This is a genomic window from Cupriavidus pauculus (assembly GCF_008801835.1).
Lineage (GTDB): Bacteria > Pseudomonadota > Gammaproteobacteria > Burkholderiales > Burkholderiaceae > Cupriavidus > Cupriavidus pauculus.
The window spans coordinates 1-56,451 of record NZ_VZOW01000028.1 but is presented as its reverse complement, the minus strand read 5'-3'; the positions used below and the strand labels follow the sequence as shown (position 1 = coordinate 56,451).

General features: G+C 65.1%; 53 protein-coding genes and 1 pseudogene (1 of these 54 only partly in view). 27 read left to right on the top strand and 27 right to left on the bottom strand.

Features of this window, described 5'->3' with window-relative positions; genetic code table 11:
- The 3 genes from F7R19_RS22725 to F7R19_RS22715 form a co-directional block, all read left to right on the top strand.
- On the top strand, positions 1-162 hold the 3' portion of the coding sequence (locus F7R19_RS22725; RefSeq protein WP_061957666.1) for a VOC family protein. Its footprint begins 267 nt before the window's first position; the window shows 162 of its 429 coding nt (coding positions 268-429); its start codon lies off the left edge, out of view; its stop codon occupies positions 160-162.
- Positions 163-253: 91 nt separating this feature from the next.
- Positions 254-466 (top strand): SlyX family protein, encoded by a 213-nt coding sequence (locus F7R19_RS22720; protein WP_061957645.1) that lies wholly within the window; start codon positions 254-256, stop codon positions 464-466.
- A gap of 91 nt (positions 467-557) precedes the next feature.
- Positions 558-1,133 (top strand): DUF1439 domain-containing protein, encoded by a 576-nt coding sequence (locus F7R19_RS22715; RefSeq protein ID WP_061957644.1) that lies wholly within the window; start codon positions 558-560, stop codon positions 1,131-1,133.
- Positions 1,134-1,236: 103 nt separating this feature from the next.
- On the opposite strand, the gene F7R19_RS22710 is transcribed toward F7R19_RS22715, so the two are convergent.
- Both F7R19_RS22710 and F7R19_RS22705 read right to left on the bottom strand, forming a co-directional pair.
- On the bottom strand, positions 1,237-2,091 hold the full coding sequence (locus F7R19_RS22710) for an NAD-dependent protein deacetylase (protein ID WP_150982094.1): 855 nt from the start codon (positions 2,089-2,091) through the stop codon (positions 1,237-1,239).
- A complete protein-coding gene (locus F7R19_RS22705; RefSeq protein WP_223506002.1) occupies positions 2,092-2,295 on the bottom strand; it encodes an oxidoreductase-like domain-containing protein in 204 nt (67 codons plus the stop codon).
- A 231-nt stretch (positions 2,296-2,526) separates the two neighbouring features.
- On the opposite strand from F7R19_RS22705, the gene F7R19_RS22700 reads away from it, so the two are divergent.
- Both F7R19_RS22700 and F7R19_RS22695 read left to right on the top strand, forming a co-directional pair.
- Positions 2,527-4,869 (top strand): patatin-like phospholipase family protein, encoded by a 2,343-nt coding sequence (locus F7R19_RS22700; protein ID WP_409364602.1) that lies wholly within the window; start codon positions 2,527-2,529, stop codon positions 4,867-4,869.
- 240 nt (positions 4,870-5,109) lie between these two features.
- Entirely contained in the window at positions 5,110-5,958 is an 849-nt protein-coding gene (locus tag F7R19_RS22695) for an IclR family transcriptional regulator domain-containing protein (protein WP_061957642.1), read from the top strand.
- 143 nt (positions 5,959-6,101) lie between these two features.
- Here the strand turns inward: F7R19_RS22695 and F7R19_RS22690 are convergent, their stop codons facing one another.
- On the bottom strand, positions 6,102-6,896 hold the full coding sequence (locus tag F7R19_RS22690) for a flagellar brake protein (RefSeq protein WP_061957641.1): 795 nt from the start codon (positions 6,894-6,896) through the stop codon (positions 6,102-6,104).
- Positions 6,897-7,094: 198 nt separating this feature from the next.
- On the bottom strand, positions 7,095-7,979 hold the full coding sequence (locus F7R19_RS22685) for a LysR substrate-binding domain-containing protein (RefSeq protein WP_150982101.1): 885 nt from the start codon (positions 7,977-7,979) through the stop codon (positions 7,095-7,097).
- Between F7R19_RS22685 and F7R19_RS29865 the strand changes: the two genes are divergently transcribed.
- Both F7R19_RS29865 and F7R19_RS22680 read left to right on the top strand, forming a co-directional pair.
- A complete protein-coding gene (locus F7R19_RS29865; RefSeq protein ID WP_170292636.1) occupies positions 7,890-8,114 on the top strand; it encodes a hypothetical protein in 225 nt (74 codons plus the stop codon). The two genes, F7R19_RS22685 and F7R19_RS29865, sit on opposite strands and share 90 nt — an antisense overlap.
- Before the next feature lie 3 nt (positions 8,115-8,117).
- Positions 8,118-8,741, top strand: coding sequence for a LysE family translocator (locus tag F7R19_RS22680; protein ID WP_150982093.1), 624 nt, complete (start codon positions 8,118-8,120; stop codon positions 8,739-8,741).
- Here F7R19_RS22680 and thpR read toward each other — a convergent pair.
- Genes thpR through F7R19_RS22665 form a run of 3 tightly spaced genes read right to left on the bottom strand, consistent with a single transcriptional unit; the run spans position 8,725 to position 11,379 of the window.
- Positions 8,725-9,288, bottom strand: a complete 564-nt coding sequence (gene thpR / locus F7R19_RS22675) for an RNA 2',3'-cyclic phosphodiesterase (RefSeq protein ID WP_150982092.1) — start codon at positions 9,286-9,288, stop codon at positions 8,725-8,727. The two genes, F7R19_RS22680 and thpR, sit on opposite strands and share 17 nt — an antisense overlap.
- Before the next feature lie 16 nt (positions 9,289-9,304).
- A complete protein-coding gene (locus tag F7R19_RS22670; protein ID WP_150982091.1) occupies positions 9,305-9,865 on the bottom strand; it encodes a methylated-DNA--[protein]-cysteine S-methyltransferase in 561 nt (186 codons plus the stop codon).
- Positions 9,862-11,379: an AlkA N-terminal domain-containing protein gene (locus tag F7R19_RS22665; protein ID WP_150982090.1), complete on the bottom strand. Its 1,518-nt coding sequence runs from the start codon at positions 11,377-11,379 to the stop codon at positions 9,862-9,864. Before F7R19_RS22665 ends, F7R19_RS22670 begins: the two co-directional genes overlap by 4 nt.
- A 208-nt stretch (positions 11,380-11,587) precedes the next feature.
- Between F7R19_RS22665 and F7R19_RS22660 the strand changes: the two genes are divergently transcribed.
- From F7R19_RS22660 to F7R19_RS22650, 3 genes are all read left to right on the top strand, one after another.
- A complete protein-coding gene (locus tag F7R19_RS22660; RefSeq protein ID WP_150982089.1) occupies positions 11,588-14,464 on the top strand; it encodes a M16 family metallopeptidase in 2,877 nt (958 codons plus the stop codon).
- Positions 14,465-14,520: 56 nt separating this feature from the next.
- The gene (locus F7R19_RS22655) at positions 14,521-14,892 is read left to right on the top strand and encodes a hypothetical protein (RefSeq protein ID WP_061957636.1); all 372 of its coding nucleotides are present in this window, start codon (positions 14,521-14,523) and stop codon (positions 14,890-14,892) included.
- 351 nt (positions 14,893-15,243) lie between these two features.
- Positions 15,244-15,546 carry a putative quinol monooxygenase gene (locus F7R19_RS22650; RefSeq protein WP_061957635.1) on the top strand — a complete coding sequence of 101 codons (303 nt, stop codon included), beginning with the start codon at positions 15,244-15,246 and terminating at the stop codon, positions 15,544-15,546.
- A gap of 299 nt (positions 15,547-15,845) precedes the next feature.
- Here F7R19_RS22650 and F7R19_RS22645 read toward each other — a convergent pair whose 3' ends face one another.
- The 3 genes from F7R19_RS22645 to F7R19_RS22635 all read right to left on the bottom strand — a co-directional run bounded on the left by F7R19_RS22645 (position 15,846) and on the right by F7R19_RS22635 (position 18,130).
- Entirely contained in the window at positions 15,846-16,394 is a 549-nt protein-coding gene (locus tag F7R19_RS22645) for a hypothetical protein (protein ID WP_150982088.1), read from the bottom strand.
- 140 nt (positions 16,395-16,534) lie between these two features.
- Positions 16,535-17,692 (bottom strand): acyl-CoA dehydrogenase family protein, encoded by a 1,158-nt coding sequence (locus F7R19_RS22640; RefSeq protein ID WP_061957661.1) that lies wholly within the window; start codon positions 17,690-17,692, stop codon positions 16,535-16,537.
- A gap of 123 nt (positions 17,693-17,815) precedes the next feature.
- Positions 17,816-18,130 (bottom strand): hypothetical protein, encoded by a 315-nt coding sequence (locus tag F7R19_RS22635; protein WP_150982087.1) that lies wholly within the window; start codon positions 18,128-18,130, stop codon positions 17,816-17,818.
- A 389-nt stretch (positions 18,131-18,519) separates the two neighbouring features.
- Here F7R19_RS22635 and F7R19_RS22630 point away from each other — a divergent pair, with 389 nt between their 5' ends.
- The 3 genes from F7R19_RS22630 to F7R19_RS22620 all read left to right on the top strand — a co-directional run bounded on the left by F7R19_RS22630 (position 18,520) and on the right by F7R19_RS22620 (position 21,393).
- Positions 18,520-19,833, top strand: a complete 1,314-nt coding sequence (locus F7R19_RS22630; protein ID WP_061957632.1) for an MFS family transporter — start codon at positions 18,520-18,522, stop codon at positions 19,831-19,833.
- Between the two features lie 108 nt (positions 19,834-19,941).
- Positions 19,942-20,886 carry a LysR family transcriptional regulator gene (locus F7R19_RS22625; RefSeq protein ID WP_061957631.1) on the top strand — a complete coding sequence of 315 codons (945 nt, stop codon included), beginning with the start codon at positions 19,942-19,944 and terminating at the stop codon, positions 20,884-20,886.
- A gap of 33 nt (positions 20,887-20,919) precedes the next feature.
- Positions 20,920-21,393 carry an aminoacyl-tRNA deacylase gene (locus F7R19_RS22620; RefSeq protein ID WP_061957630.1) on the top strand — a complete coding sequence of 158 codons (474 nt, stop codon included), beginning with the start codon at positions 20,920-20,922 and terminating at the stop codon, positions 21,391-21,393.
- A 6-nt stretch (positions 21,394-21,399) separates the two neighbouring features.
- Here the strand turns inward: F7R19_RS22620 and eutC are convergent, their stop codons facing one another.
- Positions 21,400-22,194, bottom strand: coding sequence for an ethanolamine ammonia-lyase subunit EutC (gene eutC, locus F7R19_RS22615; RefSeq protein ID WP_150982086.1), 795 nt, complete (start codon positions 22,192-22,194; stop codon positions 21,400-21,402).
- Between the two features lie 16 nt (positions 22,195-22,210).
- Positions 22,211-23,593, bottom strand: coding sequence for an ethanolamine ammonia-lyase subunit EutB (locus F7R19_RS22610; protein ID WP_150982085.1), 1,383 nt, complete (start codon positions 23,591-23,593; stop codon positions 22,211-22,213).
- Between the two features lie 193 nt (positions 23,594-23,786).
- Here F7R19_RS22610 and F7R19_RS22605 point away from each other — a divergent pair, with 193 nt between their 5' ends.
- The gene (locus F7R19_RS22605; RefSeq protein ID WP_061957627.1) at positions 23,787-24,875 is read left to right on the top strand and encodes an AI-2E family transporter; all 1,089 of its coding nucleotides are present in this window, start codon (positions 23,787-23,789) and stop codon (positions 24,873-24,875) included.
- A gap of 112 nt (positions 24,876-24,987) precedes the next feature.
- Here the strand turns inward: F7R19_RS22605 and F7R19_RS22600 are convergent, their stop codons facing one another.
- Positions 24,988-25,695: a FadR/GntR family transcriptional regulator gene (locus F7R19_RS22600; protein ID WP_223506000.1), complete on the bottom strand. Its 708-nt coding sequence runs from the start codon at positions 25,693-25,695 to the stop codon at positions 24,988-24,990.
- A gap of 145 nt (positions 25,696-25,840) precedes the next feature.
- Between F7R19_RS22600 and F7R19_RS22595 the strand changes: the two genes are divergently transcribed.
- The 4 genes from F7R19_RS22595 to F7R19_RS22580 are packed head-to-tail and all read left to right on the top strand — an operon-like array spanning position 25,841 to position 30,515.
- Entirely contained in the window at positions 25,841-26,614 is a 774-nt protein-coding gene (locus tag F7R19_RS22595) for a (Fe-S)-binding protein (protein WP_150982084.1), read from the top strand.
- Complete coding sequence (locus F7R19_RS22590) at positions 26,611-27,327, top strand: LutC/YkgG family protein (protein ID WP_150982083.1); 717 nt, start codon at positions 26,611-26,613, stop codon at positions 27,325-27,327. The genes F7R19_RS22595 and F7R19_RS22590 overlap by 4 nt, the downstream gene beginning before the upstream one ends.
- Positions 27,324-28,769: a LutB/LldF family L-lactate oxidation iron-sulfur protein gene (locus F7R19_RS22585; protein ID WP_150982082.1), complete on the top strand. Its 1,446-nt coding sequence runs from the start codon at positions 27,324-27,326 to the stop codon at positions 28,767-28,769. Before F7R19_RS22590 ends, F7R19_RS22585 begins: the two co-directional genes overlap by 4 nt.
- A gap of 48 nt (positions 28,770-28,817) precedes the next feature.
- A complete protein-coding gene (locus tag F7R19_RS22580; protein WP_150982081.1) occupies positions 28,818-30,515 on the top strand; it encodes a lactate permease LctP family transporter in 1,698 nt (565 codons plus the stop codon).
- Positions 30,516-30,569: 54 nt separating this feature from the next.
- On the opposite strand, the gene F7R19_RS22575 is transcribed toward F7R19_RS22580, so the two are convergent.
- The 3 genes from F7R19_RS22575 to F7R19_RS22565 form a co-directional block, all read right to left on the bottom strand.
- The gene (locus F7R19_RS22575) at positions 30,570-31,709 is read right to left on the bottom strand and encodes a CaiB/BaiF CoA transferase family protein (protein ID WP_150982080.1); all 1,140 of its coding nucleotides are present in this window, start codon (positions 31,707-31,709) and stop codon (positions 30,570-30,572) included.
- Between the two features lie 28 nt (positions 31,710-31,737).
- On the bottom strand, positions 31,738-32,736 hold the full coding sequence (locus F7R19_RS22570) for a Bug family tripartite tricarboxylate transporter substrate binding protein (RefSeq protein ID WP_150982079.1): 999 nt from the start codon (positions 32,734-32,736) through the stop codon (positions 31,738-31,740).
- Between the two features lie 65 nt (positions 32,737-32,801).
- Positions 32,802-34,619, bottom strand: a complete 1,818-nt coding sequence (locus tag F7R19_RS22565) for an acyl-CoA dehydrogenase family protein (RefSeq protein ID WP_150982078.1) — start codon at positions 34,617-34,619, stop codon at positions 32,802-32,804.
- A 126-nt stretch (positions 34,620-34,745) separates the two neighbouring features.
- Here F7R19_RS22565 and F7R19_RS22560 point away from each other — a divergent pair, with 126 nt between their 5' ends.
- From F7R19_RS22560 to F7R19_RS22545, 4 genes are all read left to right on the top strand, one after another.
- Positions 34,746-35,639 (top strand): LysR substrate-binding domain-containing protein, encoded by an 894-nt coding sequence (locus F7R19_RS22560; RefSeq protein WP_061957620.1) that lies wholly within the window; start codon positions 34,746-34,748, stop codon positions 35,637-35,639.
- Between the two features lie 410 nt (positions 35,640-36,049).
- Positions 36,050-36,355, top strand: a complete 306-nt coding sequence (locus tag F7R19_RS22555; protein ID WP_061957658.1) for a FeoA family protein — start codon at positions 36,050-36,052, stop codon at positions 36,353-36,355.
- Between the two features lie 33 nt (positions 36,356-36,388).
- Positions 36,389-38,248, top strand: a complete 1,860-nt coding sequence (gene feoB, locus F7R19_RS22550; RefSeq protein ID WP_061957619.1) for a ferrous iron transport protein B — start codon at positions 36,389-36,391, stop codon at positions 38,246-38,248.
- A gap of 43 nt (positions 38,249-38,291) precedes the next feature.
- Positions 38,292-38,609 carry a DUF6587 family protein gene (locus tag F7R19_RS22545; RefSeq protein ID WP_061957618.1) on the top strand — a complete coding sequence of 106 codons (318 nt, stop codon included), beginning with the start codon at positions 38,292-38,294 and terminating at the stop codon, positions 38,607-38,609.
- A 215-nt stretch (positions 38,610-38,824) separates the two neighbouring features.
- Here the strand turns inward: F7R19_RS22545 and F7R19_RS22540 are convergent, their stop codons facing one another.
- On the bottom strand, positions 38,825-40,204 hold the full coding sequence (locus F7R19_RS22540) for a hypothetical protein (RefSeq protein WP_223505998.1): 1,380 nt from the start codon (positions 40,202-40,204) through the stop codon (positions 38,825-38,827).
- Positions 40,205-40,749: 545 nt separating this feature from the next.
- Between F7R19_RS22540 and leuA the strand changes: the two genes are divergently transcribed.
- Entirely contained in the window at positions 40,750-42,438 is a 1,689-nt protein-coding gene (leuA, locus tag F7R19_RS22535) for a 2-isopropylmalate synthase (RefSeq protein ID WP_211922780.1), read from the top strand.
- A gap of 417 nt (positions 42,439-42,855) precedes the next feature.
- Complete coding sequence (locus F7R19_RS22530; protein ID WP_061957615.1) at positions 42,856-43,458, top strand: OmpW/AlkL family protein; 603 nt, start codon at positions 42,856-42,858, stop codon at positions 43,456-43,458.
- Positions 43,459-43,614: 156 nt separating this feature from the next.
- Here the strand turns inward: F7R19_RS22530 and F7R19_RS22525 are convergent, their stop codons facing one another.
- Positions 43,615-45,102 (bottom strand): AMP nucleosidase, encoded by a 1,488-nt coding sequence (locus tag F7R19_RS22525; protein WP_061957614.1) that lies wholly within the window; start codon positions 45,100-45,102, stop codon positions 43,615-43,617.
- A 239-nt stretch (positions 45,103-45,341) separates the two neighbouring features.
- Between F7R19_RS22525 and F7R19_RS22520 the strand changes: the two genes are divergently transcribed.
- Complete coding sequence (locus F7R19_RS22520) at positions 45,342-45,731, top strand: GNAT family N-acetyltransferase (RefSeq protein WP_061957657.1); 390 nt, start codon at positions 45,342-45,344, stop codon at positions 45,729-45,731.
- Positions 45,732-45,769: 38 nt separating this feature from the next.
- Here F7R19_RS22520 and F7R19_RS22515 read toward each other — a convergent pair whose 3' ends face one another.
- From F7R19_RS22515 to F7R19_RS22500, 4 genes are all read right to left on the bottom strand, one after another.
- On the bottom strand, positions 45,770-46,543 hold the full coding sequence (locus F7R19_RS22515) for an NADPH-dependent F420 reductase (protein WP_150982076.1): 774 nt from the start codon (positions 46,541-46,543) through the stop codon (positions 45,770-45,772).
- A 301-nt stretch (positions 46,544-46,844) separates the two neighbouring features.
- A complete protein-coding gene (locus tag F7R19_RS22510) occupies positions 46,845-47,822 on the bottom strand; it encodes a Bug family tripartite tricarboxylate transporter substrate binding protein (RefSeq protein WP_150982075.1) in 978 nt (325 codons plus the stop codon).
- 44 nt (positions 47,823-47,866) lie between these two features.
- Positions 47,867-48,235: an AtuA-related protein gene (locus F7R19_RS22505; protein ID WP_150982074.1), complete on the bottom strand. Its 369-nt coding sequence runs from the start codon at positions 48,233-48,235 to the stop codon at positions 47,867-47,869.
- 12 nt (positions 48,236-48,247) lie between these two features.
- A complete protein-coding gene (locus tag F7R19_RS22500) occupies positions 48,248-49,609 on the bottom strand; it encodes an acyclic terpene utilization AtuA family protein (RefSeq protein WP_150982073.1) in 1,362 nt (453 codons plus the stop codon).
- A gap of 156 nt (positions 49,610-49,765) precedes the next feature.
- Between F7R19_RS22500 and F7R19_RS22495 the strand changes: the two genes are divergently transcribed.
- Complete coding sequence (locus F7R19_RS22495) at positions 49,766-50,668, top strand: LysR family transcriptional regulator (RefSeq protein WP_150982072.1); 903 nt, start codon at positions 49,766-49,768, stop codon at positions 50,666-50,668.
- Positions 50,669-50,677: 9 nt separating this feature from the next.
- Here F7R19_RS22495 and F7R19_RS22490 read toward each other — a convergent pair whose 3' ends face one another.
- Together F7R19_RS22490 and F7R19_RS30705 are read right to left on the bottom strand one after the other, a co-directional pair.
- Complete coding sequence (locus tag F7R19_RS22490; protein ID WP_061957609.1) at positions 50,678-51,457, bottom strand: SDR family oxidoreductase; 780 nt, start codon at positions 51,455-51,457, stop codon at positions 50,678-50,680.
- 8 nt (positions 51,458-51,465) lie between these two features.
- Positions 51,466-52,821, bottom strand: a complete 1,356-nt coding sequence (locus tag F7R19_RS30705; RefSeq protein WP_425545178.1) for an ABC transporter substrate-binding protein — start codon at positions 52,819-52,821, stop codon at positions 51,466-51,468.
- A 197-nt stretch (positions 52,822-53,018) separates the two neighbouring features.
- Between F7R19_RS30705 and F7R19_RS22480 the strand changes: the two genes are divergently transcribed.
- Positions 53,019-53,750 carry a hypothetical protein gene (locus F7R19_RS22480; protein ID WP_150982071.1) on the top strand — a complete coding sequence of 244 codons (732 nt, stop codon included), beginning with the start codon at positions 53,019-53,021 and terminating at the stop codon, positions 53,748-53,750.
- A gap of 97 nt (positions 53,751-53,847) precedes the next feature.
- Here the strand turns inward: F7R19_RS22480 and F7R19_RS22475 are convergent, their stop codons facing one another.
- From F7R19_RS22475 to F7R19_RS29860, 3 genes and pseudogenes are all read right to left on the bottom strand, one after another.
- The gene (locus tag F7R19_RS22475; RefSeq protein ID WP_061957607.1) at positions 53,848-54,360 is read right to left on the bottom strand and encodes a hypothetical protein; all 513 of its coding nucleotides are present in this window, start codon (positions 54,358-54,360) and stop codon (positions 53,848-53,850) included.
- A gap of 165 nt (positions 54,361-54,525) precedes the next feature.
- The gene (locus F7R19_RS22470) at positions 54,526-55,965 is read right to left on the bottom strand and encodes an acetate kinase (RefSeq protein WP_061957606.1); all 1,440 of its coding nucleotides are present in this window, start codon (positions 55,963-55,965) and stop codon (positions 54,526-54,528) included.
- A gap of 71 nt (positions 55,966-56,036) precedes the next feature.
- A pseudogene (locus F7R19_RS29860) lies at positions 56,037-56,451 on the bottom strand (hypothetical protein); the annotation flags it as partial.

The window sequence follows — 56,451 nt, the reverse complement described above, 5'->3', positions numbered from 1 at the left end:
ACGGTGCCGACCGGCGCGGAAGTCGACAAGACGATCAACGCGCTGGCCCAGGGTGGCCAGGTCGTGATGCCAGCCGCAGCCACTTTCTTCAGCGAGCGATTCGGCATGGTGGCCGACAAGTTCGGCATCACGTGGATGGTGCTCGTGCCGACCAAGGAATAGCCTGCGCCCACGGATCGGGCGGGGCGGGGGCGCAGGTTGGATGGGGCAACCGCGTCCCGCGTACAATGCGCGGCCAACCGGAGAAACGCGCATGGAATCCCGCCTGACCGATCTCGAAATCAAGGTCGCCTTCCAGGAGGACCTGATCGAAACGCTGAACCTCACCGTCGCCCGCCAGCAGCAACAACTGGATCTTCTGCAAGCCCAGTTCCGCGCCCTCTATCAGCAGGTGCGGGCCAGCGCGTCGAACGCATCGACCGCCGCCGAGACCGATCCGCACCACGAGATCCCGCCGCATTATTGAGTCGCCCGCGCCGCCGGCGTCACATTCCGGAACGATGGCCTGCCCTGCCCGGTCACACCGGCTATCGACCACGACCACGCGCTCCGATTTCATGATCCTGACTGCGATTGCGAAGATGTTCCCGCGGCGGCTGGCGGCCCTGGTTTTTGCCGCGTCCGCGCTTGGCACGGCACACGCCGCCTACAACGTCTGGACTGGCGAATACACATTCACCAAGGCAGAACTGCAGAGCGCCGTCGACCAGCGGTTCCCGACCACGCTGCGCTACGGCGAACTGGTCAGCGTCCAGCTGTCCCATCCGCGCCTGGTGCTGGACGAGGCCACCAATCGCGTTGCGACCAAGGTGGACGCCGCCATGACCAATACAGTGATTCCCTCGCCGCCGATCAACGGCACCATGACGCTCAACAGCGGACTACGCTACGACGCCACGCGGCGCGCGGTGTTGCTGGACAATCCGACGGTGCAGGACGTACAGGTGCAGGGCATGGCCCAGTATTCCCAGCAGCTCAATGCGATCGGCGCGGTGGTGGCCGAGCAGTTGCTCAAGGACTACCCGGTGCACACCTTCAAACCCGAGGAATTGCGCTTCAACGGCAAGGACGTCGAACCGGGCGCCATCACTGTCGCGCCAGACGGCATTCGCGTGCAGGTCAACCTGCGCTAGCGCTGCGGCGGCCGGCAACCGCCGCGCAACGCCGCCGCAAGTCCTGCGCCCTTGTGACGGCAATCGCCAGCGCCGCAGGCCTTGCCATCGCCCGATCCCATCGTCACTGCGCAGCGAGGCCCAGCGCCGCAGCCAGCCCGGCCAGCGCCGGGCCGATCGGCGCGGCCACCTTCAGCGTCAGCAATGGATCGGCGCGGGTGGTTCCCAGATTGAGCGCGGCAATGGGAATGCCGCGCTCGCGAGCCCAGAGACAGAACCGATAACCCGAAAACACCGTCAGCGACGAGCCAATGACCAGCATGGCGTCGGAAGCATCGAGCGCGGCGCGGCCGGCTTGCACCCTGTCGCGCGGGACCGATTCGCCAAAGAACACCACATCGGGCTTGAGCACGCCTTCGCAGACATTGCAGATCGGCACCGCGAAGTTATCGAACAGCGGCGACTCCAGATGCGCATCGCCATCGGCGGCCGGCAGCGCGTCGATATCGCGGAAATCGGGATTGTGCTGCCACAGCCAGCGCTGGATATCGGCGCGCTCGTATCGGGTGGCGCAGGACAGACAGATCACCTTGCCGATACTGCCGTGCAACTCGATCACGTCCCGGCTGCCCGCGCGCTGATGCAGGCCGTCCACGTTCTGCGTGACCAGCGCTGACACACGTCCGGCATCGCCAAGACGCGCCACCACGCGGTGGCTCACGTTCGGCTGCGCGCTCGCCGCCACGGGCCAGCCCACCATGCTGCGCGCCCAATAGCGCTGGCGTGCGGCATGGCCGCTCATGAACGCGCTGATGGTCATCGGTGCCGACCGTTGCCAGCGGCCCTGTTCGTCGCGATAGCCGGGAATGCCGGAATCGGTGCTGATGCCCGCGCCGGTCAGCACGAACAGGCGCGGATGGCGTTGCACGAAGTCGGCAAGCGCGCCAGAAAGATCGACGGCGATATGCTGGTCCACGATTCAGGAGGCCGTGTCGATGCGCACGCGCCCGGCCTGGCGGGCCTCCCAGGCCTTCAGTTCCTGCCGATAGCGTTCCATTTCATCGTTGTAGAAATCGAACACACAGGGGTCGCACCCGCTCTGGCAGCACTCGTTGTCGCCGGGACGCTCTGGCGGCAAGGGTTTGGGGTCGGCGGGAGCAGGAAACGTCTCGTGGCTGGACACGGCAAATGCAAGGAAAAGCGGGGACCGCGCCAGTATATGCCGCTTGCGCAAAGTGGATGGGGCCGGGCAACGGTGCGCAAGGGCACACGTCTGAATTTGATCTTCACGATTCAGCGCGCATGATGAATTGTTTCGCGCAAGCAGTGCGCGCGCGCCACGACTGCTAGTGTTGCGGCACATCGGTATCGCCAATCTCTTGCCATGGTCCTTGCCTCGCGGGTCCCGTCTCTGTTGCGTCAGGCCACCCACTGGTCGGCAAGGGTGCGCGCGACGCTTGCGACGCTGTGCGTCGCGGCGGCGTGGTCCGCGACGCCAACCGCCAACGCGGCCGAGGCGGGCCGCCAGTTGCTGCCGCCCCCCAATCCGGCGCCCACTGCCCCGGCGCCGTTGGCGCCAGCCGATCCCAATACCGCCATCGTCAAGCCGGTTGGTCCGCCGCATCCGGTCGGACGGCCAAAGATCTGCGTGGTGCTGTCCGGCGGCGGCGCGCGCGGCGCTGCCCATATCGGCGTGCTGAAGGTGCTCGAAGCGCTGCGCGTGCCGATCGACTGCATTGCGGGCACCAGCATGGGATCGCTGGTCGGCGGCGCCTATGCCACCGGCATGAGCATCGAGGACATGGAAAAGCTGGTTGGCACCCTGTCGACCGATGCGATCTTCAAGGAACGCCCGCCGCGTCAGGATCTGGCGATTCGCCGCAAGATCGACGACCACACCAATCTGGTGACGCCGGAGATCGGTGTGCGCGGCGACGGGCTGCTGCTGCCCAAGGGGGTGGTTTCGGGCGTGCAACTGGAAACCGTGCTGCGCCAGTTGGCCAACGCGCCGGGCTATCGCGATTTCGACGCGCTGCCGATTCCCTACCGGGCCGTCGCCACCGATCTGGTCACCGGCACGCCCGTGGTGTTCAGCGAGGGCGAACTGGCCAACGTGATGCGCGCCAGCATGTCGGTGCCCGGCGCCGTGGCGCCGATGGAATATCAGGGCAAGCTGCTGGTCGATGGCGGCCTGACCGACAACCTGCCCGTGGACGTCGCGCGTGCAATGGGCGCCGACATCATCATCGCGGTAAACCTCGGCACGCCGCTGATGAAGCGCGACGAACTGACCTCGCTGATCGGCGTGACGGGACAGATGCTCAATATCCTGACCGAGCAGAACGTCCGTACATCGCTGGCGTCCCTGAAGCCGGACGATATCCTGATCCTGCCCGAGCTCGGCGATTTCTCTGCAAGCGATTTCAATCACCTGCCCAAGACCATCCCGATCGGCGAAGATGCGGCGCGTCGCCAGTCCGATCGCCTGGCCGCACTGTCACTGCCACCGGACCAGTACGCGCAGCTGCGCACCGTCCAGCGCGCGCTGCCCCCGCCAGATCCGCGCCCGGCCGACGAGATCCGCTTCGCCCCGATGGAACGCGTGAATCCAAAGTTCGCGGCCGCCACGATGGAAACCCGCCCCGGGGAGCCGATCACGCAGGAAACCCTCGATCGCGACATGCGGCGGCTGTTTGGCACCGGCGATTTCGAGCATGTGAACTATCGCTTCCTGGAAGAGCCCGGCAAGCACGTGATGGCCGTCGATGCCGTGGAAAAAACGTACGGCCCCAACTACCTGCGCTTCGGGCTCGGCTTGAGTTCCGATTTCCGCGGCAACGCCTATTTCAATCTGCTGGCCAGCTACCGCCGCACGTGGCTCAACTCGCTGGGCGCGGAATGGCGCAACGATGTGCAGGTGGGCCAGACATCGAGCCTGATCAGCGAGTTCTACCAGCCGCTCGACACGCGCCAGCTGTTCTTTGTGGCGCCACGCATCGAACTGGAGAGACGACCAGTCAATGTCTACAACGGCAACAACAAGATTGCCGAGTATGACTTGCGCCGGACCGACTTCGCGTTCGATGTCGGCAGCCAGTTCACCAAGTACGGCGAGGCCCGCGTCGGCGTGGTGATCGGCCACCAGAACGTGTCGTTGTCCACCGGGCCTGTCTCGCTGGCGCCTGCCACCACGAACAGCATCGATCGCCGCGCCATCACCGGCCGATTGTTATTCGACCAGCTCGACAGCATCAACTTCCCGCGCTTCGGCTATGGCGGCACGCTGAACATTTATTCGTCGCAGGGCTCGATGGGGGCGACCAATACCTATACCAAAGGCGAAATCACGGCCACCGGCGCGTATTCGTCCGGCAATCACACCGTGAATATCGGCGTGCGCGCCGGCAGCAATATCGGCGGCCCCGGGCTGCCGCGCTACGACCTGTTCCAGTGGGGTGGATTCCTGCAGCAGTCGGGCTATAGCACCGGCCAACTGATCGGCGGCAATCTCCAGTTTGCGCGGCTGGTGTATTACAACAGGCTCGCCAATCAGCCCCTGCTCGATGGCGTCTACGCCGGCGCGTCGCTGGAAGCCGGTCGCGTCGGCGCGCCGCTGGCGCCCGCGAATCCCACCGGCCTGCTGAAGTCCGCATCGGTCTTTCTGGGAGTGGACAGCCTGATCGGGCCGCTCTACCTGGCATACGGCCGCGCCGCGGGCGGGCAGTACGCGTTCTACCTTTTCCTCGGAAAACCCTGACCGCCGGTCGGTCGTCCGCAGAGCACAAAGCGCCTAACGCCGGACCCCCTCCGAAGTTGTATGTAATGTCTTTGTGCAGTTGTCTATACTCATTTTTGTCGCCAAGACCCCCGTCTTGACAGACACCCCCTTCCCCCGTCGCCGTCGCATCGGCGACATTTTTTTGCCCAAAATTCGGCAATCGTCCTGCCGCGGCGGTAAGATGCGCGATTATCGAACGCCGCATGGTTCCCCGGTTTCATGGACGCCCCCAGCCCCCTCAATATCAAGCCCGCGCAGGCCGACACGGTGCGCGCCGCGCATCCCCCGGCAGATATCCTCAACAGCTTTGCCGGCGATCCGAACTTCATGCTGTCGCTTGCGCGCGGTCTGACCGTGCTCGAAGCCTTTTCCGAGCGCAAGCGGCCGCTCACGATTTCGCAGGTGGCGCAGCGCACGCAACTGTCGCGCGCCTCGGTCCGCCGATGCCTGTACACGTTGGAGCAACTGGGCTATGTGAGCCAGCAGGATGGCCACTTCGCGCTGCGTCCGCGCGTGCTGCATCTGGGCCACGCCTATTTCTCGTCGACCTCGCTGGTATCGCTGGCGCAGCCGATCCTGGACAGCCTCAGCGCGCGCGTGCATGAAACGTCGGCGTTGGCGATCCTGGATGGCATCGACATTCTGTATCTGGTGCGCTCGGAAGTGCAGCGCGTGTTGACGCACGCACTTGGCATGGGCAGCCGCCTGCCAGCCTATTGCACGTCGACGGGCCGCCTGTTGTTGGCGCACCAGCCCGACGCCGTGCTCGAAGCATTCTTCGAACATGCCGAGCTGCGGCCGCGTACGCTGCTGACCAAGGTCTCGCGCCCGGAACTCGAGGCCGCCTTCGAACGCGCGCGCGAACTGGATTACGTACTGATCGACGAGGAACTGGAGCCGGGCCTGCGGGCGATTGCCGTGCCGGTGCGCTCGCAGACGGGCGCGGTAGTGGCAGCCATCAGCGTCAGCGTCAAGGCCAACAAGGTGGGCGAATCCGAAATGGTGGCGCGGCTGCTCGGCCCGATGCGGGAAGCCGCCGCCGCCATCGGCAAGCTGGTCGGGACCTGACGGCACGCCGCGCGCGCCAGCGCGCCATCAGCAGCACGCGGCCTTGGGGCGGGGCCGTTTCCAGCCCGCCAGGCACCTTGGCGCTTCAATGATCGGGCGCCGATCCGCCCGCATCAGTCCCGAACGGTCCCGATCGGTCCCAATCAGCCGCGATGTGCCAGTTCGAGCTGGAACACCAGCCGCTGCAGAAAGTTCTCCATGCGGCCGTCCGGGTTCAGGAAGGCGCAGCCGTAGTGGTGCACGGTATTGTCGTCAAAGCCGACCAGCCAGTGCCCCACCACCTGCATGTCCAGTTCCAGGCGGCCGAGGTCGCCAAAGTCAAGCCGGCATTTCTTGATCACCGTGCCCACCGGCAGCAGGTCCGAGCCGACCGCGCGCGAGCGCAGTCCCACGCCGGAAAGCGAAAGATCGGCAATGTCGAGCGACAGCGTCTTCTTGTCCGCGCTTTCGGGCAACTGGATTTCGCACCGGTAGCCCTTGGTCAGCAAAGTGCGCGCGCGGAAGTGGCGGCGGCGCTGGAAGTGATAGAGCTTTTCCGGAAAGTCCGCGATAAAGGCCGGACCGCCCTCGAAACGCGTGGCGCCCGGCGCGCCGACCACGAAGTTGACGGGGACACCGCGCAGCAACCCCGAAAAAGCGTTCTGTTCCGACGACATCAGCGCCTGACGCTCGCCATCGGCGCGGCACCAGTCGAAAACAAAGGTCTTGTTGGCGGGGTCGACGTGGAGAATCGACGTCACGATTTCGGAACCGCCCTTCGAGCGCACGTTCAGCAGGCACTTCTGCCAGGCCATGTCGCGCAGCACGGTGCCGATTTGCGAACTGTGTGTCAGCCGGTAGCGTTCATCCAACTGTGCCGCGTCCTGCTCGATCGGCTCGTCCTCGAAGTCGGACGTGGATTGGGCTGCCTGAGGCCCGCGGGGATCTTGAAGACTCATGGGATACGCTACGTCGAAAGGTGGTTGCGCCGCGGGCCGCCTTTGACGGACAAAGCACTAAACATCGCATTTGTCTGAATTCTGGCGGCGGCCAGCGCCGCATGGTAAGCGCGGCACCTTAGCCGCGCAAGCATATGCCATGGCCTTCGGCAAAATACGACGCAACTTTAGCGACCGACTTCCGGGGGGTAGCGTCCGCTACGCTTTCTGCCCAGATATCCGCGCCGCGTGCGACTCCTCCGCTTCGGCGCGCAACCAGTCGAGCAATGCGAGCCGACGCGGGTCATCGGCGAATGGGACCGGCGAGATCAGGTGGTATGCCGAGCCGTCGGCCACAAACCCGAGCGGTGCGGCGAGGCGGCCTTCGGCAAGCTCGTCGGCGGCCATCAATTCGGAAGCCATCGCCCAACCCAGACCGGCCGCGGCAGCCTGCAGACTCAGATAGAAGTGTTCGTACCACGCGTCTTGCCGCCCAGCGATCGCGCCGGCACCGGCACAGCGCGCCCAACGCTGCCAGGCGTCCGGGCGCGTGCGGGTATGTAGGAGAGGGACGTCCCGCAGGTCCGTGCGGGCCTGATCCGGCCGACAAACCGGCCCGACCCGTTCCGGCGCGAGTTCCCGCGTGTGCCAGCGCGGATCGAACGGAAAATCGTTCCGTCGCAGCGCCACATCGACGCCGCTGGCCGCGAAATCGATCGCCCCGCCTGCGGCCATCAGATGCAAGGGAATGTCCGGGTAGGCTGTAGAAAAACGGCTCAGTCGCGGAATCAGCCAACGCATCGCAATCGTCGGCTCGCACGACAAGACCAGCGCGGCATTCGGGGCCGCGATGCGAATTTTCTCAGCCGTGGCCGCCAGCAGTTCCATCGATTGCGTGGCGGCGGCATGCAGCGTCCGGCCCGCCTCGGTCAGGAACACTGCCCGGTTGCGTCGCTCGAACAGCGCCACGCCCAGTGCGTCTTCCAGTTGGCGGATCTGCCGACTGATGGCGCCATGCGTCAGATGCAGCTCTTCGGCTGCGCGCGCGAAATTTTGATGGCGGGCAGCCGCTTCGAAGAAGCGGATCCAGCCCAGCCAATGCATCGATGGCATGCCGATCAGTCAGTTTTTCTCACGGAATTGGCGCAGTATACATCGCTTTCCGTACCCATTTCTGCGGGCCACAATGACGTTGATTCCTTGCCGTGCGCAAAACCGTCATCCACAAAAACTGACTGAAAAATGAGTTCATTCGCGGAAATCCTGGCAGTTGCGACGATTACCATCCTTGCCGTCATCAGTCCGGGGCCGGACTTCGCCATGGTCACGCGCAACAGCTACCTGTACGGGCGGCGCACCGGGCTGTTGTGCGCGCTGGGGATAGGGCTCGGCGTGCAGGTGCACGTGGCCTACACCGTGTTCGGGGTATCGCTCTTGATCGCTCACGCCCATCAACTGCTCACCGTCATCAAACTGCTGGGCGCGGCGTACCTGATCTGGATCGGTCTTCAGACATTGCGCAACCGCACTGCGCTGAGTGTCGACACTTCGGCGGCGCCTGCCATGTCCGGCGCGGCGTCGCTGCGCATGGGGTTCCTGACCAATGCGCTGAATCCGAAGACCACGCTGTTCGTGGTCAGCACGTATACGCAGGTGGTGAACGTCCATACGCCGCTGCCCATGCAGTTTGGCTATGGATTGTTCATGTCCATCACCCACTGGGTATGGTTCAGCATCGTCGCATGGTGCTTCGGCTCGGCCACGCTGCGCGCCGCGATGCTGCGCCGCCAGCGTCTGCTCGACAAGCTGATCGGCTCCACACTGTGCGGACTGGGCCTGGCGCTCGGCGTCAGCAATCTGGGCTGACCAGGGGGTGCGTCGCGAGGGGATACGTTTCGCGCTCGGCATGCCGGGCGCCGTCCGGTTTGAGAAAACTCTCAACGAGTGCAAACCGGTCGACGCGCCATGGCGGCATTGTCAACGCGCCATGCCGTGACAGCCAATCGCGCAGGACCGTGTCAGGCACGCCCGGACGGCAACGTGCCAGTGTCAGATGCGGCCAGAACCGGCGCGCCTCTGCGCCGATTCCTTCGTTTTCCAGCACGCGATCGATGGCGTCGACCAACTGCGCAAGCGGCGCGGATGCCGACAGCCCCGCCCACAACACCGCGCCGCGCCCGCTGCGAAAGCGGCCGACGCCGTCGACCTGCAACGTCATCGCGCTTGCGCGCACCCTGCGCAACCCCAGCGCCACGCGCGCCGCCAACGCTTCATCGCGTTGGCCAAGAAAACGAACCGTGAGGTGCAGTTGCCCCGGCAGCGTGGGCCGGATACCGTCGTGAACCGGCAAGGTGCGCAACAGATCGACCGCAAGCTCGTGCGGCAAATCGATAGCGACAAAGAGCCTGGGCACGGCTACCGTGCCACTATCACGCGGGCAAAGTCGCGGGTTCGAACGCCAGCGCCGCCTGCGCGCCCAGAGCGCGATGGGCCACCGCGGCATCGAGCACGCCTTCCAGCGCGAGCAGCGCGCGCTTGCGATCGATGCCACCGGCATAGCCCGTCAGCGCCCCGGACGCACCCACCACGCGGTGGCAAGGCACGATGATCGATAACGGGTTGCGTCCCACGGCGCCGCCCACCGCACGTGAATGGCTTGGCGGTAACCCCAGCTCCGCCGCAAGTTGCCCGTATGTCGACGTCTCACCGAAATCAATGTCCCAGAGCGCTTGCCAGATGCGCTGCTGGAAACTGCTGCCGACAAAGCGGAAAGGCACCGTGAACGCGTGCAGCGCCCCGTCGAAATAGGCCGCCAGTTCGTCGGCGGCCTGCGCCATCACGCGCGCGTCTGCCGAAGGAATCGGCTCGACAGGTCTAGCGTGGGCCGGATAGTACTTCTGTCCCGAAAAGAACACGCCCGTGAGCACGCCGTCCTCTGCGCGCAGCAGGATGTCGCCCAGTGGGCTGTTCGTCAGTCGATAGCTGTTCATGCTGCCTGCTCCTCAATGTCGCTGTCCTGCCGGGCGTTGCCGCCGTCCTTGCAAAGTTCGTAGCGATGCCAGAGATGAATCGCCGCGTAGGCGCGCCAGGGCGCCCACTGCGCGGTCTTGGCCTGCATCGCACGCGCGGTCGATACGCCGAGCACCTTGCGCAGCGCGTAATCGGTGGCGGGAAACGCGTCCGGCCAACCAAGCGCGCGCATCGCCACGTACTGCGCCGTCCAGTCGCCAATCCCGTCAATCTCCAGCAATTGCGCGACGGTTTGCTCGGGTGTGGCATGCGCATCGAGGGCAATGTCGCCCGACGCCACGCGATGCGCCAGCGCACGAATGGCGCGGATTTTTGGAATCGACACACCGACGGCCTGATAGTCGGCATCTGCTAACGCCGCCAGCGATTGCGCAGTCGGAAACAGGTGCGTCAGCGCTGGCTGCCCGATCGGAGACGCCTCTCCGCCCATGACGTCTTCCGGCAGCGCTTGTCCGGCCATGCGCACCAGCCGGGCCAGAATCCGTCTGGCGTGCACGACCGAAATCACCTGGCCGACGATCGCCCGCACCGCAATTTCAAATCCGTCGAATGTTCCCGGCAGGCGCATGCCCGGCGTTGCCGCGGCAAGATCTCCTAAATGCGCATCGACGATATCTGGCCGGCAACCCAGATCGCAAAGCCGGCGCACCCGGCCCAGAACCTGCGGGATGACGTGCGCGAGCGAAGCGGAAAGTGTCACGCGCACCACGGTGCGTTTGGGTACGTGCTCCAGACATACCCAGCCAGCGTGCCGGACGCCTCCCGATTCGATCGCGATCGTGCGCGAATAAACACCACCGTGACAGTGATCGATACCGTCGATGGCCCGCACAGCGAGGAATTCCAGCAGCTCCGCCCACGCCAACGGCGGTCGGTAACCCAGTTCGAAAACCAGTCGGTCCGCCATGCCGTCCGCCGCACGTCGACGCATTGCCAGAGGCGTCAGCCCGTAGCGATCCTTCAACACGTCATTGAAGCGCCGCACGCTGCCAAACCCGGCCGCCAACGCCACTTCGGTCACCGTCAACGTGGTGTCGGTCAGCAGGCGCTTGGCCAACAACAGCTTCTGGGTCTGTGCATATTCGTGCACGGACACGCCAAACTCGGTGTCGAACAAGCGGCGCAAATGCCGTTCCGTCACGCCGATCCGCGCGGCAAGTTGCGCCACGCCCGCTCCGGTCATGAACCCTTCGTCGATCAGCGTGGCAGCGGCTTGCGCCAGACGTCCCGAAATATCGGCCAGTCCATGGCCTGGCGCCAGTTCCGGACGGCATCGCAGGCACGGCCGGAAACCGTGCTTTTCCGCTGCCGCGGCAGATTCGTAGAACGTGCAGTTCTCGCGCTTGGGCGTGCGCACGGCACAGACCGGCCGGCAGTACACGCCCGTCGACGATACGCCCACGAAAAAGCGGCCGTCGAAACGTCGGTCGTGTGAGGCAATGGCCTTGTAGCAGGTGTCGGGATCGAGTTCCATGGCGTGCATCGTACTGCTTTGCAGCCTCTCAAATGCGCTGGAATCGGACATTCTCCTCGCGCTGCCGCAAAGAGGAAATGTCCCCGATTCTGAAAGTGCGCTCGCACGCGTTGGTTTGCGCATTGCAGCAGCTAGAATCTGTTCACCGCGGGCGTACCACGCCGCCCGGCGCCGATCGGCGCCCTATGTGGAGCATTCTGGAGCCTGCATGAAACGTCGTTCCGTCGTCGGTGTCGTCCGTACTGCCAGGCTGGCGGGCTTCGCTTGCGCCGCCCTGCTGGGCCTGCTGTCCGCGCCCGCCCTGGCGGCGCGAGCCGACACCGCGCCCTCGCCACATGCCGCGCCACCGGTGCAGGCCGTCCGCGTGGCCAGCGTGGAAGGCATCACGGAATACCGGCTGCCCAATGGCTTGCGCGTGCTGTTGGCACCCGACGACGCACAACCTACCACCACCGTGAATGTCACGTACCTGGTGGGCAGCCGTCATGAGAACTATGGCGAAACCGGCATGGCGCATCTGCTGGAACACCTTCTGTTCAAGGGCACGCCATCGCTGCCGGGCAAGACCATTCCCACGGAATTTGCGCGGCGAGGCATGCAGTACAACGGCACGACGACGCAGGACCGGACCAATTTCTTCGAGACCTTCGCCGCCAGCGACGACAACCTCGACTGGGCCCTGCGCATGGAAGCGGACCGCATGGTCAACAGCTTCGTCGCGCGCAAGGACCTCGATAGCGAGATGACCGTGGTGCGCAACGAAATGGAGATTGGCGAGAACAATCCCATGCGGATGCTGCAGCAGCAGATGTATGCCGCGGCGTATCGCTGGCACAACTACGGCAAGGCCGTGATCGGCGCGCGCAGCGACGTCGAGCGCGTCGGCATCGAGAACCTGCAGGCTTTCTATCGCCGCTACTACCAGCCCGACAACGCGGTGCTGGTGGTGACGGGCCAGTTCGATCCCGCGCGCGCACTGGCCGGCATCGAGCGCTCGTTCGGGCCGATTCCGCGCCCAAGCCGCGTATTGCCCGTCGAGTACACCATCGAGCCCGCACAGGAAGGCGCGCGCGAGGTGCTGCTGACGCGCCCGGGCGACAGCAGCATCGTTGCGGCGATGTATCACGTCGCACCCGGCGCGCATCCCGATCTCACGGCCCTCGACATGCTGTCCGTCATCCTGGCCGATTCGCCGGGCGGCCGGCTCGAGCGCGCGCTGGTCGACAGCCGCAAGGCCGCCTGGCAGGGATCGTTCTTCACGTCGATGAAGGACCCTGGCGTGATCCTGTTTGCAGCGGGCACGGCACGCGACCGGCCCATCGAGCCGGTACGCGATGCGCTGGTGGCGGCCATCGAAAGCTTCGGCACGCAACCGGTCACCGAAGAAGAAGTCGAGCGCGCCCGCGTGCGCCTGCGCAATGCGTACGAAAAAACCCTCAACGATCCCGCCGCCTACGGCGTGGCGCTGTCGGGCGCCATCGCGAAGGGCGACTGGAGGCTATTCTTCATCAACCGCGATCGCGTCGAAACCACCACGCTGGCCGATGTGCAGCGTGTGGCCGAAAATTACTTCCGGCCGACCAACCGCACCGTTGGGGAGTTCCTGCCGGGCGACAAACCGCAACTCGCCAGCATTCCCGCCGCGCCCGATTTGGCCGCGATCGCGCAGCAATACGTCGGCAAGCCGGCGGCGCAGGCCGTAGCGGCGTTCGATCCCAGTCCCGCCAATATCGACGCCCACACCGTGCGCGAGACGTTGCCCAACGGCATGCGGCTGGCGCTGCTGCCCAAACCGTCGCGCGGCGAGTCCGTCCATGGCACGTTGATCCTGCGGCTCGGCAACGCCGATGCGCTGCAGGGAAAGACCTCGATCGGCGCGCTGACGGCGGCCATGCTCGATCGCGGCGCAGGCGCGTTTGATCGTCAGAAAATTGCCGACCGGTTCGAAGCCCTGAAAGCCAACGTGGCGATTTCCGGCAGCGCCGAGCGGCTTACGGTCCGGTTCGAGACACGCCGCCAATACCTTCCGGATGTGCTGGCGCTGCTGCGCACGGTGCTGCGGATGCCGACGTTCCCGGCCAACGAGCTGGAGACCCTGCGCGCCAGCAGCATCGCCGGCGTGGAAAGCCAGCGCAACCAGCCCGGCGCGATGGCACCGAATGCGCTGGGTCGGTATGGCAATCCCTATCCGGCGGGCGACCCCCGCTACACGCCGACATTCGACGAAAGTGTGACGCGGCTGAAAGCCGTTTCGCTGACTGATCTGCGCGATTTCCACGCGCGCTTCTACGGCGCCGAACACGCGCAGCTTGCCCTCGTCGGCGATTTCGACGCCGATGACGCCATCCGGCAGGCAGCATTCCTGTTTGGCGACTGGCGCGCACAGGTGCAGTTCGAAAGGGTCGATCGGCCTTTCGTCGACATCCCGGCCACGCAATTCAAGCTGGACGCTCCCGGCAAGGCCAATGCGGTGTTCCAGGCGTCGCAACCCATCGACCTCATCGACGATTCGCCCGACTACCCGCTGTTGCTGATTGCCAGCCGCGTACTGGGCGGCACCGGCATGCGCAGCCGGCTGGCGGACCGTCTGCGCCAGCACGAAGGCATCAGCTATGGGGTCTCGAGCTCGGTCTCTGTCGGCGCACTCGATCGCGCGGGCCGCTTGGGCCTCTGGGCCGTGTACGCGCCGCAGAACCTGCCGCGCTTACGCAACGCGGTGGAAGAAGAGATGTCGCGTTTCGTGCGTGACGGCGTGACGGCCGCGGAGGTCTCCGAAGCTGCCAGCGGGTTGTTGCAGCAAGGAATCATCAGTCGTACGCGCGACGCCGCGCTGGCCGGCGCGCTGGCCGATCAGGCATATCTCGGCAGAACCATGGCCCATACCGCCGCAATCGAGGACAGCATCCGTCACGCAACGCCGCAGGCCGTGAATGCGGCAATCCGGCGCTATCTCGGTCCGGCAACACTGACGCAAGCGTTTGCCGGAGACTTCGGCGGGACCCCTGCCGCCGCGCCGGCCGCCACATCCCCGGCGGAATCGGCACCGGCTGCGGCCGCAGCCGCGCACGAAGTCACGAAGCCTTGAGACAAGCGGTCGATCACTGTATATTCATACAGTCTTATTGAGATGTTGAGGTGTGGATGTCAATCGTGCGAGCTGGCAGCAAGACCGAAGCGCTCAGGCTTCTGGACTCGAATCAAATGCTGGCGCTTGAGCTGGACTACGAGACAGGCTGGCAAGACGCCGTGGAACTTGGCCGTCTGGGAGAAAAACGCGGTATCAAAGTGCAATATCGCGGACAGGAAAGCATCGCTGTCCGCACGCGGGATGCCTTGATCGAAGGGCTTGGCAAACCCAAGACAACGTTCCGGCAACGAAATCTGTATTGCCAGTTCGACCTCGGCTCGATGGCCGACCATGAACTGCTGGAGCTGGAAGCCAAAGCGGCCCGGCTGGGCGACTACATCCTGGCAGGCCACCTGTTGCGCGACATCGACCTGGTCTGGTCGTAGCACCCCGTCCGCCTGACGCCCTGACGCTCTGACGCCCTGACTGTGGGCGGCGGACGTAAATGCAACATGCGGGTGTATCCCGCTTCCGTGCGCGCACCGGTGGCTAGAAGAGCAGTTTCAGCGCGCAGAATGAATGCGTCGGTCCACGGCAAGCGAGGTACTCGCTGCTTGACCGTGCATCGGCTCGCCAAGGTTCGCGCTGGGCGCCGGTATCGGTCCTTCGCTGGTAGACTGATTTCGACTACGTGGAGCAGGCCGCTTCGTCGCTCGTGGTGGCGATCCGGTCATCATTACGTTGGACCCGCTGGAAGGTGGGCTAAGTGATGTCTGTTTAGCAACCGGAGACATGTCATGGTCAAACTCGCGTTGTTCGTTCGCCTGGAAGCCAAGCCCGGAAAGGAGAAAGAGGTAGAGAACTTTCTTCTAAGTGGTCTCGCCCTCGTTCAGGCGGAGCCAGCTACAACGGCCTGGTTCGGCCTCCGCTTGGGGCCGTCCACCTTTGGCATCTTTGACGCGTTTCCAGATGAGGCTGGGCGGCAAGCCCATCTTTCCGGCAAAGTCGCAGCCGCGCTTATGGAAAAAGCAGGTGAGCTATTCGCCGAGCCGCCGTCAATAGAAAAGATTGATGTTCTTGCTGCAAAGCTGCCCGGCTGAGCAAGCTCAGCAAGTCGCTCGAGCTGACAGCTTACTGGCGCCGTTAGTGCGCATTGGCGCGCCCTTTGATGTCTGCGTTTGGATAGCCACCAGTTGTCCCGTTCGTTTGAAGAACGCCATGGGCGCACTCGATCCACTCTGGGAATAGGGCGGCATCCATAGGAACGCCTTCACCATTCGGCTCATTCCACAACGCAAGACTACTGAGGAGCGCGCCAAGCTCGACTGGACGCTTGGCTCTTTGCTAAGCCCGGCCGCCAACCGTGCAAATTTCGATTGGCGCTGGCACCTGACGCCAATTATTGCCAGACGCGCGTAGCGCCGGCCCACCGGGCGGCGGCAGATGCGTGCATCATCGCGCAGTCGGCTTCGGAAGCCGTCGTGGACGGTTGTTCGGTCCCGTCGAAAGCCGTGCAGCACAACACGGCCGTCACCAGTGTCTTGATATGTCCTCGCCCGGACTCGACAAGTGCGGCGACGCGCTCATATCCGTCGAGCACGATCAGGCTGTCGCCCGCGTTTGGGCGCAGTTCCAGTTCGTACAGGTGATCGCATTCGCAGCGCATCCGGCCGCCCGATACGGCCAGGACGATCGCGCTGGGCAGCGCCAGGCCGCAGTCGCGCACGGTATCGCGCAATCGATCGAGGTGCGCCTGCGCGCGGTAGTCGCGCGCCGAATGGGTCGGCTCAGGGCCCGCGGTCAGCGCCATCAACTCATTGGCCGACACCGCCAGCGTATAGGCTTGCACCATGGTTCGGTACGTTGCCACCACGGCGCGCAAGCGATGCACGCCGTCTTCGTTGGCAGCGCGCTGAACTTGCGCACCCGTTGTCTGGATTTTGTTCATCCTGTCTCCTGTCCCGTGCTTGGCCGGTGTCATGCGCAGCGTGTCAACAAAACGAAGCAGAGCGATTCCGGCTGCGCGGCGACATAAAACGGGGCGCCGCGCAGCGCCGCGTCAACGCGCCAGAAGCGCTGGCGCGCCGCTTAGTCGCGCAGCAACTGCTTGGCGATGATGATCTGCTGGATTTGCGTCGTGCCTTCGTACAGGCGCAGCAGGCGCACGTCCCGGTAGAAACGCTCGGCCTTATATTCGGCGATATAGCCGGCGCCACCGTGGATCTGCACGGCGCGGTCGGCTACGCGGCCGACCATCTCGGTACAGAACATCTTTGTGCACGAGGCCAGCATGCTGACTTCTGGATCGCTCTTGCCAGCGGGCTTTGCATCGTAGCGCTGCGCGCAGTCGCGCACCATCGACAGGCCTGCATATAGTTCGGCCTGGCTGTCGGCCAGCATGCCCTGGATCAGTTGGAAGTCGCCGATCGGCTTGCCAAATTGCTTGCGCTCCTTGGCATACGCCACCGCGTCCGTGATCAGTCGATGCGCCATGCCGCAAGCCAGTGCGGAGATATGCAGACGGCCGCGATCCAGCACCTTCATGGCGGTCTTGAAACCGACGCCCGGAACGCCACCGATGATGTTTGCGGCCGGCACGCGCACGTTCTCAAGCACCACGTCGCACGTCTTGGTGCCACGCTGTCCCATCTTCTTGTCCGGCTTGCCGAGCGAGATTCCCGGCGTGTCGGCGGGCACGATGAACGAAGAGATACCCGAGGCGCCCGGGCCGCCGGTGCGCGCCATCAGCGTGAAGGCGCCGGCGCGCGGCGCATTGGTGATGAAGCGCTTGGTGCCGTTGATGACATAGTGGTCGCCGTCGAGCTCGGCGCGCGTCTGCAACGACGCCGCGTCGGAACCGGCGTTCGGCTCTGTCAGCGCGAAGGAGATCACCAGTTCGCCGCTGGCGATCCGCGGCAGGTAATTCTGCTTCTGCTCCTCGGTGCCATCCATCAGGATGCCCTGCGAGCCAATGCCCACATTGGTGCCGAACACCGAGCGGAACGCGAAGGCGGTGTGGCCGAGGTCATAGACCACATCGCATTCCTGCGACATCGACAGGCCGATGCCGCCGTAGTTTTCCGGGATCGAGATGCCGAACAGGCCCATCTCCTTCATGTCGGCCACGATATCGGCCGGCACGTCGTCGATTTCTTCCAGCGTGTCTTCCGCCGGCTTCAGGCGCTCATCGATAAAACGCTGCACCGAAGCGCGCAGCAGGGAAAAGGATTCGGCGTCGAGGGCCATGGCAGTCTCCATCAAGTCGACACAACAACAATGGGCGCCAATGGTACGCCGACCATCGAATTTGACAATCCACGCGGAGTTGTACAGAACCGATAATTATTTTTGACAATAACGCGCCGGGCGTTATTCGGCGCATTTCGCGCGGGCCAGCTTTTCACGCGAGTAGCCATATGCCACGCGCAATTGGTGTTCGATGGCGTCGGCCTGATCCAGACAGGCAAACACGAGGTCGTCCTTGAATTTCTGGGTCACGCCCTTGAGGCGTGGCGCCTCGTAGGAAATCTGCCGCGCGCGACAGCGCATTTCCAGCAGCGCGGGTTCGGACGCGGTCCGCAACTGGCCCTGATCGATACGCTGGCACTGGACGAGATCGGGCTCGGCCCAGACCACGGCGGGCACCATCAGCAGCGCAATCCAAAGGTTTCGCAGCACGGACATTGACAAGAGGATCGAAGAATGCGGCGCTGAAAATTGAATCGGCCTGCATGATTGCGCAGCCCCGCGGACCATGAAAGGTATCCGCATGACGAAGCTCAGGCCAGTGAAAATTTTCAATGGCCTCGCTTCGCATTTGGCGGCGCCTATAAAAACTCTATCCAATGATCGGAACAATGCCGTGCAAATCCTATAGGCGATAAGGATCACGCAATGATTCGCCCGCATCATGCGGCAGGCTGCCGCTGGGCAGCCCGGAAAATCCGGGGTACGCTTGCCATGCACACGGGTTCTGCCCTGCGGCCCGCCACTCAGGTATCGCGCTGGCCCGCCGCCCCGCATCCCGTTCCGATTCAGCGGCGCCACCGCCGTCAAGTACACAAGAAGGTCCTATGACAGACATCGCCTCCCCCAGCCTCTCCGGCACCGCACCATCTCCCGAGGAAACCAGAAAACGCGTCTTTGCCATCGTTGCCGCTTCGTCGGGCAATCTGGTGGAGTGGTTCGATTTCTATATCTACGCGTTCAGCGCGATCTACTTCGCGCCATCGTTCTTCCCGAAGGCGGACCCTACTGCGCAGCTCCTGAACACCGCCGGCGTGTTTGCGGCCGGCTTCCTGATGCGCCCGATCGGCGGATGGCTGTTCGGCCGGATCGCCGACCGCAACGGCCGCAAGAACTCGATGCTGATCTCGGTGGTCATGATGTGCTTCGGTTCGCTGCTGATTGCGTGCCTGCCCACGTATGCCGCCATCGGCAACCTGGCGCCCGCGCTGCTGCTGCTGGCGCGCCTGCTGCAAGGCCTGTCGGTCGGCGGCGAATACGGCACCACCGCCACCTACATGAGCGAAGTGGCGCTCAAGGGCCGGCGGGGCTTCTTCTCGTCGTTCCAGTATGTGACGCTGATCGGCGGCCAGTTGCTGGCCGTGCTGGTGGTGGTTGTGCTGGAGCAGCTGCTGACCGAGGCCGAACTGAAGGCCTACGGCTGGCGCATCCCGTTCGTGGTGGGCGCGATCACGGCCGTGGTGGCATTGCTGCTGCGCCGCACGCTGCATGAGACGACCACCGCGCAGCAACGCAACAGCAAGGAAGCGGGCAGCGTGGCGGAGCTTTTCCGTCATCACAAGGCCGCGTTCTTCACCGTGCTGGGCTACACGGCGGGCGGGTCGCTGATTTTCTACACGTTCACTACGTACATGCAGAAATTTCTGGTCAACACCGCTGGTCTGCCGATCAAGACGACCAGCTACGTGATGACCGGCTGCCTGTTCCTCTACATGTGCATGCAGCCGTTCTTCGGCGCGCTGTCCGACCGCATCGGCCGTCGCAACAACATGCTGTTGTTCGGCGCGCTCGGCGCCATCGCCACGGTGCCGATCCTGACCGCGCTGAAGACTGTGTCGAGCCCCGAGCTGGCTGGCCTGCTGATCTGCATCGCGCTGGCCATCGTCAGCTTCTACACGTCGATCAGCGGCATCGTTAAGGCCGAAATGTTCCCGCCCGAAGTGCGCGCGCTCGGCGTGGGCCTGGCCTATGCCGTCGCCAACGCGCTGTTCGGCGGCACTGCGGAATACGTGGCGCTTGGGCTGAAATCGATCGGCCACGAGAACGCGTTCTACTGGTATGTCACGGCCATGATGGTGCTGGCGTTCCTGGTCAGCCTGCGCCTGCCGCGCCAGGCCAAATACCTGCATCACGAACACTAGGGCGAGCGCCGCGCGCAGCGGCGTCGGTGCGCACCGACGCCACGGCGAACGGCCATGGCACACTGAGGGGCCTTCGGGCCCCTTTTTCGTTTCCACGCCAGCCTCGTCATGGATCTCAACGCCCTGCGCCTGTTCGTCGACATCGTCGACGCCGGCAACCTCAGCGCCGCCGCCCGCAAGCTCAAGATGACGCGCGCCAATGTCAGCTATCACCTCAAGGCGCTCGAAGAAGAACTTGGCGTGCAACTGCTGCGGCGGACCACGCGTCACGTGGAACCGACGCCAGTGGGCGCCGGCTTGTACGAGCACGGCCGCAACATCCTCGGCGAGGTGGCCGCCGCAAACGCGCTGATCAGCAGCATGGGCAAGAGCCTGCAGGGCCATGTGCGGCTGTCGGTGCCGACCGGGCTGGGCCACGCGCTGCTGTCGCCGCTGCTGGTGCAGTTCAAGCGCCGCTATCCCGATATCACGCTCGATGTGGTGTTCGATAACCGCATCCACAATCTCGTCTCGGAGGATGTGGAGGTGGCGCTGCGCATCATTTCCACGCCGCCCGATTCGGTCGTCGCTACGGAGATCGGCACGGTCGACTGGGTGGTGTGCGCCGCGCCGTCATATCTGCAGGGCCGCGCGATGCCGACAGTGCTGGCAGATCTCTCCGCGCATGACATCGTCTGCGCGTCGCCGATCGGGCAGAAGCTCAAGGCGGCAGGCACGCGGCACGACACCGGCGAGCGCGAGCAGGTTGTACTGGAGCCGACACTCAGCTCCGAGAATTTTGCCTTTCTCAAGGACGCCGTCGTCAGCGGCCTCGGTATCGGCATCTTTCCGCTTTACGCGGTCGGCGCCGACCTCCGAGACGGCACGCTGGCGCCTTTGCTGCCGGCATACCGGATCAGCGTGTTCGGCAGCAAGCTCTACATGCTGACGATGCCCAATCGCTACCAGACCATGGCCACGCGCTACCTGCTGACGTTTCTGAAGACCGAATTGCAGGCGGTCTGGCCCCGCGTGGGCGCCGGCAGTGCCTATAGTGAGAGCACCCAGGACTGAACCGCGCGCTGGCGCGGAAGGAAGGTAGTCATCATGGCAATGGCAGGCACCCTGGCTGGCAGGCTCAGCCGCATGAACAGCCAGTTCGACATCATCCGCCACCCGTACAGCCTCAGCAGCATGGCCACTGCACAGGCCGCACATGTTCCCGGAAACCGACTGGCCAAAACCGTATTGCTTGAAGACGAAGCCGGCTACGTGGCGGCAGTGATCCCTTCGTCGCATCACCTGCAGATGGCGGCGATCTGCGCGCAGACGGGCCGCCAGCTGGTATTGGCCCACGAGGACGAGATCCGCGAGGTGTTCAAGGATTGCGACCTCGGCGCGATCCCGCCGTGCGCGACGTCGTACGGCATGCGGACCTACGTGGACGAAAGCCTGCTGGAAGAGCCGGAAATCTGGTTCGAAGCCGGCGACCACATGGAACTCGTGCATATGGATCGCGAGCAGTTCATGAACCTGATGAGTGACGCCGAACGCGGCCGCTTTTCGCACCGCATGATGTAGGCGGGCTCAAGTGCGCGACAGCGTGGCGGATGCCGCGACGCTGTCGTCCTTCAGATCCACGCCGGACTTGCCCAGCGCCACAGCGCCACGCAGCAGGAAGACCAGCCGGTCCGCCGCCTGCGCATATGGCAGTCCTTCGGGCCGCACATTCGAGATGCAGTTGCGCTGCGCATCGGTACGGCCCACGCGCGGGTCGTAGGTCAGGTAGATGCCGAGGCTGTCCGGCGAACTGAGTCCCGGCCGCTCGCCGATCAGCATCACTACCTGTCGTGCGCCCAGTTGCTCGCCGATATCGTCGCCCAGCGCGACGCGAGATTGCCGCGCAATCACCACCGGGCCGATATGCCATTGCCGCAATCGCGCCAGCACCGCCTGCAGCAGCGGCACCGCGTGGCGCTGCGCGGCCAGCGCGGACAAGCCGTCCGCCACGACAAACACCACGTCATAGGGCCGACCGGGACGCGCCTGCGCACGCAGTCGCGCGCGACTGTCATCGTCCAGACGCCGCCCCAGGTCGGGCCGGCGCAGATATTGGTCGCGATCGGCGGCGGCGCTGTGCACCGGCAATCCTGTCAGGCCGATTTCGCGCAGGGCGGCTTCCACCCCCGTCACATCGAGCGGCAGATGTACGGCGTCGCGCGCCTGCGCATGGGCCAGTCCGAACGACAGGATCGTCTGGGTAGTCTGCGCGTGCCCGGTGCGGCCGATGCCAACGCGCGCGCGCGTGAACTGCCGCAGCCGGCGCCACGGATCGTCGGGCCCTGTGTCTTCCGGGGGCGGATTGATTGGCGTCGATTCCATGCGCGGCTCCGGTGCGTCAAAGCGTCTGCGCCATCGTCAGCAGCGGCTGGCGCGCGGGCGGATCGAGCAGTCGTCCGGCCTCGTCGAAGATTCCCATGCGCTGCAGCCATGCTTCGAATTCCGGCGCGGGCCGCAAGCCCATCACCTCGCGCAGGTAAAGCGCGTCGTGAAACGAGGTGCTCTGGTAGTTGAGCATGATGTCGTCCGCGCCGGGCACGCCCATGATGAAGTTGATGCCAGCCGCGCCGAACAGCGTCAGCAGCGTGTCCATGTCGTCCTGGTCCGCTTGCGCGTGGTTGGTGTAGCAGATATCGCAACCCATCGGCACACCCAGCAACTTGCCGCAGAAATGGTCTTCCAGGCCCGCGCGGATGATCTGCTTGCCATCGTAGAGATACTCGGGGCCGATAAAGCCCACCACGGTATTGACCAGCAGCGGCTGGTAGCGGCGCGCCACGGCATAGGCGCGCGCCTCCATGGTCTGCTGGTCGACGCCATGATGCGCATTGGCCGACAGCGCGCTGCCTTGTCCGGTTTCGAAATACATCAGATCGCTGCCGACGGTGCCGCGCCGCAGCGACAGCGCAGCCTGGTGCGCTTCGTCCAGTAGCGCCAGCGAAATACCGAACGCCTCGTTGGCCGCCTGGCTGCCGGCCACCGACTGGAACACCAGATCGACTGGCGCGCCCTGGTCGATGGCGCGCAGCGTGTTGGTAACGTGGGTGAGCACGCACGATTGCGTGGGCACATCGTAGCGGGACCGGATATCGTCGACCAGCTTCAGCAGCGAGACAATCGCGCCAAGGTTGTCGCTGGCCGGATTGATGCCGATGGTGGCATCGCCGCAGCCATAGAGCAGCCCGTCGACGATCGATGCGGCAATGCCGCGCGGATCGTCGGTGGGATGGTTTGGCTGCAGCCGCACGGACAGCCGCCCCGGTAGCCCGATCGTGCTGCGGAACGCCGTGACCACGCGGCACTTGCGCGCCACCGCGATGAGGTCCTGGTTGCGCATCAGCTTGCTGACCGCCGCCGCCATCTCCGGCGTGATGCCGGGCGCCACGCGCGCCAACGCGGCCGTATCGGTGTCATCCCGCAGCAGCCAGTTGCGGAAATCGCCCACGGTCAGGCTGGCAATCTCCCCGAAAGCGTTGGCGTCATGGCTATCGACAATCAGGCGCGTGACGTCGTCGTCCTCGTAGGGCACCAGCGCCTCGGTCAGGCAATGCGACAACGGCATGTCCGCCAGCGCCATGCGCGCCGCCATCCGCTCTTCCTCGCTGACGGCAGCCACGCCGGCCAGCGCATCGCCCGAGCGCGCGGGGCTGGCGCGCGCCAGCAGCGTGCGCAAATCGGCGAACACATGCCGGCGCGTGCCGACGGTATGGGTAAAGGCCATGCGGTCTCCGGAGAAATCGTTGCGCCGTCCTTTTGCTCCTCACTATAGGCGAGCCAGTCGAGCGGGGACGCAAGATCCGCGCCCGGCCCTGCATCGCGGTCCATGTATGCTCATGCTGACTTGCCATTGTGATGCGCCACATCGACAATCCGCCTCAGCCATTTCCTCCTTCACATCGCGTCCCCGCCGAAACATGCCGCAGCAGTTGGAAACCGAACACACCCAAGACCGCGCCGACGTGGCCGGCGCAGCCCCCACGACTTCCTCGACCACCCGGCCCTGGCTGGCGCCGGGCAGGTGGTCGCCCGTCACGGCGGTGTCATATGTGATTGCCGGCGGCGCGCTGCTGCTGGTCATGCACGCCAATCTGGTTGCCGCGCTGCTGGCCGGGCTGCTGCTCTATTCGCTGGTCGATGTGCTGGCGCCACGCCTGACCCATTCACGACGCGACGCGCTCGCCGTGTTCATCCTGTCGGCGGTCATCCTGCTGGGGCTGACCGGCGGTATCTGGGCGCTGGTGCATTTCCTGAGCGTCGACAGTTCCACCATAGACCGGCTGCTTGACCACGCCGCCAGCATCATCGACCAGTCCCGCGCCCAGTTGCCGGCCTGGCTGAGCGAGTATCTGCCGAATGGCGTCGAGGAATTGGCGACCACGCTGATTGCCGCGCTGCGCGAACACGCTCAGATGGCGCAACGGCTGGGCACCGACATCCTGCGCACGCTGTTGCATATCCTGGTGGGCCTGATCATCGGCGCAATGGTCGCGCTGTACCGTGCCATCGCGCGACCCAACCGCCGGCCGCTGGCCGGTGCGCTGATCGATCGCGCCCGCACGCTGCAGCAGTCGTTCGCGCAGTTCATCTTCGCGCAGATCCAGATTTCGCTGATCAACACGGTACTGACGGCAACCTACCTTCTGGTGGTGCTGCCGATGTTCCACCAGCACTTGCCATTGTCGAAGACGCTGGTGGCCGTTACCTTCCTGGCGGGGCTGCTGCCGGTGATCGGCAACCTGATCTCGAATACCGCGATCGTCGTGGCCTCGCTCTCGGTGTCGCTGCCGATCGCCATCGTGTCGCTGCTGTATCTGGTGGTGATCCACAAGCTCGAGTACTTCCTGAACGCGCGTATCATCGGCGCCCGCATCCAGGCCGCGGCCTGGGAATTGCTGACCGTGATGCTGCTGATGGAAACCCTCTACGGCATTTCCGGCGTGATTGCCGGGCCCATCTTCTATGCGTATCTCAAGCGCGAGCTGACCACCGCGGAACTCGTGTAATGGCCGACAGGCGGCCGCTCCTGCGCTGCAACGGGCGCCGCCAAGTGCTTGATTCGATTGGGTTGTGATACGCAGCAATTGGTACGACCAATTGCCCGGCCCAGCGTTGTCTTTAGCCGCCGCTGCCTTCCACCTTGCTGCGCACGAAATCGATATGCGTCTGCATGGCCGTGCGCGCTTCTTCGGGACGCCGCGCCAGAATGGCCTCGCACAGCGTGCGGTGCTGAAGCAGCAGCAGGTCCGACGAGGCCGCGTCGGCCTCGCGCAGTCCCGTGCCGTTGATCGTAATGTGCTCGCGCAGCATCCCCAACACACTGGTATGCAGATGCAGGAACATCGTGTTGTGTGACGCCTGCGCGATGGCGTCGTGCAGTCTGGCATCGGCGCTGGCTTCGCCCGCCTTGTCGTCGACCTTGCGCGAACGCTCCAGCTCCTTCATCAGCGCGCGTATACGTTTCAGGTCTGCGGCGTCAGCGCGTAACGCCGCGAAATATGCGGTGGCCCCTTCGAGCACGCGGCGAAACTCCAGAATGTCGTCGCGCAGTGCAGGATGGTCGGCTACCAGTTGCCCCCAGGGCGACGCAATACCGGTGCGCAGCTGGTCGGTCACGTATACACCCGCGCCGCGCCGGCTCTGTAGCAGGCCGCGCGCCGCCAGGCGCTGAATCGCTTCACGGATCGTGTTGCGCGCCACGTCATAGCGCTCGGCCAGCACGCGCTCGGCCGGCAGGCGCGCGCCAACAGGCCAAGTGCCGTCCAGCAACGCCGTTTCCAGCTTGCGCATGATGTCTTCCACGCGATTGCGCGCGCTGCCTGCCATCGATCGATCCCTTGCCTGCCGTATTGTTGCCGTGGCGCCCGAAAATTGGTCCAACCAATTTGCGCCCCGGCGCAAGACCGGGAATTATGCGCCGAAAAATGCCGCAGCGCGTATCACGGGCGGTGCCCCATCCCGGAGACAGACAATGCAAGCCAGGCAATATCCCCCCAACGTGCCGCAGCAGGTGTACCTGTTTGGCACGTGTCTCGTCGACCTGTTCGTTCCGCAAGCCGGTCTCGATGCCGTACGACTGCTGGAACGCGAAGGCCTGACCGTTCACTTTCCGCGTGCGCAAAGCTGCTGCGGCCAACCGGCCTACAGCAGCGGCAATCCCGAGCAGGCGCGCAAGGTGGCGCGCGCCCAGCTGGATCTGTTTCGCGAGCCCTGGCCGATCATCGTGCCGTCCGGTTCGTGCGCGGGCATGATGCGGCACCACTGGCCCACGCTGTTCGCCGACGATCCCGAAGCCGCCGAGCTGGCCGCCGACATCGCCGAACGGGTCTTCGAGCTGGCCGAGTTCCTGCTGAACGTACTGCATGTGCGCTTCGACACGGCGCCCAACGCGGGCGCGGAGCGCGTGGTCCTGCATACGTCGTGCGCTGCGCGCCGTGAAATGGGCACACGCGCGCACGGTGTGGCGCTGGTCGATGCGCTGCCGGGCGTGACGCGCGTCGAGCACGAACGCGAATCGGAATGCTGCGGCTTTGGCGGCACGTTCTCGCTCAAGCACGCCGATATCTCTGGCGCGATGGTGCGCGACAAGGTCGCATCCGCCTGCGCCACCGGCTGTGACCGGCTGGTTTCTGCCGATTGCGGATGCCTGCTCAACATTGGCCATGCCGCCGCCCACGCGGGGGCGTCGCTACCGGTCGAACATCTGGCGTCGTTCCTGTGGCGTCGGACCGGAGGTGCGGCATGACCACGATGAGCGCGCGCGAGCGCATGCTGGGCCGTTTGCGCGCGGCTACGCCAACCTCCGGCGCAACGCTGGCCGCCGACACCGCGTCGCTGGATCGACGCATCGACACGCACTTCGACCTGCGCCGCGGGCAACGGCCAACAGTGGCCGCGACGGTGGCGTCGATGCAAGCGGCGCTGACGGCATCGCACGCGGAAGTCGTTTGCGCCGATGCCGCCGATTGGCCGATGTGGGTAGCCGAGCGGCTCGCGCAGGACGGCGTGCGGCGGTTACTGATCGATACCTCCGCGCCCGAAGGCGCCGCGCTGGCCCGAGCACTGCCCGCCGGCGTCGCAACGGTGACCTTCGATCGACCGCTCGAGGACTGGAAGTCCGAGTTGTTCGACACCGTCGACGCCGGTTTCACGGTGGCGCGTTCCGGGCTGGCCGCCACGGGCACGCTGGTGCTGGCGCCCGATGCCGGATCGCCGCGCACGGTGTCGCTGGTGCCGCCAACGCATATCGCGCTGGTCTACGCCTCGACGCTGCACCCCGATCTGCACGCGGCGGTGCGCGCCGAAAACTGGGCCGATGGCATGCCCACCAATCTGGTCATGATCTCGGGGCCGTCCAAGACATCCGACATTCAGCAGACGCTGGCCTACGGCGCGCACGGTCCGCGCCGGCTCTGGGTCGTCATCGTGAACGATCACGCAGGAGACCCCGGACAATGAGCCAGCAAACACTGCATTTCGTACCGAGCGAGGACTTCCGCGTCCGCGCGCGCGCCGCGCTCGACGATCCCAAGCTGCGCCGCAGTTTTCGCGGTGCGATGGACTTTCTGCAGCAAAAGCGCGCCGTGCAGTTTCCCGACGGCGACGAGCTGGAACAACTGCGCGATCTCGGCGAGGCCGTGCGCCAGCACGCGCTGGCCAATCTGCCGGACCTGCTGACGCAGCTCGAAGCAAAGCTCACGCAGGCCGGCGTGCAGGTGCACTGGGCCGAAACCGCTGACGAGGCAAACGCGATCATCCACCGCATTGCCCAAGCGCACGCGGCGACGCGCGTCATCAAGGGCAAATCGATGGCCAGCGAGGAAATGGAGCTGAACCATTACCTTGCCGAACGCGGCGTGGATTGCATCGAATCGGACATGGGCGAGTACATCGTCCAGTTGGCCGGGGAAAAGCCGTCGCATATCGTGATGCCGGCAATCCACAAGACCAAGGCCGACATTGCCACGCTGTTCGAACAGCACATCGCCGATACACGCTATACGGAAGACGTCGACGAACTGATCCAGACCGGCCGACGCGCGCTGCGTCAGGCGTTCGTGCAGGCCGATATCGGGCTGTCCGGCGTGAATTTCGCGGCGGCCGATACCGGCACGCTGTGGCTGGTGGAAAACGAGGGCAACGGCAGGCTTTCCACCACGGTGCCCGATGTGCACATCGCCGTGATGGGGATGGAAAAAGTGGTGGCCAGGCTGTCGCACATCGTGCCGTTGTCCAGCTTGCTCACGCGCTCGGCCACGGGCCAGCCGATCACCACCTATTTCAACCTGATCTCGGGACCGCGCAAAAACCACGAACGCGACGGCCCGCGCGAAGTGCATCTGGTGCTGCTGGATAACGGCCGCAGCCAGGCCTACGCCGACGAGCAGCTGCGCGCCACGCTGCAGTGCATCCGCTGCGGCGCATGCATGAATCACTGTCCGGTCTACACGCGCATCGGCGGCCACGCCTACGGCACCACCTATCCGGGACCGATCGGCAAGATCATCTCGCCGCATCTGCTTGGGCTCGAAGCCACGGCGGATCTGGCCACCGCGTCCAGCTTGTGCGGCGCTTGCGGCGAAGTATGCCCCGTGCGCATTCCGATCCCACAGCTTCTGGTGCGCCTGCGCACCGAAGCGAATCGCGATCCGGACGAGGCGGTGCCGCATCCGCTGAAGGGCCAGGGCGCGAAATACAGCCGCCGCGAGCATCTGGTCTGGCGCTTCTGGAGCGGCGCCTTCGCGCATCCGGCCGTGTATCGCGTATTCCGGTGGGCCGCCACGCGTCTGCGCGCGTTCACGCCCGCCGCGCAGATGGGCTGGACGCAGCATCGCAAGCCACTGACACCCGCGCCAAAAAGCCTTTCCGATCTGCTTGCCGAGCGCAATCAGCCCGAGTAGCGGCGCGCGGCACACACAAGAATTCAAACACCATCAAGGAGACTTCCAGTGCAACCCTGGACCCAGATCTATACGCCGCTGGGCAGCCTCTGGCTGTCCGCGCTTGCGGCGGCCGTGCCCATCCTGTTCTTCTTCGTCGCGCTGGCGCTGTTGCGCATGAAAGGCCATGTGGCGGCGGCCATCACGCTCGCGCTGGCCGTGGCCGTGGCGATCGGCGCTTACGGCATGCCTGCGCCGCAGGCGTTTGCGGCAGCCGGCTTCGGCTTTGCCTACGGCTTGTGGCCGATCGCGTGGATCATCGTCACAGCGGTGTTTCTCTACAAGATCGTGGTGAAGACGGGCCAGTTCGACATCATCCGCGCTTCGGTGTTGTCGATCACCGACGACCAGCGTCTGCAGATGCTGCTGATCGGCTTTGCGTTCGGCGCGTTTCTGGAAGGCGCGGCGGGCTTTGGCGCGCCGGTGGCCATTACCGCGGCGCTGCTGGTAGGCCTTGGCTTCAATCCGCTCTACGCGGCCGGACTTTGCCTGATCGCCAACACCGCGCCGGTGGCATTCGGCGCGATGGGCATTCCGATCATCGTGGCCGGCCAGGTCACCGGCATCGACCCGATGCACATCGGCGCGATGGCGGGCCGCCAGTTACCGCTGCTGTCGCTGGCGGTACCGTTCTGGCTCGTTTTCATGATGGATGGCCGGCGCGGCATCCGGGAAACGTGGCCCGCGGCGCTGGTGGTGGGCGCAAGCTTCGCGGTCACCCAGTACTTCACGTCGAACCACATCGGCCCTGAACTGCCCGACATCACGTCCGCGCTGGTGAGCCTGGTTGCGCTGGCGGCGTTCCTGCGCTTGTGGCAACCGCGCTCGGCGTCGCAGCCGGCGCGTGGCGCGGTCTCCGGCGGCACCGTGGCGCTGGCCCGATTTGGCGGCGGCCTCGGTGCGCCGTCGAACCGCCAGGCCTCGCCCTACAGCTTCGGCCAGACGGTGCGCGCATGGGCGCCGTTCGGCATCCTCACGGCGATCGTGACGATCTGGAGCCTGCCGTCGTTCAAGGCCTTGTTCGCCGCAAACGGCGCACTGGCCGGCAGCGTGCTGAAGTTCAAGGTGCCGATGCTCGACCAACTGGTCATCAAGACCGCGCCGATCGTGGCGTCGCCCAAACCCTACGAGGCCGTGCTGAAGCTGGACCTGCTATCCGCCGTGGGCACCGCGATCCTGCTGACGGCGATCATCTCGGTAATCTTGCTGCGCATGAAGCCCCGGGACGCGCTGGTCACGTTCGGCGAAACGCTGATGGAGCTGCGCCGCCCGATCCTGTCGATCGGCCTGGTGCTGGCTTTTGCATTCGTGGCCAACTACTCGGGCATGTCGTCGACGCTGGCGCTGCTGCTGGCCGGCACGGGCGCGGCGTTTCCGTTCTTCTCGCCGCTGCTGGGCTGGCTGGGCGTCTTCCTGACCGGATCCGACACGTCATCGAACGCGCTGTTCTGCTCGCTGCAACACGCCACGGCCCATCAGATCGGCGTGTCGGACACCCTGTTGGTGGCCGCCAACACCACTGGCGGTGTGACCGGCAAGATGATCTCGCCGCAATCGATCGCGGTGGCGTGCGCCGCGACGGGCCTGGTCGGCAAGGAATCCGAACTCTTCCGCTTCACCGTCAAGCACAGCCTGCTGTTCGCGTTTATCGTCGGCGTGATCACGATGCTGCAAGCCTATGTGTTCACGGGGATGATCCCGGGCTGACGATGCCTCGCCACTTCACGCCCCGCGCGCCCAGCGCGGCGGCGTGGAGCGGACTCAGTCGTTTGCCGCTTCCCTTGGCAGGAACGCGTTGCCTTCAGTCAGCGGCGCGTGGCGGTAGGTGGCCGGCGTGCGGCTCAGCTTGATCGGCGCGCCCAGCCCCTTGTAGCCGCCCGGCATCTCCACCACCATTTCGCGATGCACGGTGTGCGGATGCGTCAGCGCATCGGGCACCGACAGCACCGGCGCGCACGGTACGCCCGCATCGGACAGTTGCGCGGCCAGCGCCTTGCCGTCCCACACCGCCATCTTCGCTTCCAGCGTGCCCTTGAGCATGGCGCGATTGACCGAGCGCGCGCCGGCGGTGGCAAAGCGCTCGTCGTCGGCCAGTTCCGGCACGCCGAGGTGGTCGCACAGGATGCGGAACTGCCGGTCGTTGCCCACCGCCAGGAAGATCGGATCGGTTGCCGTGGCCACGGTGTCGTACGGATAGATGTTGGGATGCGCGTTGCCGGTGCGGCCCGGCGTCTTGCCGCTCATGAACCAGTTGGCGGCGTGCGGATGCAGCAGCGACAGGCCCGAGTCATAAAGCGCCGCTTCCACGAACTGGCCGCGCCCGCTGCGTGCGCGTTCCTGCAGCGCCAGCAGCACGCCCAAGGCGGCGTTGAGTCCCGTCACCATGTCGACCACCGGCAAACTCACCCGCAGCGGATCGCGATCGGCTTCGCCGTTGATGCTCATGATGCCGGCCATGGCCTGGATCGCCGCGTCGTAGCCGGGCAGGCCGCCGAGCGGGCCGTCGGCGCCGAATCCCGATACACGGCAATGCACCAGCCGCGGAAAACGCTGCGACAGCACGTCGTAACCGAGTCCCCATTTTTCCAGCGTGCCGGTCTTGAAGTTTTCGACCAGCACATCGGCGTCGGCCAGCAGGGCCAGCAGCACCTCGCGATCGGCCTCCGCGGCGAGGTCGAGCGTCATCACGCGCTTGTTGCGGTTCAGGCCGAAGTAGTACGACGCCACGCCATCGCGAAACGGCGGGCCCCAGGTGCGGGTGTCGTCGCCTTGCGGCGGTTCGATCTTCAGCACGTCGGCGCCGTGATCGCCCAGGATCTGCCCGCAAAACGGGCCGCCCAGGATGCGCGACAGATCCACTACGCGAATGCCGGCCAGCGCGCCGGGTTGAAATGGCGTCATGTCTCTTCCTTGTTGTTATGTGTGGCGATCAGTCCAGCTGAGCGCCCGATTTCTGCACCACGGTACGCCATTTGGCCACCTCGGATTTCACGAAGCTGCCAAGCTGGTCCGGCGATGTGGACGGCGCCAGTTCCAGCCCTTGCGCCAGCAGCGTCTTGCGTACGTCGGGCTGCTGCAGCGCATCGGCAAACGCGCGGTTGAGCTTGCCGATCACGGCGGGCGGCGTACCGGCCGGCGCCACCACGCCGAAGAATACCGAAACATCGAAACCGGCGACACCCTGCTCGGCCACGGTGGGCACCTCGGGCAGCGCCTGCGAGCGGCCCTTGGTGGTCACGCCCAGCGCGCGCACCTTACCGCTCTTGATGAACGGCAGCGCCGTCAGCACATCGGTGAAGGTCATGCTGACCTGACCGCCCAGCAGGTCGTTCAGCGCGGGGCCGGTGCCCTTGTAAGGCACGTGCTGGAAATCAGTGCCGGCCAGGTTGTTGAACAGCACGCCGGCCAGATGCGACGATGCGCCGTTGCCGGACGATGCATAGGTGAGCTTGCCCGGATGCGCCTTGCCGTAGGCGATCAGTTCCTGCACGTTGCGGGCGGGCACGCCGGAATTGACCACCAGCACGTTGGGCAGATGGCCGATCTGGATCACGGGCGCAAAGCTCTTGATCGGGTCGTAGTTGATCTTGCGATAGAGGCTGACATTGATCGCCAGCGGCGCCGACGTCCCGAACATCAGCGTGTAGCCATCGGGCTCCGCGCGGGCCACGACTTCCGCGCCGATGTTGCCGCCGGCGCCGGCGCGGTTTTCCACCACCACCGGCTGGCCGAGGCTGTTCTTCAGCGCGGCGGCCAGCGTGCGGGCCATCGCGTCGGTGGGACCGCCCGGCGGATAGGTCACCACCATCATGATGGGCTTGCTTGGAAAATCCTTCTGTGCAAAGGCGGGCGTGGCTGCGGCAAGCAGCGTGCACGCGGTCATGGAAGCGAATGCGGCCAGGGCCGCGCGGCGGTGCCATTGGGGCATGATGCGTTGTCTCCGGTAAAGCTGTTTTTATGTGCGGGGGCGCAGTGGCGCGCCTGTGACGCCGTTCAGAACACGTTGACCTGATCGACCTGCCCGGCCGCGTGCGCAACGCCATCGGCCGGGGCAGCCACCGTTTCGGCCAGCCATTCGGGTTCGGCGCCGCCCGCCAGCGGATCTTGCGGCAGCACGCGATGCACGAGCACCAGTTGCGCCAGACGCATACGGCGCACCGATCCGATGCGGCCCGCTTCCCACGCCATGGCGACGGCGCTGGTCACGTGATAAAGCGCGGAGGCAGCCTGGCGCGCCATGACATCGCCGTCCGCGCCGGCATCGGCCGCGCGCGTCGCCAGCGCGGCGGCGCTGTCAATGGCGGTCTCGAAGGTGGCGCGGGCTGTGGCATGGAGCGGCGTATCGCGCAGCAGGCCCTGCAAATGCGCCTGCAGCACCGGCAGCGACCCTTCGCGGCGGATCGCGCGCAGCACATCGAGCGCGACGATATTGCTGGTGCCTTCCCAGATCGATCCGAGATGGGCGTCGCGCACCAGCCGCGGATCGCTCCATTCCTCGATATACCCGCAGCCGCCACGGATCTCCATCGCGTCGCCGGTCACCTTGCGCGCATCGCGGCACGCGCGGAACTTGATCAGCGGCGTCAAGATGCGCATCAGCGGATAAGCGTCGGATTCGCCAGCATCGGCGCGGCGCAGCGCTTCGGCGGTCTGGAACACCATCGTGCGCGCCTGTTCGGTCGGCAGCGTGAGCTTGAGCAACTGGCGACGCATCAGCGGCATGTCCGTCAGGCGCTTGCCGAAGGCGCGACGTTCACGCGCGATGAATTGTCCTTCCGTAAGGGCGCGGCGCATCAGGCCGGCGGCACGCACGCCGTTGGACAGGCGCGAGTTGTTGATCATGTCGGCCATCTGCACGAAACCGCGGCCGGGCTCGCCGACGAGGTAGGCATGCGCGCCTTCGAGGCGGATCTCGCCGCTGGCCATCGAGCGCGTGCCGAGCTTGTCCTTGAGCCGGATGATGCGGTAGTGATTGGCGCTGCCGTCGGCCAGCGTGCGCGGCAGCAGGAACAGCGACACGCCCTTGATGCCGTCCACGGCGGTGCCGTCGGCGTCTTCCACGCGCGCCAGCACCATCGCCAGCGCCGCGTCCGGATTCGAGCAGAACCACTTGTCGCCCACCAGACGCCAGCCGCCTTCGGCGCTGTCGTCGCGCACCGCGCGCGTGGCCGTGGCCGCGACGTCGGAGCCCGCGCCCTGCTCGGTCATGAACATCGCGCCCTGGTAGAGATCGTCGAAAACCTGCGTGGTCAGGTTGGGCAAAAAGCGCTCGACCAGTGCCGGATCGCCGAACTTGCGCAGCGTGCGCGTCAGGGAATCGGTCATCGACAACGGGCAGCACAAGCCGAACTCGGCCTGAACGAACAGATAGGTCAGCGCGTACTTGGCAGCGGGCGGCATCGGCTTGTCCCAGCCGAGCACGCCGCCGCGATGCGATGCCGCGGCGAGGCCGAATTCCGCAAACGCCACGCGTTCCAGTTCGACATAGGCGGGATGCTTGTGGATACGCTGCGCATCGAAGCCGCTGCGCGTGCGATGCGACAGCGTGGGCGGCGCGTGGTCGGCCACATTGGCCAGTTCGTCCAGCACGCCACCGGCCAGGGCGCCCATGCGCTCCAGGTGCGGCAGCAGGTGATTGAAGAGGTCGGCCGGCAGATAGAGCGGCAACAGCGCGCGCAGGTCCGGATCCGCCGTGAAAAGGCTCGCGCCGTGACGGTCGGGGACCGGATGAGCGTCGGGCGGGGCGGCGTGCGAAGCATGGGCGGCGGAGGTCGCCTGAAGGGCAGCGGGGCGGACGGCGCTGGTCGGCATCGAATGTGTCTCCGGAAGCTCCCGCCCTGCGAATTGGGGCGGGATGGTTTGGGACGCATTATTTGATGCGCAACGATTCGTGTCTAATTCTAAAATTGACTCGATCCATATAATTTTTATATCGCCATGGAATTTCGCCATCTGCGCTATTTCCTCGTGCTGGCCGAGGAACTGCATTTCGGGCGCGCCGCGAAACGGCTGTCGATTTCGCAGCCGCCGTTGTCGCTCAACATCCAGCAGCTCGAAGCATCCGTCGGGGCGCGCCTGTTCGAGCGCGATAGCCGTGGCGTGCGACTGACCGCCGCCGGGCGAGCGTTTCGGGAATCGGCCACGGCATTGCTGGCGCAGGCGGAATCGGCGCGGCTGCTGGCGCGCGAGATCGAGGCCGGCGCGGTGGGCCGGTTGCGCGTCGGCTTTGTCGGCTCGATGCTGTACCGCGGCCTGCCGCAACGGCTGCAGGAATTCCAGGCGCGCTATCCGGGCATCCATGTGGCACTGACCGAACTCAATTCGCAGGAACAGATCGACGCGCTGCTGCACGGCGAACTGGACGCTGGCTTCGTCCACACCAGCCGCGTACCCGACGAACTGGCCGCCACGCTCGCGCATACCGAGCCTTTTGTCTGCTGCATGCCCGCCGATCACCCGCTGACGGCGCGTGCCGAACTGGCGCTGGCGGACCTGCGCGGCGAGCCATTTGTGCTGTTCTCGCGCAAGGCGTCGCCGGACTACTACAGCCGTATCTTCGATATGTGCGCGGCGCAGGGCTTTTATCCGCGTATTCAGCATGAAGTGCGGCACTGGCTGTCGGTGGTTTCGCTGGTCTCCCAGGGCATGGGCGTGGCGGTGGTGCCGGCCGCGATGGCACGCTCCGGCATGGCCGGCGCCGCATTCCGGCCGCTGGCCGATTCCACAGTGCCGTCGGAGGTCTATTGCGTCTGGAAAACGATGCCCGACCATCCCGCGCGCGACCACTTTGTCGAAACGGTCAAGGCTGCGATGGCTGCGGAGGCGGGCTGATCGCCGCGCCGATTTGCACGCCATCGGCGCCGATCGGCGCCGGAGAGAAAAAAGCCACTGGCAAGAAGACCAGTGGCTTTTGAAAGTACGCGTGGAACGGGGTGTTCAGCGTGCCCGCAGCTTATGCTGCCGACTGCGTTCGGCCAATACCGCAAATGCGTTATTCGCAAGAACACGCCGGAATTTCCCGCTCATTGCTGCGAGGAACGAGGGGAATCTCACTGCACCTGATGCCGGCCAGCGCCCCTCATTGCATCGATCTTTTCGCCCGCCAGGTTGCGGCCTCGCTTGCCATAAAGGCACGAAAACGGCGTGAATGCTATACAATCGAGAACGATTTCTATTTACGTACCCGACAGGCGTTTTTGGCCTGTTGCGCGGCGGTGATCCCGCCCTTGGACTGGAAGCATATGCGGTTGTCTGAACTGTCCCGGCGCACGGTCGCCATCGTGAAATCGGTGGACGATGCCACCCCGAACGATCCCGTCGCGCGCCGCCTGCGCGATCTCGGCTTTGTGCCGGGAGAAACCGTGCAGATCATCACCTTCGGCCCGTTTGGCAAGGACCCGCTGGTCGCGCAGGTGGGCTTCACGCGATTTGCGCTGCGCCGCTCGGAAGCGGACCGCATTGCCGTGGAGATTGCCTCCGCGACGATTTCCAGCATTGTCCCCGCCAGCCAGGCCGATACGCCTGACGCCGCCAAGCGCATTGCGTGAAGGCCGCCCGACGCCGCCAGGATCCCGCTCATCATGTCAGTTGCACAGCATCCCTCCGCCCTGCGCATTGCGCTGGTAGGTAATCCCAACTGCGGCAAGACCGCGTTGTTCAACCGCCTGACCGGCAGCCGCCAAAAGGTGGCCAACTATGCCGGCGTGACCGTCGAGCGCAAGGAAGGCGTATTTACGTCGCCCGCCGGCCGCACGGTCCGCATCCTCGATCTGCCGGGCGCCTACAGCCTGCACTCGGCCAGCCTTGACGAGGCGATCACGCGGGAAGTCTGCATGGGGCAGCGCCCCGGCGAGGCACGCCCGGACCTACTGGTGTCGGTGGTCGACGCCACCAACCTGCGCCTGCACCTGCGCTTCGTGCTGGAATTGCGCCGCCTCGGCCTGCCGATGGTGGTGGTGCTCAATATGAGCGATGCGGCTGCGCGCCGCGGCATCCTGATCGACCGCGAGGCGCTTTCGCAGGCGCTGGGCGTGCCCGTCGTGCAAACCGTCGCGGTCAAGCGCGACGGCGCGGCCGGGCTGGTCCGCCTGTTCGACGAATCACTGCCGCCGGCGCCGCCCGCGCAGCCGCTCGACAGCGTGTCGGAACTCGACACGCACGCCGAAGTGAAGCGCCTGCTCGATATCGCCGTCACCATGCCGACGCGCACCGCGCGCTTCGACGATGCGATGGATCGCGTCGTGCTGCATCCGGTATTCGGTCTGGTCATTCTTGCGGTACTGCTGTTCTTTATGTTCCAGGCTGTGTTCTCGTGGGCCGCGCCGATGATGGACGGCATCGAGGCCGGCGTGCACTGGTTCGGCGAATGGCTGGGCGCGATGCTGCCCGACGGCATGCTCAAGAGCCTGCTGGTCGATGGCCTGATCGCAGGCCTTGGCAGCGTGGTGGTCTTTTTGCCGCAGATCCTGATCCTGTTTCTGTTCATCCTGACGCTCGAGGAATCGGGCTACCTGCCGCGCGCCGCGTTCCTGCTCGATCGGCTAATGATGGGCGCGGGCTTGTCGGGACGATCGTTCATTCCGCTGCTGTCGAGCTTTGCGTGCGCGATCCCCGGCATCATGGCCACCCGCACGATTCAGGACCCGCGCGACCGCCTGACCACGATCCTCGTGGCGCCGCTGATGACGTGTTCGGCGCGGCTGCCCGTGTATGCGCTGCTGATCGGCGCGTTCATTCCCGAGCGGACCGTCGGCGGCATGTTCAACCTGCAGGGCCTGGTGCTGTTCGCGCTGTATGTGGCCGGCATCGTCAGCGCGCTGGTGGTGGCATACGTGCTCAAGTGGTTCCGCCGCGACCGCACCGATCATCCGCTGCTGATGGAGCTGCCGTCGTACCGCGTGCCCAATCCGCGCGATATCGCCATCGGCCTGTGGGAACGCGCGCGGATTTTTCTGTCGCGCGTGGGCAAGGTGATCCTGACGCTGACCGTGCTGTTGTGGTTTCTGGCCAGCTTCCCGTCGCCGCCGGCCGGCGCCACCCTGCCGCCGATCGACTACAGTTTTGCAGGCATGATCGGCCAGGCGCTGGAACATGTGTTTGCGCCAATCGGCTTCAACTGGCAGATCTGCGTGGCGCTGGTGCCTGGTCTGGCCGCGCGCGAAGTGGCCGTGGGCGCGCTGGCGACGGTGTACGCGCTATCCGGCAGCGATGACACGGTGGCCGTGCAGCTGGCGCCGATGATCGCCGCGCAATGGTCGCTGGCCACGGCGCTGTCGCTGCTGGCCTGGTACGTGTTTGCCCCGCAGTGCATTTCCACGCTGGCGGTGATCCGCCGCGAGACCAATTCCTGGAAGGTGATGGCCGCCTCGGCCGCCTACCTGACGGGCCTGGCCTACCTCGCGTCGTTCATCACCTATCGCGTGGCGTTGATGTTCAGCTGATCGCACGGAAACGGCAGCGCAGTTATCCAATCCAACAGCCATCATGACGCTCTACCACGCCTTTGAAACCCTGCTGGTCCCGCTGATCGTGCTGGGCTGTGCCGTGCACGTCGTGGCTCGCTACATGCCGCGCACGCGCGAGCGCGTGAAAGCGAACCTGGCCGCCGCGCTGGGCGGCGTCTCGGCCAAAGGCTGGCGTGCATGGCTGGTGCAGCGTCTGGCGCCGACGCAGGCGGCGGGCTGCGCCAGCGGCTGCGATACAAACAGCGGCTGCGGCTCGTGCGGATCGAATACATCCGGGGCGACCGGGGCTACGGCGGCAAGCCACGAGCAGATCATCCGCTTCTCACGCAAGCCGTGATCCGGACCACCACGACATGCAAACGGCGACCCTCGGGTCGCCGTTTTTTCTGGGTGATCGAGGTGACTTGCCGACGCGGCGACAGCGCATGAACGCCACGCAGAAACGGGTACGCATCCCGCGCTTTGCGTGCGCTGCCGCTGCAACGAAAAGCGCCTGCCGCAGCCGCGGCCGCAGCAGGCGTTTGCTGGTTCACGGGCGCCGGCCCGTTGCCGTTATTGCACGGTGCCCGGGATGATCAGCGTCACCGGCATCGCCTCCGGTCCGGCGGTGCAAGACACGGTGACCGTGAACGGACCCGAGCCGGTGGGCACGATCGTCGCCAGATTGGGCGGGAATGTCTGGTTGATCGACACCGGTCCGCTTCTGACCGCCCAGGCCCAGGTGCCGTTGCAGCCCATGATGCCCTCGTCGATACCGCGATGCATGATGTGCGCGGCGATCGGTATGCCGCCGCCCGGCACCACCAGCGGATTCGGACCGTCATAGACCAGCGCCCACGTCGGCTGCTCGGTCACTAGCAGCGTGGCACGCGGCTCGGCACTCAACGTGAGGCTGCCGGCCATCTCCGACAGCACGCTTTGCAGCGGCGACGCGCCGTTTGCGCGGCTGGTGCTGACCGTAGTCACGCGCGTGGCCGAATTGGGCAGCACGGCCAGCGACGGCGAAGTGGTCATATACGTCCACAGGCCGCTGAAATCCGCCGTGGCATCGCTTTCATCGTGACGCACCACGCGCGAATCGTAGGTTTGCGGATAGCCGTTGAGCACGTTCAGCGCGTTGATCTGCGTGCCGAACTGCGACAGCACCAGTCGATACGTCGATACGCTGCTCTTGAACACCGAGACGAAGAACGATGCGGTCAGCGTGTTGCCGTCCGGGGCCGTCACCTGGACGCTCACGGTCGATTGCGCCGGCGTGTCGCTGGCATTTACGCCGCGCAAGGTGCCGACATTGGCCGCGCCCGTGACCTGCACCGCCGCCGCGCTGCTGCGCCAGGTCCAACCGGTGGCCGTCGCGGAGCGATCGGCGCCATCGCTGTCGATCAGCGACGCCGTGACCGGCAATACCTGTCCGTCCGTCATCGACAACACCGGATAGGGCAGCGCCAGGCTGTACGTCTTCACGCCCGGCGCCACCACGGTGATGGTGGCCGCGGACTGCGGCAGCACGGTAGTGGCGCCGCTGGCACCGGTCACGGTCGCCACCACGCTGATCGTGGCCGTGCCCGTGCCGATGCCGCCAACCAGCGCGCTACCCGGAACAGTGCTGCTGGATACCGCTGCCACAGCGTTGTTCGAAGTCGACCAGACAAAGGCTGTGGAGCCCGTCACGTCGTTGCCAAGATCGTCGACGACGGACGCCACCAGCGTGATCGAATTGCCGATGCTGACCTGGCCCGAGGTCTGGTTCATCACCAGCGTGTAAGACTTGGCCACGGCCGCCGTGCCGCCTGGGCTGCCGCCGGCTCCGCCGTTGCTGCCCGCAGGCGCCGCGCCGCTTGTCCCCGATCCACCCCCGCCACCGCCGCATGCCGCCATCAACATTGCCGTTGCCATGCAGGCAAGCCAGCTTATCCACGTGCGCGTAAGCATGTTTCGCTCCCCCGTTCGTTGTTTTTGGGCCCGTTCCCTGTATCAACCAGCCTAGGCGCGATGTGCCCCGCGATGTACCGGCCAGACGATTGAGCGGCATCCCACATATCGGTTGGATGCCATCCGTTGGGGGGAAAGCGTGCGCAGCGGCACGCGGCCAGTGAGGCGCGCGCGGCGCGCCAAGATGCGGGCAGCGAGTTGACGCCTGCGCGCGTTTTGCACTACGCTGCGGTCTGTCGCTCGCATCCGTCGGGCGATTTACACCTCCGCACGATGAACGCCTGCACCCTCAACCTCCGCCACGCCGCCGATGCCTCGCGCATCGATGCAGCCGTGCGCGCGTGCGTTGCGGGCCTGCTGTCGTGCCGCGCCCTGCGCGCTTCCTCGCTACTGCTAAGCCTACCGATCGGTTGCCGGGCCTAGGGCCTCGTGGCAGTTCGGCAGCCTTCTGGCCACCTTTATTTCGTTTTCCGACTGAACCGGAACGCTCGCACGACGAGACGTTTTCCATTGCTTCCTTAGCGAGGAAGGAGAAACCCATGCCCATGTTGCGCAACCCCGCCGCCAAATACCGCCCCGCCACCGTCGTCGATCTGCCTGATCGGACCTGGCCATCGCAGACCATCACGCGTGCGCCGCGCTGGATGAGCACCGATCTGCGCGACGGCAACCAGGCGCTGATCGAGCCGATGAACAGCGCGCGCAAGCTGCGCTTTTTCGAACAGCTGGTGAAGATCGGCGTGAAGGAGATCGAGGTCGCATTCCCGTCCGCATCGCAAACCGATTTCGATTTCGTGCGTATGCTGATCGAAGAAGACCGCATCCCCGAGGACGTCACGATTGTTGTCCTGACCCAGGCGCGCGACGACCTGATCCGCCGCACGGTCGAATCGGTGCGCGGCGCCAGGCGCGCGACCGTGCATCTTTACAACCCGATCGCACCGGCGTGGCGTCGCATCGTGTTCAATGCATCGCGCGAGGAAATCAAGGAAGTGGCCGTGTCGGGCACTCGTCTGATCCGCGCGCTGACCGATGCGATGCCGGAAACCGCCTGGTCCTACCAATATTCGCCCGAAACCTTCAGCCTGGCGGAACTCGATTTTTCGCTGGAAGTATCGGACGCGGTCTCGGCCGTGTGGCAGCCCGACGCCTCGCGCCCGATGATCCTGAATCTGCCCACCACGGTGGAATGCAGCACGCCCAACATCTTTGCCGACCAGATCGAATGGATGCATCGACGGCTGGCGCGCCGCGAGCACATCGTGCTGTCCGTGCATCCGCATAACGATCGCGGCACGGCGGTGGCCGCGGCCGAACTCGCCGTGATGGCCGGCGCCGACCGCGTGGAAGGCTGCCTGTTCGGCAACGGCGAGCGCACCGGCAATGTGGATCTGGTCACGCTGGCGCTGAACCTCTACACGCAGGGCGTCGATCCGGAGCTTGATTTTTCAGATATCGACGAAGTCCGCCAGTGCGTCGAGCACTGCAATCAGTTGCCGGTGCATCCGCGTCATCCGTACGTTGGCGACCTGGTGTTCACTGCATTTTCGGGCTCGCATCAGGACGCCATCCGCAAGGGCTTTGCGCAGCAGAAGCCGGACGCGATCTGGGAAGTGCCGTACCTGCCGATCGATCCGGCCGATCTCGGCCGCAGCTACGACGCGGTGATCCGCGTCAACAGCCAGTCCGGCAAGGGCGGCATGGCGTATCTGCTGGAGCAGATGCATGGCATCTACATGCCGCGCCGCCTGCAGATCGAATTCAGCCGTGCGGTGCAGGTCATGACCGATGAAACCGGACTCGAGGCCAGCGCCGAGGACCTTTATGCGCTGTTCCGCCGCGAGTACCTCGATGTGCAGGCGCCGCTGCGCTATGTATCGCACCGGATGGTATCGACCGACAGCCACGCGGCGGAAATCGACATGGAAATGCTGCGCGACGGCCGCACGGTACAGGTGCGCGGTACGGGCAACGGCCCGATCGACGCCGCGGTCGATGCATTTTCGCGCGGGCTGGGCATTGCGGTGCGCGTCATGGACTATCACGAACATGCGATGGCCAGCGGCGCGGATGCCAGGGCGGCGTGCTATGTCGAGGTACGGGTGGGCGATTCGCCGACCGGCTTCGGCGCCGGCATGGACGCAAATATCGTCACGGCATCGCTCAAGGCCATGGTGTCGGGCGTGAATCGCCATCTTGCGACAAACGCCGTCGAGCAGCCGCAGGCGGCCTGACCGGCTGGCGCCGCTGCCAAGAAAAACGGTGTGCCCTGCCCCCACAGGGCACACCTGGAAAGACGTCCGGCAGGACGTCCACGACATGCGTGGTGCACAACCACGAGCCCACAGCGTACGGGCCGCGAGGCCCGGACGCCACGAATAAATCCGCATGTAAATAGAAACATCGGCACGCTTGCGCAGGCATTGCGCCAGCCATGTTTCAATCTGTCGCGCATTGACGACGATTCTTCGTTGAATGTGTGTCGGCTGCCATTCACTTGTCCTGCATCAAGGTCCAGCGCATTCGCGAACGACAAACTGGTCGCACTTTTTGCTCATTAGTGCCTGACCACCATGACCACTGCACCCACTTCAACCACTGTAACCACCGTAACTACTGCCCGCCGCAAGCCCCTCGCCTCCTCCATCTGCATGGCGCTCGCCGCCGCAACCATCGGCACCCTTTCTGCCCCGGCCTTTGCCGCCGAAGAGGCTGAAGGCAACTGGATGGTCCGCCTGCGCGGCACATTCCTGGATATGGGTCCCACCACCGCGGCGCCGATCGGCGGCGTAGGCCCTTCGGACCGCATCAGCGTCAACAACAAGTGGATTCCGGAAGTTGACGTCACGTACTTCATCGTGCCGCACATCGCCGCCGAGCTGGTACTGACCATTCCGCAAAAGCAGGACGTCAGCCTGGACGGCACGCAGATCGGTACGTTCAAGCACCTGCCGCCAAGCCTGCTGCTGCAATACCACTTCTTGCCCAACGGCACGTTCCGTCCGTATATCGGCGCCGGCGTCAACGCCACGCGCGTCTACGGCGCCAACCTGGGCGGTCTCACGCTGGACAACTGGAGCGTCGGTCCCGCGCTGCAGATCGGCATGGACTACAAGCTCAACAAGAACTGGTTCCTGAACGTCGATGCCAAGAAGGTGTGGATCTCCACCAACGTCTACGCTGGCAACGTCAAGGTATCGTCGTTGAACCTGGACCCGTGGCTGTTCAGCGCCGGTATCGGCTACCGCTTCTAAGAAATTACGATTCTCCGAACGACACTTTCCATTGTCGTCTTTTGGCCAGGGCGTCTATCGACGCCCGTCCCGGCTCACAGCGCGCGGCGATCCCGCGCGTTTTTTTATTTTGATCGTTATATTTCTGCGCGCGGGAAAACAGGTTCGTCGATCGACCTACCGGAACGCCGGCTCGTCGAAGCTGCGCAGCTTGCGCGAGTGAAGTTGTTCGACACCGCTTTCGCGCAGGATGCGAATCGCCTCGAGGCCAATCGTCATATGCTGACTGACTCGCTGGCGATAGAACGCGTTGGCCATGCCGCGCAGCTTCAGTTCGCCATGCAGCGGCTTGTCCGAAACGCATAGCAACGTGCCGTACGGCACGCGCAGGCGGAAGCCGTTGGCGGCTACGGCGGCGCTCTCCATGTCGATGGCAATGGCGCGCGACTGGTTGAAACGCGCATACAGCGCCTTCGATTTCAGTTCCCAGTTGCGGTCATCGGTCGATACCACGGTGCCGGTGCGCATGCGCGTCTTCATTTCCGTGCCCGAGAGACCTGTCACACGCGCCACGGCTTCCTGCAGTGCCACCTGGATTTCCGCAATTGGCGGCACGGGCACCCAGGGCGGCAGATCGTGATCGAGTACGTGGTCGTCGCGGACATACGCGTGGGCCAACACATAGTCGCCAAGTTGCTGCGAGCGGCGCAGGCCGCCGCAGTGCCCCACCATCAACCAGCAATGCGGGCGCAACACAGCGAGGTGATCGGTCATGGTCTTGGCGTTTGACGGCCCCACGCCGATATTCACCAGCGTGACACCAAGCCCGTCATCGCGCACGAGGTGATAGGCCGGCATCTGCGGCAGCGCGCGCGGACGCGCCGCGTCGTCGGGCTCCGCCTGTCCAAGCTGCTGCACGATATCGCCGGGCTCGACAAAGCGCACGTAGCCGTCGCCGCCGTCTCCGGACATGAGATCGCGGCCCAGCGCGACGAACTCGTCGACATAGCGTTGATAGTTCGTGAACAAAACAAACCGCTGGAAGTGTTGCGGCGCCGTGCCGGTGTAGTGATAGAGGCGTTGCAGCGCAAGGTCCACACGTTCCGCGGGAAACAGCGCCAGCGGCCACGCCTCGCCCGGCGTCGGCTCATACGTGCCGTTGGCGATGGAATCGTCGATGCGGCTCAGTTCCGGCAATACGAACGAGGCCTCCAGCTCGCGCGCCTGCGTGAAGCTGATGTCGGTGGTGGACGCCTCGATGACAAACGGCAGCGGAATTGGGCGGCGCGACAAACCCACCACCACGGGAACACGGTGATAGCGCAGCAGTCGCTCGATCTGGTCGCGATAGTAATCGCACAGCAAATCCGGCCGTGTCACAGTGGTGCCGTACACGCCAGGGTAGGCCACGGTGCCCCATGATGGCCGACTGTCGGTCACCATCGTTTCCAGGTTCACCGAGATGCCCAGGTACGGATAGCACGCATGCGCGGCCGATGGCAGCGGTTTTCCCTGCGCAAACGCATCGAAGCGCGCGCGCACGGCTGCAACCGAGCTGTCGTAAATCTCGCGAATGCGCGCCAGCGCGCTATCGGCATCGTTGAACTCGGCCAGTTGGTCGGCGGGATGAGCGGAGGAGAAGATCGGGGCGTTCATGGCAGCCATGATACCGCCAGCTTTCGAAGCACGACAGACCGGCACGCGCGCACCGTGCGCGGGCGAACGCTGGCATTTCCAGACAAAGTTGTTTGACTCGCTGGCATTCGCTTCGCTACACTCTGTCGCCGAAACGCGCTCCAAAACGCGCAACCGCAAGGTGTGACGCGTGGCGCAAGCGCCCTGCGCCCCCCACTTCTGGAGGGACTGCACACATGCGCGCCGGAATCAGGCTGGAGGAATCGTCGATGGAAATCCGTAACCCGTTGCCCGCAGAAATCGAAGCGGCCAGACAACTGCTGGCTGCGAACGGGTGGGAACAACGGGTCGGCAATCCCGAGCGGTTTGCGCAGCTGATCGCCAACTCGCAGCGCGTGGCCGTCGCGGTTGAAAAAGGCGAAGTCATCGGCTTTGCCCGCGCGCTTTGCGACGATATCTCCAACGGCTACATCTCGATGGTTGCGGTGGCGCCCCAACATCGCCGGCGCGGCATTGGGCGCGCGCTGCTGCGCCACGTGATGGGCAACGATCCCGATATCACTTGGGTACTGCGCGCGGCGCGCTCGTCAGAAGCGGCATTCTTCGGCCAGCTCGGCTTCACCCCGTCGATGGTGGCCATGGAGTGGCGGCGCCGCTAACAGCCCGCGCGCGCCGCTAGCGCACCATTGCTGCACCATTACTGCGCCATCGCACGCCTGAATTCCTCGGCGCTGCCGACCTGATGGAATAGTTCGCCGCCAGGCGCAAAGCGATCGGCGCTGGAAAGCCCGCCCACTACGACCGGTTCGAATCCCGCATCGCGCACCAGATCCGCAGCCACCGCCAGCGCTGCGGCGTCGTCGCCGGCCAGCGGCACCGCCATCAGCGGCGGCTGACGATGGCTTTCACGCGCGAAGTCGCCGGCACTCGTGAAGTTGAAAACGCGCACCACGCGCGCGCCGCGCAGGTATTTTGCCGTGGTCGTCCCGATGCCATTGGCTTTGACCTCGTCGACGATGGCGCCGTCGCGCGGCGACACCGCGTTGGTGGCGTCCAGCACGATCTTGCCCGCCCAGCTATTCTGTTGCGCCACGTCCGGCACGGCGCCATAAGGCACCGCCAACAGCAACACATCGGCAAACGCCACGGCCTGGGCCACGGTGCCCGCATGCGCCAGCGGCCCGAGCGATTCGGTCAGGGTCTTCAACGATTCCGGGTGGCGCGACGAGAACATCACGGGATGGCCGGCCTTGACCCACAGGCCGCCCACCGTTCCGCCGATGCGGCCGGAACCAATCACGCCGATCCTCAAGGGTTCCCGCGGCCGCGATGACGGGGACGCACCGGGCATCGCCGCGGGTTGCCCCGATTGCGCCGAAGCATGCCCAAGGGTCCCTGCCAGCAGCACCGACCAGCCACCCGCGATCAGTATCCGACGCCGTGCGTGCGATGCCTTGTACGTCGTCCTCATGGCGCGTCTCCGATGATTCCGATGGAGTCACTTTAGGCGAAATCGAGTCGCCGTGACGCCGCGAGGCTCTCTCGCAAGTCTCGCCCCATATCTCGACGGACGCCCGACAAGTGTCGTGGCATCGACATGCGTGCACGAGGAAGCGCCACGTATGCATGACATGCAACGCAACCTCGCAGCCATGTCATCCGGGCTTGCGGACATCCGCCGCCATTTGGCATCGCTTTGGCATTCCGCGTCGATCGCCCCCGATGATCAGGCTGTTCGATAGGCGACCGTACCCGTTTCTGCGTACCGCAAATTACTCAGGCTGGATCCCTGCGGCCTTGATGATGCGGCCCCATTTTTCCGATTCCTGTCCCTGGAACTTGGCCAGCTCGGCTGGCGAGCTCGTGAACACATCGGTGCCGGTCGACTTGTAGAACGTCGCAGCCGTGTCGCTCTTGGCGGCTTTCACCAGCAACTGGTTGAGTTTGGTCACCACGGCCGGCGGCGTGCCGGTCGGCGCGTACGCGGCGAACCAATAGCTCATTTCATAGCCCTTGACGCCCGCTTCGTCGATGGTCGGCACGTCCGGCGCCAGCGGCGAGCGCGATTTGCCCGACACGCCCAGCGCGCGCAGCTTGCCGGTTTTCACCTGCGGCAGCCCCGTCGCGGTATCGGTGATCATCATCTGGATCTGGTTGCCCAGCAGGTCCGTGATGGCCAGCGGATTGCTCTTGTAAGGCACGTGCAGCAATTGCACATGCGCCATCTGCTGGAACAGTTCACCCGCAATACGCGACGATGAACTGCCGCTGCCGAAGCTGATCTTGCCGGGCTCTTTGCGGGCCAGCGCGATGAATTCGCCTACCGTCTTTGCCGGCAGTTGCGGATTGACCACCATGATCTGCCCGCCGCGGCCCAGCGCCGTCAGCGGCGCATAGTCCTTCACCGGGTCATAGGGCAGTTTCTTGAACAAATGCTCGTTGGCCGCATGCGTGGTGTTGGTGGTGATCAGCACCGTGTACCCGTCGGGCGCGGCCTTGGCCACATCGCTTGCGGCGATGAAACCGTTCGCTCCCGGCTTGTTATCCACCACGACGGTGACCTTGCTGTCTACCGTCACGGCCTGCCCGATCGCGCGCGCCAGCTGGTCGGTGGCGCTGCCCGCAGCAAACGGCACGACAAAGCGGATCGGCTTGTCGGGATACTCGGCCCACGCGCTGCCCGCGGGCAAGGCCAGGCACGCGAACGTGGCTAGTGCGGCAATGGCCAGCGGCCTGCGAATTCCGTACATCTGTGTCTCCTCGATTCGTTTTGAAATATGGGACGGCTCGGCAGTCATGGGGCGCCGCCGGCGAGCCGCGGCGGCAAGGGGATGGGCAGACCCAACAGCAGAAAGGCCAGCGCCTTGCCGTGGGTGTCGAGATTCAGGGCATCGTTGACGCCGCCGTCGAGCGCGCCATCGATCACGAAATTCATGGCCTGGATCGACGGCACCACATAGCGTTTGACCGCGGTGGGCCGGCGCGCGGCAAACAACGCGCGCACGGCATCCTCGGTCACATGCTCGACCAGATGATCAAAATCGCGCGCGTCATACGCGATCACGCTGATATTGGAGCGGTCACCCTTGTCGCCAGTGCGGCCGTGGGCAAATTGGTAGAGCGGTGCGGTGGCGCTGGCGGTGCCGGTGGCGTTTGCGATCATGGCGGGCTCCGGTCAGGCAATAAAGGAATGCGTGGCCGCTACGGCATCGCGCGGCACCAGACATGACGTGGCGTTCAGCCGCGTCCGCAGCGCGGTGCGCACACCGCCTCCGCCGGCCGGCCCGCACGTATAGAGCGCGTTGACTTCGCGCAGCAGCGCTTCAGCAATCGCCTTGTCCTCGTGCGCCAGCGCGGCGCGCATGCGCACGTCCCGCGCGTCGGCCTCGCCCGGCTGCGGCGTGGCCAGCATCGCGCCATCGTCATCGGCAAAGACGCTTAGCACGCCGATCAGATCGAAACGGATCGGTACGTCGTAGCCAAGCCCCGCCATGCGCTTGCGAACGATATCGGCGGCCAGCCGCGCACGCGCCGCCGCGTTGGGGCCCGCATACGAGATCTCGCCCTCGGCGAACCAGCCGCCCTGGTGAAACAGATTCGCCTTGAGCTGCGCCGGGCGCGCATGGCCACGAATGTTGCGCACCGCCACGCGGTCGACACCGATCTGCTCGACGGTCACGCCGCCGATGTCGGCGACCACGTCGGGCGTCAAATACGCGCAGGGGTCGTGCACTTCGTACAGCAGTTGTTCTTTCACGGTGCGCAGGTCGACACAGCCGCCCGTGTCGGCCGCCTTGAAGATCTCGATACCGCCGTCGGCGTCGATCTGCGCGATAGGGAAGCCCACCGCATGCACATCGGGCACGTCCTTCATGCCCGGATCGGCAAAATAGCCGCCGCTGACCTGCGCGCCGCATTCCAGCAAATGGCCCGCCATGGTGGCGGCCGCCACACGATCCCAGTCATCCCAGGCCCACCCGAAATGCGCCATGGCTGGGCCGACCGCCAGCGCGGGGTCCGCCACGCGACCGCACACCACCACCTGCGCGCCGGCGCGCAGCGCATCGGCGATGCCCTGTGCGCCGATATAGGCGTTGGCGCAGACAAAACGCGCGTCGGCAACAGCGTCGCCCACGATGCCGCGCAGTGTCGCGCGACCGGCATCATGCGACAGGTCATCGCCCTCCACCACCGCCACGCGCGGCGCTGGCAGCCCCAGCGCGTGCGCAAGCGCCAGAACGCGGCGCGCCGCCGCACGCGGGTTGGCGGCGCCGAAATTGCCGACGATCGGAATACGGTTGGCCAGGCACAGGCCCAGCACCGGCGTCAGCAACTGATCCAGCAAGGGCTCATAACCATGATCGGGATTGCTGCGCCGCGCCAGTTGGGCCAGCGCTAGCGTGCGCTCGGCCAGCGTTTCGAAGATCAGCGCAGCGGGGCCGCCAGCGGCGATCAGCGTCCGCACCACGGGTAGTGCGGCGTCGGTGCGGTCGCCGGAGAATCCGGCGCCGCACCCGATCAGCAGGGGAACAGTCATGGTCGAGGGCACAAGGGGCAGTGGCAGCGGTACGCGGCAGGGATTGGCAGCGATGCCATTCTAGGCCCGCATCGTTTCCCTCAACAAACGGATGATTTGGATTAATCTATCGAATCGCTCAATGAATCTGCCGGCCTGTTCGCGCGCCGGATCGCCATGCTGTCAAACCTGTCAGTCAAGCATCTGCGCGCGTTTATCGCGCTGGCCACCCATCGCAATTTCACCCGCGCGGCGCAGGCCACCCATCTGTCGCAATCGGCGTTCAGCACATTGATCCAGACGCTGGAAGAGCAGGCCGGCAGTCGCCTGTTCGAACGCACCACGCGCCACGTGGACCTGAGCGCCGACGGCCGGCGCTTCGAGGAAGTGGCGCGGCGCCTGCTGGCCGACTTCGAAACCGCCTTCGAAGACCTGCGCGATCATGCCGAGCGGCGCAAGGGCCGGGTGTCGATCGCTGCGCTGCCGTCGCTGGCTGGCGGCGATCTGCCGCCGCTGCTGGCGGATTTCCATCGCCGCTACCCGGGCATCTCGCTAGCGCTGCACGATCAGTTGGCCGACGGTTGCATCGACCTGGTCCGCCGCGGCCAGGCCGATTTCGCCCTGGCGCCGGCACCGGCGCAGGACAGCGATTTGCGGATCGAACCACTGGTGCACGACAGCTTTCATCTGGTCTGCCCGATCGACCATCCGCTGGCAGCCAGACGCCGTATCGCGCCGCAGGCGCTGGCGGGACTGCCGTTCATTCAGTTGTCGCGTACCAGCAGCGTGCGCCAGCATCTGGACGCGGCGCTGCATCCGCAGAAACTGCACGGCGTGATGGAGGTGGAACACCTGGCTACGGTCGCGGCGCTGGTGGAGGCGGGGCTGGGCGTATCGGTCGTGCCGGCGCTGGCGCTGTTCCAGTTTCGCCGCGCGGGGCTGGCGATCCGGCCGATGCAGATGCCAACGCTGGTGCGCGACATCTGCCTGGTCCGCCTCAAGGAACGCAGCGATTCGGCCGCCGCCACGGCGCTGATCGACTGCCTGCGCGCGCACTACGGCAGCGCCCGGCGCGCGTGATGGCGACAGTCAGAAATGGCCGAGATATCCACCGTCGACGGCGAGCACCTGCCCGCTGACGTAGGACGCGGCGGGCGACGCCAGAAACACCACGGCGCCGGCCACTTCGTCCGGCTGCCCCCAACGCCCCAGTGACGTGCGATCGCGCAGCCACTGGGCGACCGTTTCATCGGCCACCATGCTTTGGTTCGGTTCGGTGGCGAAGTATCCGGGAGCAATCGCGTTGACGGTGATGCCCTGCCGGCCCAGGTCGGCCGCCATCGCGCGCGTGAGCGCATCGAGCCCGCCCTTGGTGGCCGGATAGAGCACGTCGTTGGCGCGCGCGATCTGGCCGGCGATCGAACTCACATTGACGATGCGTCCGTAACCGCCGCGCCGCATCAGCTGCGCGGCGTGCCGGCACATTGCGTACGGCGCGACGAGGTTGGTTTCGAGCATCGCGCGCAGATCGCCGGCATCGAGTTGCGCCATGCCGTTGCGGTTGCGCGCGCCCGCGTTGTTGACGAGGATGTCGAGCCGTCCATGCCGCGCCGCGAGATCGGCAAAGGTCTGCGCCACCGCGGCCTCGTCGGTGATATCGAGCACGCATGGTTCTGCACTGGCCCCACGCTTCTGCAATTGCGCCACGGCATCCGCGACGCGCGCGGTGTTGCGCGCGCAGACCAGAACATGCGCGCCCGCATCGGCCAGACCGGCGGCAATCGCCAAGCCCAAACCCTGCGCGCCGCCAGTCACCAGCGCAACGCGGCCGGTCAGCGAAAAAGGATGGGAAGCGGGAGAGGTCAGCATGGCGGCAACTATACCGCAGCACCTTGCGCGCGCCACCCCGGCCGCCTGGCCGCCCCAGTGAGCCCCGGCGCGGAGCGGACGGCCGGCCCGCTCAGCGGATCAGCTTGCCCGTCGACGAGACGATCGACATTTCGACGAACGACGAACCGGTGTGGCGCGTGGGGCTGTAGCTGATCAGGATGCCGCCGAGATCGTAGTCGCGCAGGTTTTCCAGCGCGGCGATCAGCTTTTCGCGCGTGGGCTCGGGCCCGGCGCGCCGCAGTCCTTCCACCAGCACCTTGGCCGACATGAAACCTTCCATGCCGGCATTGCTGGGCTCCACTTTCTGCGCCTTGGCCATGCCGCGATATTCGCTGGCAATGCTCATCTGGCTGGAATTCATGCCGGGCACCACCTGCGTGATGATCAGGCCCTTGCCGTCGTCGCCCAGCTCCTTTGATAAATGAATCGGCGGCGTTGTTGGACAGCGTGACGAACTGCGCCGCGCTGCCGGCCTTTTTCATCTCGCGGATGATCCTGGCCGCTTCCGAACCCGAGCCGATCACCATCACGGCCTGTGGATTGGCCTTGTTGACGGTGGCCACGCCCTGGCTGATATCGCCCATCGGCCGATTGAACGACGCCGCGCCCGCCGGTTGCACGCCGCGCGCCTGTAATGCCGTGTTGAAGCCTTCAAACACATCCTGACCAAAGCCATCGTTGGCATAAAAGATCGCGATGCGACTCATGCCGGACGTGGCCAGGTGATTGATCGCACGCGCCACTTCGTCCTGGTATTTCGCGCGCACGTTGAACACGTAGCGGTTGACCGGACGATGCAGCGTGATGGCGCCGGTCAGCGGTGCAATCAACGGCACCTTCTCCGCGCCGATGATCGGCAGGATGCTTTCGTTCTGCGGCGTGCCGCGCACCATGAACAGCGCAAAGACCTTGTCTTCGCCAATCAGCTTGCGCACGTTGTCGGGCGTGCGCTTGGCGTCGAAGCCATCGTCATAGGTCAGCAGTTCGATCTTGCGCCCCGCCACGCCGCCATTGGCGTTCACGTGGTTCAGGTACACCTGCGCGCCAGCGATCTGTTCCTTCACCGAACCCGCTACCGGCCCGCTCACGCCCGCCGATTGCCCGATCCGGATGGTGGATTTGCCAATGCCGGGCTCGGCCAGCGCCATCATCGGCGCGACCCATCCTAGCGTGGCGGCGAGTATGCCGCACGCCAACTGTCTAGCGTTCTTCATGTTGTCGACCCCTCCAAAAGCGCTGGCTTGAATGATGTTTTTTGCCGCGACGCGCCGCGCAAGCCCTGCACCCGAAGGTGCGCTGCACAGCGCTTTGGGAAGGTAACTCAAAGGACCGGCTTGTTCCAACAGATGCAGCCGACAATTTGCTGGGGACGGCCGAAGTGTTGCGGGAAATGCACGGCCGGGGTGTGAGCGCCGCCGCGCGTATCAGGACCGCAAACGATAGGGGAAGCACCGCCGGTTCATGACGCGCAGCGACATATACTCATTCTCGCAATCGGCTCGAGACGAGCGCGATTGCATGGAACCCGTCTGTCCGGCGCATGACCACGCGCAACGTCAAATGGCTGCCGCTTTGCCAAGCTTCCGTTTCTCAAAAAACGGCCAGATTATCGACCGTTTGGGCACTTAAAGGACACCTACAAACCATGCGCATCAAGACATTCAAATTTGACCAGCTGCATGTGGTCAATCATTCACGCCGGTCAGGCTGGTGCGTAGGAATAACGCTCTGGCTGATTTCCCGCTTGCAGAATGGCAATGGGCCGCTCGCGGCCATTTCCGCCAACGACGCCTTGCAGCGCATCTGTCGAGACACAGGCATGCTGGTAAATTCGGTCGGCAAGAACACGATTACCCCGGGCTACGGGCAATTGCGTCTGGACATCAGCGTACTGCAGGAAAACTACTGCAATCTGATCGACTCGGGCATACCGGGAACCTGGCTGACCGGTGAAACGCTGCCCCCGGCCGGAATCGCCGTAATGCAGCTGTGTTACCAGGAAAGGGGGCTGCCCGGCTTGAAACACAGGCGCGGCAACCATGCTGGCCTTTGCGTTTGGAATCCCGGTGAGGCGTTGCTGTTCGATCCCAACATGGGTGCCCTATATCTGGACTTCGCGCCCGAACAGAACAACATTCTACTGACCAGAAAAATCATCGATCGGGCACTGACCAAAATGGCCGCCGAGCTGGCTCCAAATTCAAAGTACGAGTCTCGCTTCGTTGGCATGTACGTGGAGATCGGCCACACGCTTGGCCGGCAAAGGACATAAGCATCGCAAACCTGTTTCGATGGCCACGCACGCATGGCATGCCTCGCCGACGCACCGCATTGCACGGTGCGCCGTCACAACGACAGGCGAGGATCGATCAGGGAAATGCCGGCACTGCCGGATCCATGCCGGCAAAGCGTGCTTCGGGATGGGCGCGTTGCAGCAGCGCCTCGATTTCCTCGATGCGGCCGCGCGGCACGTCGACCATCAACAGCAGCTTGCCCGATTCGATCTCAGTTTCGAACGCGCGCAGGCGGCTGTTGGGCGCCGAACTGCCGATCATGCTGGCTGCCCACGCGCCAAACACCGCGCCCAGCACGGCGAGCACGCCGACCAGACCCCATTGCGGGGTGTCGCTGACAATCGGGAACATCGCCACCACCACGCCGGCGACGATACCCACTCCGCCGCCCACCATCAGGCCCATTTCCGCCGCGTGCACGATGTCCGAAGTCTGGAACAGGTTGGCTTCATGCAACCCGGTCATATCGGCGCCATCCTTCGCCACAAAGTGAATATGGCGATTCTCGACGCGCGCGAGCAGCAGGTCGTCCATGGTGCGGCGGGCGCTTGCCAGGTCGGGCAACAACCAGAAGATCCGTTTGCGCATGACTTGCCTCCTCTGTCAGGCCGCCCCGGTTTCGTCGCGATCCGTCTGGGACGGTTTCGTTCGTTCTACTACCTTGCAGATAACTGTGCAAGGCATCGAACGGATGACTGCGGGATGACCCGCGCGAGAAGAATTTCGCGCGTCACCTCGCAGTGCATCACGACGTCAGAATGTGATCGGCAGGCGCAGCGTGACGGTCAAATCGGGCGTATCGCGCGTGAGGCCCGCGCCCACTGAAAGGTTGAGCGTGTAGCGGTTGTTGAAGCGATACGAATAGCCCACCAGCAGCGTGCCCTGCGTGATGCGCACGGAACCGGGAATGGTCTGGCCGTTCTGCTTGGTCGGCCAGATGATGCTCTGGTCGTAGCCGATACTGAATGATGCGTGTTCGTTCAGCGACAGACCCATGCCGAAGTTGAACTGGAAAATGTCGCCCGGCGCTATCTTGCCGAGATTCTCCTTCTCGCCATTGAGCACGGTTCGGCTGACGTTGTCGCGCGCGAAGTTGTGCAGATAGCTGAAGGTGCCGAAGAACACCGCCGGATCGGTCGGCAACAGCCACGTCACGCCGGGCTGGATCGCCTGGAAGCCCGTGCCGGTCGGCATGCCCAGCGGCAAGCCGGTACCGGTGGTGTTACTCACGCAGCGCGTCACGCAATCGGTCACGACTTCGAACGGATCCTTGCCGGTGTTCGACTTGTAGCGCAGCCAGCCGATGAAGAACGGCATCCTCTCGTTGCCGAAGTTGAGCTGGTAGCGCACGGTCGCTTCCACATCGCCCAGCCCGCTGCCGCTGGAGTTGAACACGTTGTCGACCGCCGTGCCCGTGAAGACTTCGCGGCTCACGGTATCGGAGCTGGAATGCACGTAGGGCACCTTCGCTTCGATTTCCAGCCGCTTGGTCAGGCCGTAGCGGAAGGCCACCGCGCCGATGTAGGTGGTGGTCTTCACCTCGCGCACGTCGATCAGGCCGATCAGCACGGCGGGAATCACCGTGTAGCCCACCAGCGCCACGCGATTGCTGGACGAATAGCCGTACTGCAGGCTCGGTTCCACCACCACCTTGCCGGCGGGCGTGAGCACGCCAGGCTGGTCGAAGATCGGCGCGATTTCCGGCGGACGCGTATCGCGTTCGGGTGGCCGTCCCACGGGCTCCTCGGCACCTGCGGCCGCTTCCCCGGGCTGCGCACCCTGCGCATTGCCCATGTTGTTGGGCGGCGCTGCGGACGGCGCCTGCTGCGCCTGCACGCCCTGCTGCACGGTGCTGTCGATCTGCGTGGCGCTTGCGCCGGCGGCGGCGGCCGCGGCATTGGTGGCGGCATTGCCTGGCGTCATCCCGGTGCCCTGTCCGCCGCGCTTGCGCGACAGCGTTTCGTTGTTCACCGTGCTGCGCAGCTCGCGAATCGTATCCTGCTGCTCCGCCAGCGCGCGCCGCATGTCCTCAAGCTGGCGCGCCTGGTCGGCAAGTTCCTTCTGCAACGATTCCAGCCGTGCGGCGGCAGGCGGTCCCGCGTCTGGCGGTGTCTGTGCCTGCGCCATGCTGCCAAGCAGCAGCATTGTCGAGCATCCCGCATAGCGGATGCCCTGCAGCGAACGCTTCTTCATGACGTCTTCCTCCCCCGGGGCGGCGGGCACACTGCAAGGCCCGCACCTGTTCGTTCATGACTACACGCGATTTACCTCATTGCGGCGGACCTTTGGATAACGCTGTTCAACGCAGTGTTTGCCATTTGCGCGCGGAACGCGGCCAGGGTGTTCACGCTTGCGTTGAGAGTCATCAGGCTCTGGATGTTCTGGTTGTTGAGGTTATTCTGGATCACCGTGCCCGGCATGTTCGATAGCGCACCTACGTTTGCCGAGTTGCCCGCGCCGTTCTGCACGACGGTAAGCAGGCCGTTGGTCACCACGGTGCCGGTGGCATTGGCCACGGCTTGCTGCGCCAGGCCAGCCGCGCCCGCTGCCGTGGCAGCCGCGCCGTTCGCCGCGGCACTGGCAGCGCTGCTCGCCGCACCGGCCGCACCTTGCGCGGTAGTGGCGGCGCCGTTGGCCGTGGCCACGGCCGGGTTGGCGGCGCCCTGCGCGGCAGCGGCT

Bases quoted from the DNA above. Each gene is read 5' to 3' on its own strand.
- F7R19_RS22715 (WP_061957644.1), top strand. From the start codon at position 558: ATGATCCTGACTGCGATTGCGAAGATGTTCCCGCGGCGGCTGGCGGCC.
- F7R19_RS22510 (WP_150982075.1), bottom strand. From the start codon at position 47,822: ATGTACGGAATTCGCAGGCCGCTGGCCATTGCCGCACTAGCCACGTTC.
- F7R19_RS22560 (WP_061957620.1), top strand. From the start codon at position 34,746: ATGGAATTTCGCCATCTGCGCTATTTCCTCGTGCTGGCCGAGGAACTG.
- feoB (WP_061957619.1), top strand. From the start codon at position 36,389: ATGTCAGTTGCACAGCATCCCTCCGCCCTGCGCATTGCGCTGGTAGGT.
- F7R19_RS22695 (WP_061957642.1), top strand. From the start codon at position 5,110: ATGGACGCCCCCAGCCCCCTCAATATCAAGCCCGCGCAGGCCGACACG.
- F7R19_RS22495 (WP_150982072.1), top strand. From the start codon at position 49,766: ATGCTGTCAAACCTGTCAGTCAAGCATCTGCGCGCGTTTATCGCGCTG.
- F7R19_RS22610 (WP_150982085.1), bottom strand. From the start codon at position 23,593: ATGGCCTTTACCCATACCGTCGGCACGCGCCGGCATGTGTTCGCCGAT.
- F7R19_RS22600 (WP_223506000.1), bottom strand. From the start codon at position 25,695: ATGGCAGGCAGCGCGCGCAATCGCGTGGAAGACATCATGCGCAAGCTG.
- F7R19_RS22595 (WP_150982084.1), top strand. From the start codon at position 25,841: ATGCAAGCCAGGCAATATCCCCCCAACGTGCCGCAGCAGGTGTACCTG.
- F7R19_RS22590 (WP_150982083.1), top strand. From the start codon at position 26,611: ATGACCACGATGAGCGCGCGCGAGCGCATGCTGGGCCGTTTGCGCGCG.
- F7R19_RS22665 (WP_150982090.1), bottom strand. From the start codon at position 11,379: ATGGAACTCGATCCCGACACCTGCTACAAGGCCATTGCCTCACACGAC.
- F7R19_RS22605 (WP_061957627.1), top strand. From the start codon at position 23,787: ATGCCGCAGCAGTTGGAAACCGAACACACCCAAGACCGCGCCGACGTG.
- F7R19_RS22545 (WP_061957618.1), top strand. From the start codon at position 38,292: ATGACGCTCTACCACGCCTTTGAAACCCTGCTGGTCCCGCTGATCGTG.
- F7R19_RS22530 (WP_061957615.1), top strand. From the start codon at position 42,856: ATGGCGCTCGCCGCCGCAACCATCGGCACCCTTTCTGCCCCGGCCTTT.
- F7R19_RS22475 (WP_061957607.1), bottom strand. From the start codon at position 54,360: ATGCGCAAACGGATCTTCTGGTTGTTGCCCGACCTGGCAAGCGCCCGC.
- F7R19_RS22515 (WP_150982076.1), bottom strand. From the start codon at position 46,543: ATGAGGACGACGTACAAGGCATCGCACGCACGGCGTCGGATACTGATC.
- F7R19_RS22645 (WP_150982088.1), bottom strand. From the start codon at position 16,394: ATGAACAAAATCCAGACAACGGGTGCGCAAGTTCAGCGCGCTGCCAAC.
- F7R19_RS22500 (WP_150982073.1), bottom strand. From the start codon at position 49,609: ATGACTGTTCCCCTGCTGATCGGGTGCGGCGCCGGATTCTCCGGCGAC.
- F7R19_RS22540 (WP_223505998.1), bottom strand. From the start codon at position 40,204: ATGCTTACGCGCACGTGGATAAGCTGGCTTGCCTGCATGGCAACGGCA.
- F7R19_RS22480 (WP_150982071.1), top strand. From the start codon at position 53,019: ATGACCACGCGCAACGTCAAATGGCTGCCGCTTTGCCAAGCTTCCGTT.
- F7R19_RS22680 (WP_150982093.1), top strand. From the start codon at position 8,118: ATGAGTTCATTCGCGGAAATCCTGGCAGTTGCGACGATTACCATCCTT.
- F7R19_RS22490 (WP_061957609.1), bottom strand. From the start codon at position 51,457: ATGCTGACCTCTCCCGCTTCCCATCCTTTTTCGCTGACCGGCCGCGTT.
- F7R19_RS22720 (WP_061957645.1), top strand. From the start codon at position 254: ATGGAATCCCGCCTGACCGATCTCGAAATCAAGGTCGCCTTCCAGGAG.
- F7R19_RS22575 (WP_150982080.1), bottom strand. From the start codon at position 31,709: ATGACGCCATTTCAACCCGGCGCGCTGGCCGGCATTCGCGTAGTGGAT.
- F7R19_RS22620 (WP_061957630.1), top strand. From the start codon at position 20,920: ATGGCAATGGCAGGCACCCTGGCTGGCAGGCTCAGCCGCATGAACAGC.
- F7R19_RS22525 (WP_061957614.1), bottom strand. From the start codon at position 45,102: ATGGCTGCCATGAACGCCCCGATCTTCTCCTCCGCTCATCCCGCCGAC.
- F7R19_RS22670 (WP_150982091.1), bottom strand. From the start codon at position 9,865: ATGAACAGCTATCGACTGACGAACAGCCCACTGGGCGACATCCTGCTG.
- F7R19_RS22690 (WP_061957641.1), bottom strand. From the start codon at position 6,896: ATGAGTCTTCAAGATCCCCGCGGGCCTCAGGCAGCCCAATCCACGTCC.
- F7R19_RS22635 (WP_150982087.1), bottom strand. From the start codon at position 18,130: ATGTCCGTGCTGCGAAACCTTTGGATTGCGCTGCTGATGGTGCCCGCC.
- F7R19_RS22565 (WP_150982078.1), bottom strand. From the start codon at position 34,619: ATGCCGACCAGCGCCGTCCGCCCCGCTGCCCTTCAGGCGACCTCCGCC.
- F7R19_RS22555 (WP_061957658.1), top strand. From the start codon at position 36,050: ATGCGGTTGTCTGAACTGTCCCGGCGCACGGTCGCCATCGTGAAATCG.
- leuA (WP_211922780.1), top strand. From the start codon at position 40,750: ATGTTGCGCAACCCCGCCGCCAAATACCGCCCCGCCACCGTCGTCGAT.
- F7R19_RS22625 (WP_061957631.1), top strand. From the start codon at position 19,942: ATGGATCTCAACGCCCTGCGCCTGTTCGTCGACATCGTCGACGCCGGC.
- F7R19_RS22630 (WP_061957632.1), top strand. From the start codon at position 18,520: ATGACAGACATCGCCTCCCCCAGCCTCTCCGGCACCGCACCATCTCCC.
- eutC (WP_150982086.1), bottom strand. From the start codon at position 22,194: ATGGAATCGACGCCAATCAATCCGCCCCCGGAAGACACAGGGCCCGAC.
- F7R19_RS22685 (WP_150982101.1), bottom strand. From the start codon at position 7,979: ATGCATTGGCTGGGCTGGATCCGCTTCTTCGAAGCGGCTGCCCGCCAT.
- F7R19_RS22570 (WP_150982079.1), bottom strand. From the start codon at position 32,736: ATGCCCCAATGGCACCGCCGCGCGGCCCTGGCCGCATTCGCTTCCATG.
- F7R19_RS22660 (WP_150982089.1), top strand. From the start codon at position 11,588: ATGAAACGTCGTTCCGTCGTCGGTGTCGTCCGTACTGCCAGGCTGGCG.
- F7R19_RS22655 (WP_061957636.1), top strand. From the start codon at position 14,521: ATGTCAATCGTGCGAGCTGGCAGCAAGACCGAAGCGCTCAGGCTTCTG.
- F7R19_RS22585 (WP_150982082.1), top strand. From the start codon at position 27,324: ATGAGCCAGCAAACACTGCATTTCGTACCGAGCGAGGACTTCCGCGTC.
- F7R19_RS22640 (WP_061957661.1), bottom strand. From the start codon at position 17,692: ATGGCCCTCGACGCCGAATCCTTTTCCCTGCTGCGCGCTTCGGTGCAG.
- F7R19_RS22470 (WP_061957606.1), bottom strand. From the start codon at position 55,965: ATGAAGAAGCGTTCGCTGCAGGGCATCCGCTATGCGGGATGCTCGACA.
- F7R19_RS22505 (WP_150982074.1), bottom strand. From the start codon at position 48,235: ATGATCGCAAACGCCACCGGCACCGCCAGCGCCACCGCACCGCTCTAC.
- F7R19_RS22650 (WP_061957635.1), top strand. From the start codon at position 15,244: ATGGTCAAACTCGCGTTGTTCGTTCGCCTGGAAGCCAAGCCCGGAAAG.
- F7R19_RS29865 (WP_170292636.1), top strand. From the start codon at position 7,890: ATGCGTCAGATGCAGCTCTTCGGCTGCGCGCGCGAAATTTTGATGGCG.
- F7R19_RS22520 (WP_061957657.1), top strand. From the start codon at position 45,342: ATGGAAATCCGTAACCCGTTGCCCGCAGAAATCGAAGCGGCCAGACAA.